Source organism: Paenibacillus wynnii, from assembly GCF_030812855.1.
Lineage (GTDB): Bacteria > Bacillota > Bacilli > Paenibacillales > Paenibacillaceae > Paenibacillus_AQ > Paenibacillus_AQ wynnii_A.
The window spans coordinates 1-49,068 of the sequence record NZ_JAUSTK010000036.1 but is presented as its reverse complement, the minus strand read 5'-3'; the positions used below and the strand labels follow the sequence as shown (position 1 = coordinate 49,068).

The window sequence follows — 49,068 nt, the reverse complement described above, 5'->3', positions numbered from 1 at the left end:
CACATCGTCATTACCACCTATTAAAGTTATTTACTAGGCAGTATCGACAACTCCTCTAGTAAACAGACATCGGGCATTCACTACAGCGAGGAAGCATAATTAAAATGTATTCAGTATTTTATACTAATCATCTTAACCGAAGGAATCAATAGAACTACCAGTGCAACGGTCTTCACATCGTGTGGGGTGAAAAAAAGATTCAGGCTTGTGGCTGCTACATAGAGTGCAATCCCACCAGAGAGTGCGGATAATATCGCGGAATAGGCTACGGGTATCAAGATTCAGGTCTATTGAATACGTGACAATGATGAAAATTCATACGAGTTTCATAAATATAGTGAAAAAATCCTGAAAACTCTGTTACTCTGATAGAGTTGAAGTTTTTACATACAGAGACGTTTAAATAGATGAAGGAGTTTAATCTAAATGAAGATCATTCGCATCATTGCTCAGGTTGGGCTTTTATATTTGTTTTACTTAGCTGGTGACTATGTGCAAAAGCTGTTCCACCTACCGGTCCCGGGTAGTATTGTTGGGCTGCTGCTGCTTTTTATTTTGCTTTTATGCAAGGTTATGCCTGTGAGTTGGATTGAAAATGGCGCTGTCTCAGTGCTGTCGTATCTTCCTTTGTTTTTTATACCTGCAACGGCTGGGATAGTAGACCACTTAGGGATTTTCAGCGGAAGAGGTTTGTTGTTAATTGCGATCCTTATCCTTAGTACAGCATTAACGATTGGAGCAGCAGCACATTCCAGTCAATGGCTGGCAGGTTGGGGTGCTAGAAGTACAAGAAGAAAAAGGGATACCGCTAATCTAAGAGGAATCAGGAATTTAAGGGAGAAGGGGGAAGAAATCTGATGATTTTGACAGCAGCGATGATTGTTATAGTTACAGTAGGCATTTATCTCTTAATGTCCTTGATCTACAGACGTGTTCGCTTACCCGTATTAATGCCGGCATTGACTGCGACGTTTACTGTGGTAGTAATTCTCTTGTATTTTCGGATTCCCTATAATACCTATATGATCGGCGGAAAATGGATCAATCAGTTACTGGGTCCTGCGGTAGTATCTTTAGCGTATCCTTTATACAGACAGCGTCATGTGCTGCGACGTAATCTTCCTGCTATTCTAGGCGGAACCCTTACTGGCTTACTTGTAGGAATGTTCAGCGGAATATTGCTGGCTGTAGTTTTGGGCTTTCCCAAATTATACATTCTATCCTTGCTGCCAAAATCTATTACCACCCCGGTAGCGATTCAAATATCGTCCAATCTGGGCGGGGAATCCTCCCTAACTTCCGTATTTGTGATGATCGCCGGGTTTACAGGAGCTATTGCCGGTCCTTATATTTTAAAGCTGTTTAGAATCAAAGATGCTGTTGGAATCGGGATCGGGCTAGGGACGGCTTCGCATGCGCTGGGTACAGCCAAAGCGCTGGAATATGGAGAAGAATCAGTCTCTATGAGTTCAGTAGCGATGACTGTCTGTGCTATAGCAGGTTCTTGTGCAGCCCCTCTGGTAGTCTGGCTGTTGTATCCTCACTAAGTATCACAACCTAAAAGGGCGTCTCTTGGCCGATTGGCTTCAGAGGCACCCTTTTTGATTAGCAATTACTCTTATTTCGCAATATTACTGGAAAAGCAATGTCTGAATAGCATGAGCTGGAATCGAATGCTCAGCCAGTTGTCCACGGCAGCGAAGAGTGAACGGCAGTTGGTTGTCCGTACGGTTCATTACAATAACTGCGATTGTACCGTCAGTATTGCGGAATGCAGTGGTTTCAAGCTTATCGGTATATTTGGAGCTGCCAATTCGCTTGGCTCCCGGACGAATGAATTTGCTGAAGTGTCCGATGTAATAGAACGAGCTTTCAAAAATAACCTCATCCTTCTGGGTATCTCCAATGATAGGAGCATCACAGTAGTTGCCCACATGGTTAGGACCACCTTGTTCGTCCAAAACAATATTCCAATCCGTCCAGCAAGACATCCAGTTATTCAGGTTGCCCATAATGTCATGGCCATAACGTTCTCCCGTATTCCAGGAGCCGAGATGAACGCCGCCTTCCTGACAACCTTCGCTGAAGAACAGTTTCTTGTCAGGGAAGCGGTCATGTACAGCAGACAGTGCTTCAAAGTGATCTCCAGAGTACCAGTGGAAACAAATGCCCCAGATATACTTGGAGGCAGCTTCGTCTTCAAAAGCAGCTTTTGCCCGGTCATATACCCGTTCCTTGTTATGATCCCAGATTAATACCTTCACATGAGACAAGTTAGCTTGCTCCAAGGCAGGCCCGAGATAGTCTCTGACAAAATCCTTCTCTTCTTCCGCTGTATACACACAGGAATCCCAAATTTGAACGGCTTTGGCTTCGTTCTGTACGCTAACTGCCCAGATATCAATACCCTCGGCAGCATAAGCCTGAATGTATTTCACGAACATGTCGGCCCAAGCTTGTCTAAATTCGGGTTTCAGCTTCCCGCCGTTATTCATTTGACCGTTTGTTTTCATCCATGATGGCGGGCTCCATGGGGACGAGAAGAGGCGGAAGTCTTCACCGCTTAACGCTGCTGCCCGTTGAATCAACGGGATGATAGCCTCATGATCTCTTGAGATATTGAAATTATGCAACTCTGCGTCTTCTTCCTCAACATAGGCATAGTTGCCTAACGAGAAATCACAGCTCTGGATGTGTGAGCGGCATAGAGTATAGCCAATTCCGTGCTCCGGGTGGAAGTATGCATCGATGATTTCTTTTTGTTTAGCTTCACTAAGCTTTGCGATGGTTACAGCTGACGCCTCGGTGAGAGCTCCGCCAAAGCCTTCGATTTCCTGATATTCCAGGTCCTCATAAATATTAATCAGTTCCATTTCCTTTTCAGCGGAATCTGGACTGAACGTTATAGACGTTTTTTCGGTTAAGCGGTCCTCCGTATCTTTTGCGGTTTGGATGACGCGAACAATGCCTTCATTCATAGCGGTTAATAACCTCCTACAATATATTTCTATTTTATTATAGAAGGAAATCGGTCTCTCTTTGAAGAAACAATATGGCTAAGAACCTCAACAATCTGGTCATTAAGGTATTAAGAAAAGAGGATCAGCAATGGAAATAAACCCTATTCATATACATCTCACCGCCTTTATGCGGCATAATCAACCGTTTCGGCATTTATTCCGGGAAGGTTTAGATACCTATATTATCCGGTTACAAGCGGAAGGAGAGTGTGAAGCACTGATAGATGGGCAGATGGTTAACGTTCAACCCGGTGACCTGTTGTTATTCCGACCCGGGGAAGTGTACGATTTAAGAATCGGTGAGAAAGTAAGTCCCTTAGGGTTAAGTGCGGACTATTATGTTATGTGCACAGGAGAATGGATGGACAGCTGGTGGAATCGGAGGGAAAGACCAAAGAAAGTAAGGATTACCGATGACGGGCGGCTTCAAAGCATATGGCAGCAGCTAATTTTGGAGAAACGAAGGCTGGACGGCGGGAATACGGATATTGTGGAGGCCTTATTTAAGGCGTTGTGCTTGCTGTTGGACCGGGCTATTGAAGAGGCTCCTTCAACTTCCTCTGCTCCCTTACTGCTGGCTTTTAAGATGAAAAGCTTTGTTGAGGAGCATGCTACGTCTGTCTTCAGGCTGGAGGATGTTGCCGGCCACGCCGGGATTAGTGTTACAAGAGCCGTACACTTATTCAAAGCCCAGTTTGGGTACTCTATTATGCAGTATGCTGGGCAGATTCGTCTCGCCTTGGCTTTGCAGCTTATGGACAAAAGCAACTATACGTTGGAACGGATTGCAGAGGAAACCGGCTTTGGAAGCTATACTTATTTCCATAGGGTATTCAGAGATCGATATGGAGTAGCACCCGGCGTATACCGTAGGAGAGGGTGATTCCCAGTTTCCATTAAAATAAAAAGGCCCGCTGCACATGAAGAATGTGTCCGCAGGCCTGAGGTCAATTTAGCGTCTGGGTAAAGTTTATCTTGTGCTGTCTAGCAGTAGATGAGGCTCACTGTTCCGGATGAAATCCATGACCTTGTCAAAAATAATACGGTGGCCCTCTTTATTGGGATGTATGCCGTCCATACAAATGAACTTCGTGAAATCCGGCTGCTGAAGAAAGGCACCTCTGACGTCTATAATCTTAGTCTTAGTGCTTTCCGCTACCTTAATGATTGTGGAGTTGTATCGTTCCTGCCACCAATAAATCTTAGTGACACTTCCCAGCCACTTCAAAATATTCACTTCCGAGACCGGATTGTTCTGGCTGACCCATTTGAAATAGCTGTCGGCGTTCAGTGGAGGGAGGCTCATAAGAATAGGCATGATCTGCTGATTTTTGAGAAAATCAATCATGTCGAGCAGCATCTTTTCAAAAGCAGGGAAGTCGGTCTTGGGGTTATGCTCAGCTTCAGGATTATCGGCAATCTCTCCCCAATGGAAATCACAATCATTCCCGCCGAACTCGATTAGAACCACATCAGGCTTTTCTTTAAGGACGTCTCTTTTTAGATTCCCTAATCCTTTCATTAGGGTGTTGCCGAATTTAGCGGTATTGCGTAGTGCTCCATTTAGCTTATTCTGCAAGAGAGAAACGTAATTCTCTTCCAAGATGACATACCTGCTTCGGTCTTCATCGTAAATTACACCTTTGGAGATCGAATCTCCGCTGACTATGTATTTGAGCTCTGTATTCACAGACACCTTGCTATCCCCATCGCCGTTCATATTCATTACCTCACCTCGGGTGCTTCTATATTCTTATAATCAGTTTAATCTATTTAGGTAAGGATTACATCTTTGGAGGGGAAATCCATGAAAAATAATGAAATACAAAAAGCTACTGAACCCAATGTGGAAAGTATTCAGTACAGCAAGGAAAATGAGGAGCTTGTAAAAAGCGGATTCTGGGCAAAAACAAAGAAATTCGCAGGAAAGGTTCCGTTTACGAGGGATGCCGTTGCCATGTATTATTGTGCGCTGGATTCAAAAACACCTTTATGGGCTAAAGGTATAGCTTTTGGTGCTTTGGCGTATTTTATAACACCCATTGATGCGATTCCCGATGCCTTCATTGCCATGGGCCTCACAGATGATGCCGCTGTAATTATGGCAGGGTTCAGAGCCATTTCAAGCCAAGTCAAGGACGAACACCTGGATAAAGCCGAGATGTTTTTTAAATAGGACGACGATAAGACCGGGGAGCCACTCCGGTTTTCTTTTTTGAAAATCGCATAAAAATGTGAAATATCCTGATAACCCACGGCTGAGGTGATATCGCTGACTTTCTTGATGGCAACTCGTCCAATGTGAACGAAGATCAAACGCAAACATCAGCGGCATGGGGCGATGCGGCTGTGATCTGTCCGTGGATTCAGTATCTCTGTTATGGAGATGACCGACTGCTGGCTGAGCAGTATGACAGTATGAAGGCATGGGTGGATTATATTAAAGGGCAGGGTGCCGAGCAGCACTTGTGGAATACAGGATTCCACTTCGGTGATTGGCTTGGGTTGGATGCCAAGGAAAACAGTTATGTCGGTGCGACTCCTTTGGACATGGTTGCTACGTCCTTTTTCGCTTGCTGCTGCAGGAAAGCTATCCCTCCTGGCTCTATTCTATTACTAAGGGAGCGACAACGATTTGGGAGTATTGGGATGGGATTAAGCCGGACGGTTCATTCTGGAGTGAGGATATGAACTCCTATAATCATTACGCCTATGGCGCAATCGGGGAATGGCTGTACCGATATGTTGCGGGTTTGGATCTGGATGATACGGAAGCTGCATATAAGCGGATTCGAATCCCAGTGAATAGCACGGCTCAAATTGTGCTTCCGGGGGTAAGGCTGACTGAGTTAGCGGAAGAAAGCGGTCCCGCAGCAACGTCTGAGGGAATTTTATCAGCAGAAGAAAGCTTGGATGGGGTTACACTAGTCGCAGGTTCAGGAAATTATTTATTTTCTATCCATACAATAGAACCTGAATAAATCAGACATCGCAATTGTCATGCCTGGAGCTGTACACCGACCTATTTTATACGTAAATACAAGTTGTAAACCTCTAGTAAATATAAAGAAAAGCCTGAAATTCTCTACTCAGAGATTCAGGCTTTTGTTCTGCAGATCACGATACATCTCGGCAAAACGTTGGTGTTTGCTAATATATATAGGACCTTTATCGAAAAAAGATGCCCTAGCAATTGTTAAGTCGTCACTTTTGCATAAATGATAAAAAACAACGCCAACCCGCCTACTATTAAATAATTGGGGACATCGAACAACAAGTTAACCGCAAACAAAACTCCAAGCAGCCCTACCAAGAACACTAAATGATAGAGCTCCAGCTGCTGCTCTTTATCTCTGAATTTATGGAAAACGAAGGTCGTAGAAAAAAAGTACAGCACTACAGACCCATACATAAACGTCAGTATAAATAGATTGTTTAGCTGCTCCAAGAATAATAATTGAATAGAAGCCGCAAGCATACTCATCGCCAGAAATATGAATAAATGACCATAGATAATGGCTTGCCCGGCTGTTTGTTTTGTCTTGTCTACCTTCTTTTCCACATTGTCAAAATACTGCCACCATATCGCTAGGATTAAAACAAAGGTTATGGCTGCAAATACAACAGAGTGCCAGGTCCAGACGCTCGACTGTAACACGGCTAGGATACTTATCACGGACTCTCCAAGAAGAATCAATGTAAACAAAGCGAAGCGTTCTAACAAATGATGGGTATTTACGGGGGTTTTCTTTAAAATCCGTCTTCCGACTATGGGCACCATGATATCGGCAATAATTCCGGCGTACAAAACGGTGTAACGAAGCCATGAATCAAAAAATAGAGAAGTGCAGGAGATGGCTATGCCCACCCAAAAATAAGTTCCCAGATAACGCGCTGTGGCTTGATTGTGGCCATGTTCTTTTTGGTGAACAGAAAGATATTGAAGAGCGGTCATGCTTCTTAGACCTGCATAACCCACAAGAAACGATATATAGTATTGATCAAATTCTACCGATAAGCTAGCCGTCATAATGAGTGCGAAAAATAATTGAAGAATTAAATAGATACGATGCTTTATGATATCCTGTCCAAAACGGTTCATAAAAAGGGTCTGGCCTGCCCAAGCCCACCAGATGGGAATGAAGATTAATACAAACTTCGCCAAGTATTCAAAAGGAATTACACCATGCTCTACATGCACGAGGACATGACTTGCTTTAGAAACAGCAGCTACAAAAAGTAAATCATAGAAAAGCTCCAACCAAGTTACTTTCTTTGGTGTCATGTAATTACCTCCCGGATCACATTTCGTAATTTTATAACATAAAGACGGCTAATATCCTTTATGTTAACCTCAAATTCTAGATTTTTGTGATTTTTTTTATATGATTTATAAGAGCGGTGTTCCCGTTCGGGAAAACTGGCTAGCCCATGTGAAGTAATATGAGGAGGAAGTTTTGTCTAAAAGATAGGATTGCTTTAAAAATAGACACATTTAATCTATTATTAATCATATGTTCAGCGAACCATCTAACTTAATCAGTGTTACGAAAGGGAGTCACAAAGCGTGGATAAATGGACAACGACTCAGAAAGATATCCTGTCTGCCATGAAATTCAGACATGCCACTAAAGAATTTGACATCAGCAAGAAAATTACAGATTCCGACTTTCAGTTTATTCTGGAAACCGGACGTCTATCTCCGAGCTCCTTTGGCTTTGAGCCGTGGAGGTTTGTTGTTGTGCAAAACCAAGAGATTCGGGAGAAGCTGCGTCCTTACGCGTCTGGAGCCCAAAAGCAGCTGGCAACAGCGAGTCACTTTGTACTTATTTTATCAAGGCTTCCAAAAGATATGGTCGCGGACTCTGATTATATCAAGAACATGATGGAAAATGTTCAGGAGCTGCCTCCGGAAGTCGTGCTGGCTAAAGGTACAACCTATGATAAGTTCTTGAGAACCGGCTTTAGATTGCAAGAGAATGAGCGGGTGATGTTTGAATGGAGCTGTCGGCAGACGTATTTGGCACTTGGGAACATGATGACAGCCGCTGCTCTAATAGGCATTGACTCCTGCCCAATGGAAGGCTTTGAGAGGGACAACATTGAAAAGGTTCTAATCGAAGAAGGAATAATGGACCCTGAGCATTTCGGAATCTCCTGCATGGTGGCCTTTGGATATCGTCAGAATGAACCCGGTAAGAAAACACGGCAATCGACGGACCAAGTTACACAGTGGGTGTGATTTTAGCGAGGGAAGTGGTGCTTTTGAAAAAGATAATTTATAGCAGTGTTGCTATTTTGTCTGTAATAGGGTTTATAATTTATGGTTTTACCAGCGCACCCAAGACCATTCATGTGGATCAACAATTTGAAGCTACTGCTTATAAACTGGAGGATACCAGCTTTTCTAAGAAAGTATCAATCTCTTTATCAGGTGTATTTGATGAGAAGTCGGAGAGCTATCTTGGAAGGATCACAGTGAACAGGCAGGAATATACAAACTGTAGTCTGGAACCTAAGTTCGCTATTATGCAATGTACAGAAGCAGAGAATGAGAGACCTCCGCGAGACCATCTGGCCATGGTGTTAGCTAACAAAGATTTCAGTGTATGGAGTCTCAAGGTGCAACAGTCGAATGATTCAGGTAAAACCGTGAGCACCTTATACAAGGCCCTAAATCAAGGTTCAACAACTATTGATGATATCATTCTTAGCTTACCGGCAACGGACAGAGACTCTTCACTGAGGGCCTTTGATGAATTAATGCAACACCATGTCGATGAATTAGAACAGAGCTTTAAATAGGATGTATCCTTGAGTCCATGTTTGTAAATCACTTCAACGGGTAACTATAACTAAGGAACAACAAAATGCAGCCCGTATGAAGGAGGATTTAACATGTCAGATCAAACTCAAAATGAAGCTGATATCCGGAACAAAGCAAATAAAGATGGAGACTCATTGGCAGAAATGAAGAAAATGAAAAACGGTGTGGACATTGAGCCGGAAGCCGATGAATGGACAGCCAAACCCGCACCTACTGCACATCCAGACCCAATTCCGAATAATAAGGATATTTAAATGAAATGGATGACTGCGGCCGCCCCTTTATTAGGCGGTCTGTTTTTTTAATTGTCACAGGTAAGCGCTTCATGTAGAGTTAAGAGAAAACGTACTTCTACATAGGAGAGTGGACCATGTCGAGCGAAAATGTGCTGCAGGAGCTTTTGAAGTTGGAAGAAGAAATCGTATTTTCCCGTTTCACCAACGAAATGGCGGTAGAGATAGGCCTCAAGCTGTACGAAACAGCCCGAGAGCTGGGCAAGGCAATAACCATTGATATCACTCGTAATGGTCAAAGATTGTTCCATCTGGCCATGGAGGGTACGGCAGCAGATAATGAACAATGGATTCGCCGAAAAAACAACGTAGTCAACCGATTCGGACACAGTTCTTATTATATTAGTAATATGCTCCAAGCAAGCAGATCAACCTTTGAACAGGTATTTGAGGTGTCGGGTGCTGATTATGCAGCACATGGCGGTGCTTTTCCGATTATTATCCGCAATGTTGGAATCGTTGGAACGGTTACCGTGTCAGGTCTTCCGCAAAAAGAAGATCACGAGCTGGCGGTACAGGTATTGAGAAGTTTTTTGTAGATACGGTATACTAAGAGAGGTACAACCTCATCACGTCTAGCTTCTCAAGATCATCGCAGATTTTTCAGTACTCAAGCAATTTGAATTGCGGGGAGGAAATGAAATGCGTAGTCGGAACGAGAACGGCCGATATCGGCAGAAACGCGGTGACTCCCTGATAGGGAACCTCGAGAAGAGGTACGGATCTGATTTTGGTGTTCGCAGTGAACTCAAGCTGGAGATGCTAAGGAAACAGAATGATGATCAACCACTGACACCGATTTTGAAAGAGCAGTCTAAACAAACCTAATGCCGGGAGATAAGTTCCGGGCACTTGCTATAAAGACATAACCCTCGGGGGTTATGTCTTTTTTTAGTACGCCCAGCATGGGCGTCATCTTTAGGGTGAAAGTCCCGAACGGGGGCTGGCGAGCGCCTACCGTTAGCCAAGGGCAAGGGTGTCCACCGTGAGGTGGAATCTGAAGGAAGCCGGAGGCAAAAGCACGGGCCAAGGTACACGAACTGGATTTGAGGCTGTGTCAGTCGGATGAGTCACCTAAACATGACGAAATCCAAAGCCGCCAAGGGCTGGCGCGGTATACTCCAGTGGTCGCGGGTGGAAAGATGGCGTTCTTATCTGGGGAGGCCTGCCAGATAAGCAAGGAAAAAAAACTTGTAACCGTAGCCGAGAGGCTGCGCTGAATTGGCAGGAGTCAGCAGAAGCCATAGTACGGAAGCTGTTGCAACAGCTTACGGAAGGGCTGAACCGAAAGGAGAGAGGAAAGCGATGCGTTCGCATGAAGAGCAACGACAGCAGAATATCTCGCAAGAGAGCTTGCGGCAAAGAGAAGCGGTGAAGCCGTCAGGGTATGCCGGAGCGCCGAGTTCTTCGTCGGCACAAGTCGTCCATTCCTCTCGCGAAGACCAGAACAACTTGCTGGAGCGAATGCTCGAAGGAGATAACCTTCGACTCGCTTACAAACGAGTGGTGCAAAACGGAGGAGCGCCCGGTGTGGACGGTGTAACGGTAGCGAATCTACAAGTTTACCTGAATACACACTGGGCATCGGTGAAAACTGAACTTCTGACGGGAACTTACAGACCTGCGCCAGTCAAACGGGTGGAAATCCCCAAACCCGGAGGCGGTGTACGGCAGCTAGGCATCCCGACCGTGATGGACCGTTTCCTCCAGCAAGCACTTCTACAAGTCATGAACCCGATCTTTGACGCGCATTTCTCCTGGTATAGCTACGGTTTTCGCCCGGGAAAGAGTGCGCATGACGCAGTCAAACAAGCCCAAAGATATATCCAAGGTGGCCTGAGATGGGTCGTGGACCTTGATCTGGAGAGATTCTTTGACCAGGTGAATCATGACATGCTGATGGCAAGAGTGGCGCGGAAAGTGGAGGACAAAAGAGTGCTGACACTGGTTCGTGCCTACCTGAACGCTGGAGTGATGGTAGATGGAAAGCTGGAGCGCAGCCGAGAAGGAACGCCGCAGGGCGGTCCACTCAGCCCGCTTTTGGCGAACATTCTACTGGATGATCTGGATAAGGAATTGACGGGACGAGGGTTGCGATTCGTACGCTATGCGGACGATTGCAACATCTTTGTGGCGAGTAAGCGTGCCGGTGAACGCGTTATGGAATCGGTAAGCAGATTTGTAGAAGGAAAGCTAAAACTGAAAGTGAATCGGGAGAAAAGCGCGGTGGCCAGACCTTGGAACCGGAAGTTCTTAGGGTTCAGTTTTCTAAGTCAGAAGCAGGCAACGATTCGCTTAGCACCGAAGACCCTCTCTGCATTTAAAGAAAGGGTTCGCGAACTGACGAATCGAACAGGGTCCATATCCATGGAGGAGAGAATTAGCCGATTAAATCGCTATCTGATGGGGTGGCTCGGGTATTTCCGTCTAGCTTCGGCCAAGACGCACTTCCAAAAGTTGGACCAGTGGATTCGGAGAAGGCTCCGAATGTGCCTATGGAAGCAATGGAAACGAGTGCGAACACGAATTCGAGAACTCCGGGCACTTGGGGTCCCAGAGTGGGCTTGTTTTGCAATGGCCAACTCGAGGCGAGGCGCATGGGAAATGTCCCGGAACACGAATAACGCCCTTCCCACTTCCTACTGGGAAGCGAAAGGGCTGAAAAGTTTACTTTCTCGTTATCTGGAACTTTGTTAACCTTTTGGAACCGCCGTATGCGGACCCGCATGTACGGTGGTGTGAGAGGACAGGGGCTCGCCGCCCCTTCCTACTCGATGCTGATTCATTAAATTTGAAGCTTGCGCATAGCTACCGGCTAACCAAGGCATAATATGTCCCGTTAGAGGCCTGATGTAAATAATGACAACTGGGGGCGGGACAAATGACTATATTGCCGATTTTTTCATTGGATGGATATACACATGTTACTGGTGCTGAGCAATATTTCTTCTATTTTATTATGTATTCTTTTCTGGGATGGGTACTGGAGGGAACCTATAATCTATATAGTAATGGGAGCTTTCGCAAGGAAGGGTTTATGAAGGGGCCTTTTAAGCCGATGTATGGATTCGCCCCCCTTTTCCTGTTGATGGCAAGAGATCTGGCACTGTCGCTCCCTGTATTTCTGCTGCTCGCGCTAATCATTCCGTCAGCTGTTGAATTTATAAGCGGATGGATGCTGAAGACATTATTCCATAAGCAATGGTGGGATTACTCCGGTCTGCGTTATCAGCTGCAGGGACATATATGTCTGCGATTTTCGCTATACTGGTGGATTTTAAGTGTAGCTTGTATTTATGGAATTCAGCCGCTAATGGAATTTTTATACCAGCGGGTTGAACTGTTATGGGAGTTGCTTTTACCGGCAGTCGCATTTTTCTTTACGGCTGATTTATTGTGGACAAGTTGGACACGGCGCCGAGGAGAGAAGAAGCTGGAGCTGGGTGAGAGTTAATAGGAGTTGGAGTATGTTTAAATAACAGGGATAGGGATGTCTTGAAGCCGAAGGGGCTTAAGGCATCTTTTTTGTATTACAATGATAAACAGACTAGCTTGTTACATGGGCGTGCTGCTCTGTTGGCAGAATAGCTGCACTCCATACAACTATTTATAACATTTAAGTCCTCTATAATCGTTTAGTTGTACCTTGTGCAGCTATTAAACGTAAATCAGGCATAAATGGTGAAATTGAGGGAATTTAGATGTATTTAATACAACTAACCAAGGAAACGGGCTTATATTCGGAGGAATAGGTGCACTCCATACAACTAAATCATATTTACTTCTTCGTAAATCGTTTGGGTTGTATTCCTCACGGAGGAAGAAGGATTCAACTGCTTCTATGTTTAATATATATGAAATATAGTAGTAACTTACATCTAGATTAAGATTCCATCGTATATCCCATCAATAGATCCGTTAAGGAGGCGACTCTATGCCAATGTCTGAATATTACCAAAGTTTAAGACTGAAGCTGGGCTCAGAGCTGTTAATGATACCCTCTGTAGCCGCTGTCATAAGAAACGATAAGGATGAAATCCTATTTATCCGCAAGCATGATGACACATTGTGGGGCCTGCCCGCAGGAGCGATAGAGCCGGGAGAGACACCTGCGAGAGCATTGCGCAGAGAGGTGTTTGAAGAGACGGGATTAATGGTTAATCCAGCAAAGATTTTAGGTGTGTTTGGCGGTGAGAAGTTTAGATACGTTTACAGTAACGGACATCAGGTGGAGTACCTGGCTATCGTATTTGAATGCACCATCGTAAAAGGTACACTTCGAAGTGTGGATGGAGAGGTGGAGGAGTTTGAATATTTTAAAATAAATGAACTGCCTGAGCTTTCAGTTCCTTATCCTAAGGAAATTTTCACACAAAATGCAAGTATGACCATCTCCATGTTTGAGTGATGAAGAATATGAAGCTGAAATTGGGATATATTGGCGTTGTTCTCCTTGTAATTGCGCTTGGTATTAGCTCGAGAGTTTTTGCGGACAAGTTACCCTTATTTATATCCAGTCATGCCGGGGATGCGCTATGGGGCAGTATGGTTTATTTAGGGTTTCGGGTGCTGCTGACTAAGCATAAGTTACTTCTCTCTTGGGGTCTTGGCTTGTACTTTAGCTATGCCATTGAATGTAGTCAGCTGTATCAAGGCGCTTGGATTAACAGTGTCCGTTCTACAGTAATGGGAGGATTGATTCTCGGAAAGGGCTTCCTATGGATTGACTTGATCAGGTATTTTGCCGGGATCGGGATTGCTTTTCGCTGGATTATTTCATCTTAAATGGTTCCAGGACAGATAAAGACAGATCCCCGCGGCAGCGAAAAAATAACTGAATTGTTTCCGAAACTAATGAGCTGCTAAATACAATGGAAGCCAATAACGAGATGGAAATGATCAGCTTAAACCACAAAGGCTCCTTAAAGAATTGAGTGTATATAAAATAGCATATATCGGAAAAAACCCGGGGAAAACATATTTTTTTGGAATATGCATGCTAAAGATGTAACTTTTGAACCAGTACTCTTGGATTAGTGCGACTATAATCTTATTGTAACAATGGAGGTATTTGGTTATGATCAAATCATAATCGGCAAAACTTTTAAAGCAGAATGGTTCTTTACTAAATAACTCCTATACATAAAGAAGGTGCTGTGTCATGAAAGTTCATGTTATGGATCTTAAACCCGGTGATCGTCTAAAAACAGATACTTTCAATAATGTGGGTCTGCATGTCCTTCCTCAGGGTACTACTATTAAAAGTGAGGAAATCGCAGTTCTTATTCGGCATAGTATTGATTACGTTGATATTGAGCATCGAAATGTGTCGGCACTACGGGAAAGCACAGCTTTCCGTCAGAGTTTGTTAAAGGGAAGCATTGATGAGGCTATCGAAACTTATGAGTCGGTCTTTCTGGAATCCTTGACAAGCGGGAAGTTTACACAGTCCATGATCGATGATTCACTGAGGCCGCTTCTAAAAAATCTGGATAATCAAGGGGATGTCGTATCCCTTCTGCTTATGCTGGAGCAGGACCATGCAAACACTTACAACCATTCTTTGCAAGTAGGTTTATTATCTTATTACTTAGCGAAATGGTTGGGTCATACCAAGTCAGAAATCTATGTAATCAGCCGGGCCGGATACCTGCACGATATCGGTAAAAGTCAGGTCCCACAGGCGATTTTGAATAAAAAGGTTCTTACAAATGCAGAGCTGGAAGAATTGAAGCGGCATACTACCTACGGTTATGAAGTTATTAGCAATTCTATGGCGGATGCGTCTGCACCTTTGGTTGCCCTTCAGCATCATGAGTTTGAAGATGGTTCAGGCTATCCAAAAGGAATTCTTCAGAGCGAAATTCATCCCTATACCCGAATCGTTGCCGTTGCTAATATCTATATCAGCATGATTACCTCCAGAAACTTTCAGTTGAAGCAAAGTCTTATTACCGTGCTTCGGAAAGTAAACGAGTTGGGGTTCGGTAAGCTCCATGCGAAAACGGTGCAGGTATTGATCTGGAATATGCTTCCTAACTTTATCGGCAAAAATGTTCGATTAAGCAATGGAGAAACAGGTACGATCATCATGAATAATCCCACGGATATCTTCAAGCCGTTAATTCGGGTGGAGGACCAATTCAGGGATTTGTCGAGGGAACGTAATCTATCCATAGACGAAGTATTTATGTAAGCCAATAGTAATAAGATAAAGATGCACCCTTAGGGTGTGTCTTTTTTTTGGTTAAGTATATTTAGTAGAACCTTAAAACCTGGTTTGAGGAGGAAGGTTTTCTTTGGACTATAGAGAATTAATGATGTGTGCAGGGCTCTCAAGTGCTTCATTTATCTTAGTTACTACAAAAGGAGAATTAGGAATGAGCGAGTGTGGAACACGCATAATAACATTGAATCAAATTGGCTATCCTGTGGATGGTCAAAAAATTGCCTTGTTTACATCTTCTGAAAGCGAATTCAAAGTCATTGAAGAAAGTTCCGGTGCTGTGGTTTTTGAAGGGCAGCTTGGAGATTTGGTAGAGGATGGAGCCAGCGGGGTTACCGTTCGCAAGGGAGACTTCTCAGCGGTGCAACAACCGGGACAATACCGTATAGAGCAGGGTGAGCATCGATCCGCCGCATTTATGATTGCAGATAGACCTTATCATGATTTACAACAAGGATTGCTGAAAGCATTTTATTATTACCGTTGCGGAGTAGAGCTTACAGAGGAGTATGCCGGACCTTGGAAACATAAGGCCTGCCATACAGCTGAGGGTATTGTGTACGGGAACCCTGAGCTTAAGCTGGATAGTTCAGGCGGATGGCATGATGCCGGCGATTACGGAAAATATAGTGGACCGGGTGCCAAGGCCGTTGCTGATCTTCTGCTTGCCTATGAAATGTATCCTTCCGCATTGCTGAGCCCTATTCCACTCCCTGAAAGTGATGGTCATACACCGGATGTTCTGTTGGAATGCAAGGTAGAACTGGATTGGCTGTTTAAGATGCAGGAAGCGGAAACCGGCGGTGTATATCATAAATTAACCACGTTGAACTTTCCGGGTCTTGATGTAATGCCGGAAGATGATACAGCAGAATTATACTTTTCCCCCGTATCGGCAGCAGCAACGGGAGATTTCGCGGGTGTGATGGCATTAGCCTCCAGAATATATAAGCCATTTAATCATTCATATGCGCAAAAGTGTCTGGATGCGGCAATAGCAGCGTGGGGATGGTTAGAGAGCCATCCTGTGGTTCCGGGGTTTAAAAATCCCGAGAAGATTACAACCGGAGAATACGGTGATGAGCAAGATTTGGATGAGCGTTTCTGGGCAGCTGCGGAAATGTTTCGGGCAACGGGAAAAGAAGAGTATCACGAGGCTTTCAAAAAACTTGCAGAAGAGTCCTTTCCCAAGTATATGTTAGGCTGGGGCGATATGGGCGGTTACGGTTCCATAGCTTACTTGTTAAATGATAAAGTCGATAAGGAGAGTACGCTCTATCTTTCGTTAAAAGAAGGGCTACTGACTGAAGCCCAGCGTTTGTCGGACCAGAGCCGTCAAGATGGTTACCTGATATCATTGAAAGAAGAGGACTATATTTGGGGGAGTAATATGCTTGTGATGAACAATGCCATGCTCCTACTCTTCGCAGAACATCTAAGCGGGGATTCCAGCTTTGCAGTCTGTGCTTTGGATCATCTGCATTATCTAATGGGCCGGAATGTGCTTGATATTAGCTACGTTACCGGATTCGGTGATAAATCAGTAATGCATCCGCATCACCGGCCATCGGTGGGGGATGACGTAGATGCTCCTGTGCCGGGGTTAGTCTCCGGTGGACCGGACCGCGGGCTGCATGATGAATATGTGGTCGAGCATTTGCAAGGGAAGCCGGCTGCCCAATGTTTTGCAGATCATGAGCTGAGTTACTCTACAAATGAAGTAACCATTTATTGGAATTCACCGGCGCTGTTCGTTGCAGCACGATTTAACCAGTAACGTCACCAAGTGAACAGAAAGAACCATAACCGTCTTTGATGCGTAAGCATGGAAGGCGGTTTTTTCAAAATATAAAGAAAGTAAAAGTATTAAGTGTACTTTTCTTTTATTTCTACGAGAAACGGGTTCCGTCCCATTAAGGACGGCATCGCCGTTTCTTCTTGTGTCCTAACGATCTTCTTTAGTTTATAATACAATTATAGTTTGACGACTTTTGTCGAAATAGAGATAAATATAGCGATTAGTTAGAGAAAGGGGGTTATGCTAATGCCTAAGCGGGGAAGCCGGGGTCAAAGAAACAAATTAAGTCTGACTACACTGCTTATTGGGTTAGTATCCCTGTCTGTCCTTCTAACCTCAACGATTCTTTTGCTTGCTTCTTATCAGTCTAAAAGGCAGTCGTTGATAGACACAACACTTCAATTAAATTATACCAATGCGAACAAAATGAGCCAAACGATAGATTCTTTATTCAGGTCCATGCGTACCAGCTTGCAATACTCAGCCAAAGCCTTATCAGGCACTAACAAGATGAGTGTTTCTGACCGAGATGAATATTTAGATTTGTTAAGGAACAGCAGCAATTACTTCAATTCGATGGCTATTATCGATGAAAAAGGCATCATCCAAAATGTATCCCCTCAGAGATTGGGTACAGCCGGTAAAGAAGTGAATACCATAGCCGGGACGGATATCAGTATTTCACAAACTCCATTTCTTTCTGAGCCGTATCGAACATCAACCACTGGGCGGCTTATTGTAATTATGACTCAGCCCTATTTTGATGAAAAAGGTCACTATCGAGGAGTCATAGCAGGTACCCTATATCTTCAGGATCATAACGTGTTGACTATGATTTTCGGGAGTAATAACGTTGATAATGAAGGGTCCTATTATTACATTGTCGGGTCAGACGGTAAGGTGCTGTTCCATCCTGATAGAAGTCGCATTGGGCAAGATGCTACGGCAACTAAGATTGTAGAGAAACTCCTTGAGGGTAATAGCGGGCAAGAACGAGTTATCAACATGAATGGAGAAGAAATGCTAACGGGCTATTCTTACGTTCCGGCCAATGGGTGGGGAGTGGTAGTGGTATCCTCAAATACTATGCTGCATGAACAAGTGAGCGGCCATATTAAAAATATTCTTTGGTACATTTTAATGCCGTTTGTATTATTGTTGATCGCCGTTATTGTAATCGCACACGAACTGGCAAGACCTTTCGTATTTCTAGCTAATTTAGTTAACAAAATAGGGAAAGAAAAAGTAGAACTACCTGAGAGGAAGCCACATTGGAACCGGGAAGCGGATTTGTTAACGAAAACAGTTCTCCTTGCATTGGCAGATTTTCAAAAACAAACGGATCAACTGACCCAGGAAGCACTGACGGATTCCTTAACCGGTCTAACGAATCGCAGAAATTTTGAGAATACAATGGATCAATGGATTAGAGAAGATAAGTCTTTCTCATTGATCGTAATGGATGTAGATAAATTCAAATTTGTGAATGATACATATGGTCATCAAGCGGGAGACGATGTACTTAGACAGGTTGCCCAAGTGATCACTGCTTCCGTTAGACCGGAGGATATATGCTGTAGATATGGAGGCGAGGAATTCGTTATTCTGTTAGCTAATACTACTATAAAGGATGCTTACATTGTAGCTGAAAGAGTACGAAAAGCAGTAGCCATTGGAGAGGTTAACCACGGACACCCCATTACCGTATCGCAAGGCATCGCCCATTTCCCGTCTCAGGCCAGGTCTTCAGATCACTTATTCCATTTGGCAGATCAAGCTCTCTACGAGGCGAAGGAATCAGGCAGGAACAGAACCGTTATAGCAGAACTGCGCTAGAATTCTGGTACAGCAATTGATGGATATATACAAGCGATCCTTCTTATCGGGTCGCTTTTTTTTGCGATTTCTATCAAAAGATCCGCACCTGGGCTTAGGCAAACACATATCTTATCCTCAGGAAGGGTTGAAAATTGGGTACCAACAGAAGGGTAGGGATAGATAGTGAGCTCTTATATGGAGAATTCATCACCCGAATTACAGTTTACTTATGATTTAAGTCAGAACACGGTTTTTAAAAAAGATGCTATCAACTTTATCAATGAACTGTCCATTAATCAATTGAATTCACTTGAAAATTTATCTATCCTGGATATTTATCTCAGTAAAGCTAACGTGATTGAACCTCATTATCATCAAAATGCTGCAGAACTCATCTATTGTATCTGTGGCGCCATGGTTGTCTCTATTATTAATCCTTTTACCAAGGAGCTTCTGAATTTCCCGATATGCCCGGGTCAAGTAGTGAACGTGCCGCAGGGCTGGTGGCATTATGAAGTGGCTACTATAGATAACACTCATCTTCTGGCAATTTTTGATGCTCCCGTTCCAGATACGATCTATGGATCAGATCTTTTGCGGCTAACACCTCCCAATGTGCTTGCCTACACCTACTGCCTCGATGAGGCGAAAGTTAAGGATACCTTATCTCCAATAAAACAGACTACTGTTCTTGGTCCTCCACCGGGATGCTGTGAACAAGGATCTCTTCAGGGTAAGACACCCAATACCTACCCATACACCCAACCATCTCAGCAGGGTTACGGAACTCAGTCCTACGTTCCTCAGCAGTACACTTCTCAAGGCTATCAGAATCAGGGATACACTCAACAATATATGCAACAGCCTTATGTGCAGCAGACCCTTTATTCTCAGTACCCGGGTACTAGGGAGTGAAAAAAACCTCTCAGGATCTGAAGATCCCGAGAGGTTTCATTATTTTAGGATAAACGGACAAGCACTCTGCCGCGGATGTTCCCTTTTAATATATCTTCCAGTGCCAATGGCAATTCATCCAGAGTGACTTCCCGATAGACGAGAGTATCAAGCTGTGCAGGCTTCAGGTCAGTTGCCATCCGCTGCCATACCTTGAGCCGTTTCTTTGCACTGCAGGCTACGGAGTCAATACCAAGTAAGTTAACCCCGCGAAGGATAAATGGCAATACGGTTGTCGGGACGGCGGTTCCACCAGTTAGACCGCTGGCGGCAACAGAGCCGTTATAGGAGATTTTGCTTAATATTGCTGCAAGTGAGTTTCCCCCAACTGAATCTACAGCTGCCTGCCATAATTGTTTATCAAGTGGTTTTACGGAGGTGCCAATAACTTCTTCGCGGGAGATGACTTCCTCGGCACCAAGAGTTATCAAATATTCTTTTTCGTCAATCTTGCCTGTGCTTGCAACTACGTGATAACCCTTTTTGGCAAGCATAGCAACCGCAGCGCCACCGACACCGCCCGTAGCCCCTGTCACCAATATTTTACCTTTATCAGGCTCTATGCCGTGCTCTTCCAAGGCCTGAATTGACAATGCGGCGGTGAAGCCGGCTGTTCCATAAATCATAGCTTCCCTCAATGTTATTCCCTCCGGCAAAGGCATCACCCAATCCGCAGGAATCCGTGCATATTCACTATAACCACCATAGTGGGAAACACCGATACCGTAACCGCTGGCAAACACAGGCTGTCCTTCCTGGAACCTGTCATCTGTAGAAGAGACAACATATCCGGACAAATCAATTCCCGGGATGAATGGATAGGATCTTAAAATATTGCCATTGGGAATGCTGGCCAATCCATCTTTATAGTTCACACTGGAATAGGAAACTTTGATGACAACCTCTCCAGCGGGCAATTCTTCCAAGGTAACCGGCTTTACTGTGACCGAAAATGAGGTTTCGGATTTCTCTATAACTAATGCTTGAAATGATTCGGACATAAGCGTTAAGTCTCCTTTTGTGTGTGAGTAATAATATTAAGTCGTCTATATATTTATTCTGACTCGTTAACTTTTTGATGTCTATGATATAATGTCCATTATTTCCTATATCCTGCTTATCGGCGGCGTGGGCGATGCCATCATTAGAGGAAACTGAATATCCCCACGGTTTTGACAAAGCAGCGTTTATATTGTTTTGGGTAAAATATACAATTAATTGTAAAAAAGCGTGATATAATACACAGGATGGAGTGAGGCAGCAATTGAAACAATCGGACCTGGGAACAATTTGATCTTCGGGTTCATAAGTAGAGGCCGATTTGAGAACTCTTTAAATAGAGGACAGGACATATCATTCAAAATGAAAGCAGGATGAAGTTATGGTAACTATAAGAGAAATTGAGTCAGAGTCACTTCCAGCATTGAGCGAATTATATTCCGAGCTGATTAACAAATCTACTGATTTTAACAAGCTTGAGGCTGTGTATAAGGTTATCAATGAGGACAGCCGCTACATATTATTAGGCGCGTTTATCAATGGCGAGCTTATGGGTTCCGTTATGGGTATTATTTGCCAGGATCTTGTTGGTGAGTGTAAACCTTTTATGGTCATTGAAAATGTGGTGGTTTCCTCCCGCGCCCGCCGTCAGGGAGTGGGTCAAAAGCTGATGGCCGCCTTAGAAGTAATCGCACGGGAAAAAGATTGCTGGTACATCATCCTAGTCTCCGGTGAGCAAAGGAAGGAAGCGCATATTTTTTATGAAGCGTTAGGCTATAGAGAAGAGAAAGTCGAAGGGTACCGGAAACATTTGATTTCACATTAATTTTTTAGAGTAAAGGGTCGGGTCCATACTTCACCGCGTTTTTGCCAAACAGCTTAAGAATTTGTAGTGCGGTGAAGTATGCTTATATCCTAGAATCGTTGATTGTATTCAATGCCCGTAATCTCTAACTGAAACCAGTTGAAATCTCCGCTTTTCTCTTTCCAAATAACCTCAGACTTTGAAGGGATTCGTATTCCGTTAAACTCTTTAAATTCTGTATTAATGCCTCCCCAATCGCTTAACACATATTTCCCGTTTATTTCTTTGTATCTTTTGGTGAAAAAGCTAATTAGATCGCTCTTTTCATTAAAAGAGAAAACGCCTGATGCGCTTACTCCTTGATAGCTCATTGTTGCTCGTGAAGAGTGTTCATCAATCGCTTCCCATTGGATATATGGATGTAAGGCGGCAGTCGGAAACCATGGCATCTCGGCCAAATATCGAACCATTGTGCTAAAGTCCATTTCAGGCCCCTTCGCTTTGACCACTGAGAATAAAGAAAGAAGCATAATGTTCATTATACCTTTACCTTTATGATAATTATCCACACCGCTCATATGGAGTAAAGGAGCTATTTTAACATGGGCCTTCCATACGAACCCCGGTTCATCCACTCTAAAATACTGCACCGCCTGAACTGGCATCCATGGTCCGCCTTGTTTTGTACGCATTTGCCCTTTTTGTTCAAGACGAACATTTATGATCTTTTCTTTTCCGATAATATGGGTGCCTATGAGCCATTTCTGAACGGGAATCGGTAGGCCTGCCAAATCTTCTTTGCGAATGATTTCAGTTTTTAAGTTGGAGATATTATGAAACATGTGATTTACTTGCTTCCTAACACTGTTGTTGAACATCAGTTTTGCAATCGCTACAACCCCTGCAATTACGGCAACAAGAATTACGAGAACGGTTAACGTATACAATAAGAACATAATCAATGATGATCATCCTTTCTTGGATACTTACGGGATTAGTTTCTTTGGGAATCTGTAGACGATGATGGTAAATTATACGGGATATTTTGTGAGATTATATTAAAGTTCAAGGCTATAAGGTTACAGTTCTCTTGGAAAGTGGATGCCGCCTCGAAATTATGGACGGGTTGCTTTCAACATAAGCGGCAGGATTGCGAAACCACCAAGGTGGAACCCTACTCGATGGCCTGTTATATACCTAGATGAGTTGTACGTGAAACTCAAGTGCAGCACGGTCAGTGGGTAAAGTTGTTTATTTCGCCACGGGTATCGACGAAGACGGGCACCGGTAAATGAAATGTAAAAGTACAATTGGATCAGGCCCAGAGGCTGAAAAGGACGAAATGAGATGTAAAAGTACAATTGGATCAGGCCCGGAGGCTGAAAAGGACGAAATGAGATGTAAAAGTACAATTGGATCAGGCCCGGAGGCTGAAAAGGACGAAATGAGATGTAAAAGTACCATTGAATCCGCCCTCGAGGCCGGAAATGACGAAATGAAATGTAAAAGTGCAATTGAATCCGCCCCCGAGGCCGGAAATGACGAAATGAAATGTAAAAGTGCAATTGAATCGACCCTCGTGGCCGGAAATGGCGAAATGAAATGTAAAAATACAATTGAATCCGCCCCCGAGGCCGGAAATGACGATATGAAATGTAAAAGTAAAGGGGTGACCAGAAACTACATTTGACCTTCTTGGCAATAGCCATCTATAATCACCAACATGGGTTGTTAGGTATTAGGATAACAAATGAAGGCGGGGATTTACTGTGAACCAGCTATGTAAGGTGCTCATTGTGGATGATGAAATATTGGTTCGACAGGGTATTAAATATGTGTTGGACTGGGAACGGGAAGGGTTTCAACTGGTTGGAGAAGCGTCCAACGGGCAGGAAGCACTGGAGTTGGTCCAATCGCTTAAACCCCATATTGTGATTACAGATATTGTGATGCCCGTTATGGATGGTCAGGAGCTAACTCGTATTGTGAAACGGGATTATCCGGAGATTGAGGTTATTGTATTAAGCAGCTTCAGTGAATTCCATTATGTACGTTCCACTTTCCAAAGTGGTGTAGCTGATTATATTTTGAAGCCAAAACTGGAGGCAGAGGGATTGCTCCAAGTGTTAAATAAAACGAAGGACAAGATTCCTGGCTTAGTTTCTCCAGACTCCACGGATAAGGAAGCTCTTTCTGTAGATGCTCTTCTTAGCAGGATTATTTCCGGTTACGAGGTAGAACCTGATTCCGATATATTGTCCCATAAATTTCCTCATGAGCTGTTCTTCTATCTGGGCTGTGATCTAGGACTCACTACAATTTCTGATAGACAAACACTAGACAAGCTTAAGGGAATGATAATAGCCAGATTAGAGAAACAAGTTCCAAATATTATCCATTATCCTGTTCCAGGGGAGCAGAACACGATCTTATTTCTGTTTAATCTGAAAGAGAATCAATGGAGTCAAACTGTCCAGGCTGTGAGGCTCATGTCAGAAGGGTTAGCTGAGTCGGAGCCTGAGCGCCGATGGGTACTTAGTGATGGGTTTCACGAGTGGAGTAAAGCCTCAGATGTATATAACAATAGTTATTTGAAGCTGCTCCAATATCGCTTCTTTCTTCCGGATAAGGTACTTCTAATCCATGAGGAGCTGCCTACATCTAAGACTGAGCCTGACAAGTTTAATTTGTCCCATTTTACAGAGCAAATTAAAAGGCTTCAACTGGAAGAGGCTTTTACAGATTTAAGACAGCACGTAACCTCATTGTCCATGCACTATGAAAGCGATGTCTTTGAATTCAAATCGTTTTTAGGAAATATCATTTTTAATGTCACTAACCAATTAACACATATCAAAACGCTGGAGGAAGCTAAATACGCAATGTTTCGTGCTATTGATGAAGCACCGGATGTGGACGAGACCATCTTTGTGTTGGAATCTTTTCTGAGTAAAGTTCTCCAGTACACAACTAATTCCGGTGGCCCGCAGGCCAGTAATGCGAACATGAATCGGCTGCTTGAGTATATCGAAGATCATTATGCTGAACCTTTGAGTCTGACTGAACTGTCTAAGCATTTTCATTTCAACCCGTCCTATTTATCGAGTCTATTTACCTCACATAACAAAGAAGGTTTTAAGGAGCATTTGAATAAAGTTAGAACGGATAAAGCGGCAGAGCTGCTTCGGGGGGACGGTGCCCCCATTTCGGAAATCAGCAGTATGGTCGGGTACGGGGATCATAGCTATTTCTGCAAAGTGTTTAAAAAATATACGGGATTATCGCCTAGTCACTACAGAAGGCAATATTACAGTCAGGAGTAGGATGGTTATGAGGGCTATTATGGAAAGGTTCAAATTCTACAGTCTCTTTATCAAAATATTCATTGTCATGGTGGTCAGCATTATTGCTGTAGCCATCTCTGCATCGTGGACGACCGTCCGCATGTCGGAGAAATTGTTCATGGAGACCTTCAGTATTACGAATTCCAAAGTGATTAATCAAATCAAAGCGAATTTTGAATCTTTTCACTATTCAATCGTAACAGCTACTAATAATACGCAGCTAAGCGGTACCATCAAGAGCTTTTTAACGGAGGAGGACTCCGATTCTACCAGGGTATTTAGAAGCTTTTACAACATGACCACCCAGATGAAAAGGATTCAATCTAATGTTGATGCTTATCAGGTTGGGATTAAGATTATGGGTCAGAACGGCCGCAGCTATTCTACCAATACGAATAATTTGCTTATGACCGATGAAGAACTGAGAAATCATAAGATAACTATAAATACGATGGCCGATCCCAAAAGACTGATGTATCAGTTCTACCAGGAAAAGAGTACACCTACATCGTCTCAAGAGGCAGTGATCGTCGCCAGTAAATCGCTAATGGAACGAACCACAGGTGATACTTATGGATCCCTGTATTTTACGATTCATGAAAAGGCTTTTCAATCCTTTTACTCAAGTATGGTCAGCGGCGGAAATGATGTTGCGATACTGAATAAGGATGGTTTAATTGTTTCAAGCAACCAAAGTGAACTTTTGGGGCAAAAAGCGGATGATTTATTGCAAGATGCAAAGGATATTCAAGAAAAGGGACTGGATTATAAAAACGTAACTTTCCGGGACAAGGATGTTATTGTTTTAGCGGATTATCTATCCTCATACGATTTCTATATTGTGAATTTGATCGATAAGAAGACGGCTTTGGGACAAATGGTGGATACCAAAATGGTGGCGTTGATCTGCTCAGCCATTGTTATCGTTGCCCTGATTGTTGTTTTTTTGATTTCTAGAAAGCTTACCCGTTCCTTAACCTTGCTAACCCGGCAAATGTCCAAAATTACAGAACGTAATTTCCATAATTACATCACGGTAACAGGCAGCTTCGAATTTCAGGAGCTTGGACATGCCTATAACTATATGCTGGATGAATTAAATGACTATGTGGAAAGGCTAGTACAGACACAGAAGGAACAGCGCAACGCCGAGCTGGCCGCTCTTCAACAGCAGATTAACCCTCATTTTTTGTATAACACACTCTCCTCTGTGAAATTTCTAGTGCAGCAGGGCAGTAAGGAGAAGGCCGTCCATACGATTCATGCCTTGATCTCTTTACTACAGAATGCTCTTAGTAATGTCAGTGAAACGATTACGGTAACGCAAGAACTGGAAAATTTGAAATCCTATGTCTTTATCAACCATGTTCGTTATGGGGAGCGGATAAGAGTTAACTTTTTTATCGCACCTGACACTATAGATTATCATGTACCGAAGCTAATTATTCAGCCTTTTATCGAGAATGCCTTTTTTCATGGCTTTAATAAGAAAAGCGAGGGATATATTCATGTGCTCATCTCTCAGGAGTCTGGTTCTCTCTTGTGTGAGGTTGTCGATAATGGGGATGGGATGGAAAGCGGGGGGGCAGAATTGTCTCTTTCTAACGAGAGCAAGCGCCAGTTGTTTACGGGAATTGGTATCAAAAATGTTCATGACCGGATTATTTTGTTATATGGCGATGAGTATGGAGTTACGATTATCAGCAAAGTAAATGAAGGAACAACGATCAAAATTCGCCTGCCGCTAATAAACACATAAAAATAATGCTAATTTCAAAAGAAAGAACAAATGAGGCGTGGATAGCGCTTTCAATAAGGCGAAATAATGACAAATCATCATAAAGTAATTTCTAACGATCCATTTAGCCGCGATGATAAGATAAGTATGTAATCAGGAAGCGCTTACAGCGAAGTGCTAAAGAAAGAAACATACAAAAAGGGGATGAAGACTTTGAAGAAAAGCTTTGCGTTACTGTTAATTTGTATGATGATACTCACAGCCTGCGGATCCAATTCGGGCTCGAAGAACACAGCAGATACAGGAAACACAGGTTCGAAAAGCAATGAGGCCAAAGAAATTACAATTTGGGCCTGGGACCCAGCCTTTAATATTGCCGCATTAGAAGAAGCTAAAAAGACTTACGCCGCTATTAATCCTGATGTGAAAGTTAACATTATCGAGTATGCCCAAAGTGATATTATCCAAAAGCTAAACACTGGACTTAACTCCGGTACAACGAAAGGCTTGCCGAACATTGTCCTGATCGAGGATTATCGTGCACAAGGTTTTCTTCAATCCTACAAGGATTCGTTCACTGATCTGAGTAACTCCATTAAAGGCACTGACTTTGCAGATTACAAGAGTGGACCAACCAGTCTAGATGGCAAACAATATGGTATTCCATTTGACTCTGGTGTAACCGGGTTATATGTGAGAACAGACTATTTGGAGCAAGCTGGCTACAAACTTTCTGATTTGCAGAATATTGATTGGAAGCAATACATTGAAATTGGTAAAAAAGTAAAAGAAAAAACAGGTAAAGCGCTAATCACTTTGGATCCAAATGACCTTGGTATTATCCGCATGATGATTCAATCCGCAGGTTCTTGGTATTTAACAGAGGATGGCAAAACACCTAATCTCGCTAACAATGAAGCGTTGAAACAAGCTTTTGAAGTCTACAAAGAGCTGATGGATTCCAATGTGGCTAATGTTCATGCCGACTGGAGCCAGTTCGTAGCCGCACTGAACAATGGGGATGTTGCATCGGTTCCTACCGGCAACTGGATTACTGCTTCCATTAAGGCTGAGGCAACTCAATCCGGTAAATGGGGAATCGCACCGCTTCCTACACTTCCAGGCAATGATAAATCCGTACATGCTTCCAACCTCGGGGGTAGCTCATGGTACGTAATGAACGTAGATGGCGCAGATACGGCAGCAGACTTTATGGCTAAAACTTTTGGTTCTGATGTAGAACTGTACCAAAAGCTGCTTACAGATATCGGAGTTATCGGAACATTCAAAGCAGCGGCAAGCGGCGAAGCTTACAGCCAAGCCAATGATTTCTTCGGAGGCCAAAAAGTAGTTACTGATTTCGCAGCTTGGACGGAGCAAATTCCTAGTGTAAACTACGGTATCCATACCTATGCGATTGAAGATATTCTGATCGTTGAAATGCAAAACTTTCTGAACGGCAAAGAGATCGACAAGGTATTAAGTGATGCACAGGCTCAGGCAGAATCACAGATTAAATAAGTAAGAGTCCTCACCAGGTAACCTTGGTCGTAATCTGCTACTCCAGCAGTCAGGAGTGTGAGAGAGCGTCCAAGGTTGTTGTTTTTATAAGATCTAAATTCGAAGGGGTTGGGCCGTTGTGAAAAATACGAACTCAAATATGAGCATCCGTCGTAGGAGTGTACTAACCGGATGGTCCTTCGTCCTGTTATCAGTAGTCCTAATATTCATTTTTTATTTCTATCCGATGATACAGGCGTTAATCATGTCCTTTCAGACCGGGACAGGAAGCAATCTTGAATTCACTGGTTTGGATAATTACAAGCGGTTATTCTCAGATGCAATGTTTTTCACAGCAGTAAAGAACACCTTTATTTATTTGTTGGTGCAAGTGCCTATCATGATCGTACTAGCGCTGTTTATATCTGTGCTGCTGAATGATAAGAAGCTGAAATTCAAAGGCTTTTTCCGGACAGCCATTTTTCTACCTTGTGTAACCTCATTGGTTGCCTATGCTATCGTTTTCAAATATTTGTTCGCAGGCAATGGCCTGGTGAATACGTTCTTATTGAATCTGCATTTGATTGATACGCCAATCGGATGGATTACTGATCCTTTCTGGGCAAAAATTACGATTGTAATCGCCATAACCTGGCGTTGGACCGGATATAACATGATTTTTTATCTGTCTGCTCTGCAAAATATCGACAATTCCATTTATGAGGCAGCCAAAATTGATGGGGCTTCCGCAGCACGACAGTTTTTTGGAATCACGATTCCTCTGTTGAAGCCGATCATCTTGTTTACCTCTATTACCTCGACGATTGGTACCCTGCAATTGTTCGATGAGGTTATGAATATTACTAAAGGCGGACCCGGAAATTCAACGCTCACCATCTCTCAATATATTTATAATTTGTCCTTTAAGTATTCCGCAGACTTCGGATATGCGGCTACAGTATCCTATTCCATCGTAATTATGATCATATTGCTTTCGTTCCTCCAGTTCAAAGTGGCAGGTGATAAAAATGCTTAAGAGCAAACGATTTTTCACATACCTCTTCCTGAGTATTATATCTTTCGTATCCATCTTCCCGTTTCTGTGGATGGTCATAAGCTCAACGAATAAGTCGGTCGATGTAACAGGGGGTAGATTGCTGCCGGGAACTCATATGATGGAGAATTTCCGTAAGCTATTAGAGACGACAGATCTTCAATTATCACTTGTTAACTCGGCTAAAATCTCTATTACAACTACCGTATTGGCTTTACTTATCGCTTCTCTGGCCGGATACGGTTTCGAGGTATTCAGAAGCCGTTCCAAGGATATTGTCTTCAACATTTTATTGTTATCCATGATGATTCCTTTTGCAGCTATGATGGTGCCGCTATACCGGATGTTTGCCAATGTTTCCGATACCCTTCCCTGGATGGGAGTAGACACAATGACTTCAGTCATTCTTCCCACGGTGACAACGGCGTTCCTTATTTTCTTCTTCCGCCAGAGTACGAAGATGTTTCCTAAGGAACTGCTTGAGGCTGGGCGTATAGATGGATTAAGTGAACTGAGTATCTTTTTACGGATCTTTATCCCTACTATGAAAACAACCTATGCAGCTGCGGCAATTATTACGTTCATGTCGAGCTGGAATAACTATCTCTGGCCATTGATTGTTCTGCAATCTCCTGAAACCAAAACCATGCCGTTGCTTATCTCTATCCTTGGTTCAGGTTATGCGCCGGATTATGGCATGATCTTAATCGCCATTGTTATCGGAACGCTTCCAACCGCTATTGTGTTCTTCTTGATGCAGAAGCAGTTTGTGGCTGGGATGACGGGATCAGTGAAATAATGAACGTTGTTAGAGTTTGAATTTAACTTAGTGTAAAACAAAAGATACATCTAAAGCATAGGTCAACAACCGTCACTACGGGAAACTTTGGACTTACGATCGCTGTTATCTTCGGATTTCTTGATTAAACCGCTCAGCGGTTGAAATCCGAAGATAAAGGCGAACGCTACGCTTCTCCAGTTCCAAATTTCCACTTCGTTCCTTAATTGACTCGAAATGATTTTACTAAAAGTACAATATTTATCTCCTAGTTTCGCTGCGTTAAGAGCCGCACTCTAAAGACGTTACTTGATTTCACAAATATTTAGGCAGGGGGAGTGAAGGAAGTGAATGAAGTGAAAGAGATTGCACCCAGCATAGACTGGCTGGAGGATGTAAGTATATTTGCAGTAAACAGGATGAAAGCGCATTCGGATCATAAATATTACGAGAGTATGAAAGAGGCAGAGAAGGGTGAGGCTATGGCCTTGCGCCATAGCCTGAACGGAAGCTGGAAGTTCAGCTATGCTGTGAATCCGTCCAGCAGGGTTGTGGATTTTTATAAAGAACAATTCTCAACTGAGGGATGGGCGGATATTGCGGTTCCGGGACATATTCAGCTGCAGGGGTTTGGAAATCCTCAGTATGTGAATACCATGTATCCGTGGGATGGTCATGAATATCTCCGACCGCCGCAAGTATCCAAAACCCACAATCCGGTGGGAAGTTATGTAAAGACATTTACAATACCCGAGCAAATGAAGGACAAGCCGGTGTTTGTATCTTTTCAAGGGGTAGAATCGGCTTTCTATGTGTGGCTTAACGGTGAGTTTGTTGGCTATAGTGAGGACAGCTTTACTCCATCGGAATTTGATTTGTCTCCCTATGTACGACTGGATGGTGACAATAAACTCGCTGTAGAAGTATATCAACGGAGTACGGGCGGCTGGCTGGAAGATCAGGATTTTTGGCGTTTCTCTGGTATTTTTAGAGAGGTGTATTTGTATACCGTACCGCAGATTCATGTGAGAGATTTATTCGTGCGCACGGATCTGGGTGCGGCTTATCAGGATGGGGTTCTATCTGTAAGTCTGGATTTTGTGGGGAAACTTTCCGGTAGTGTGAAGCTCAGCTTGCTGGACCCATCGGACCAACCGGCAGGTTCAGTTGATGCGTCAATAACAGGCGAGCAGCTTGCCGTTAGTATTCAAGTGCAGAAGGCTGAGTTATGGAGCGCGGAAGTTCCTAACTTGTATAGTCTATATATAAGTGTGTATGACGATCAGGGGACATTACTTGAAGTGATTCCGCAAAAGGTAGGCTTCCGTAAGTTTGAAATGCTGAACAAGGTTATGAGTATTAACGGCAAGCGGATTCTTTTCAAAGGCGTCAACCGTCATGAGTTCAATTGTAGAAGAGGCCGTGCGGTTACGATGGAAGATATGCTGTGGGATATTAAAACCTTGAAGCAGAACAACATAAATGCGGTTCGCACATCACACTATCCAAATCAGAGTGAATGGTACGCTTTGTGCGATGAATACGGGATCTATGTTATCGATGAAATGAATCTAGAAACCCACGGATCTTGGCAAAAGCTAGGCGCTGTTGAGCCTTCATGGGTGATTCCAGGCGACCGCCCGGAATGGCTCGATATTGTCATGGATAGAGCGGTGTCCATGGTCGAGCGGGACAAGAATCATCCGTCCATACTGATCTGGTCTTGCGGCAATGAATCATTTGGTGGTGAAGTAATCTATAAGGTATCGCAATATTTCAAGCAAGTTGACCCGGGCCGATTGGTTCATTACGAGGGAGTCTTCCATGACCGCCGGTTTGATGCTACCAGTGATATGGAAAGCCGGATGTACGCGAAGGTGGACAGTATTGAGGAATATCTGCTTGACGATCCGCAGAAGCCTTTTATCAGCTGCGAATATATGCATGCCATGGGGAATTCATTGGGTGGAATGAGCAAATACAGTGAACTGGAGCAGAAATATCCGTTGTATCAAGGCGGCTTTATCTGGGATTATATCGACCAGGCTATGATGAAAAAAGACCGCTACGGCAAGGAGTTTTTAGCTTTCGGCGGTGATTACGGTGACCGGGCTACGGACTACAATTTCTGTACGGATGGAATCGTCTATGCGGATCGGAAGCTGTCTCCAAAGATGCAGGAGGTTAAGTTCCTCTATCAGGATATTAAGCTGGTTCCCACTTCAGCGGGAGTAACCATTCGGAACGAAGGCTTGTTCCAAGGGACCGACCATTGCGAACTGCACTATAGTATCCATAATGAGAACGGGGAAGTAGCTAACGGGAAGCTCGGGGTACAGGTTGAGCCGCAGAGTGAAGCTTTTGTATCGTTTGATTGGGATGAGAGTTCAGTTCCAGACGGTGGTGAGTACTGGATTAATACATCGCTGAAGCTGAAGGAAGCTAAGCTATGGGGAGATGCGGGGTTTGAAATTGCTTTTGGCCAGACCGTGTTCACTGATGAAGTTACAAGTAATGTTGAAGCCGTTCAGCATAAAGGTCTGATCGAGAATCAAAATGATATTAAAGTGGTCCATGGTGATGTGAATATTGGAGTAAAAGGTAAAAACTTCAGTATTATGTTCTCAAGAGGGATCGGCAGTTTGACATCGGTGAACTACTCCGGCAAAGAGCTTATTGCGTATCCTCCGACTCCGTTATTTTGGCGGGCTGCTACGGACAACGATAAAGGAACAGCTATTGGATTCCATGCCGGGGCCTGGTATGCAGCGAGCTTGATGCCAAGATGTACCGATGTTGCTCTGGTCGAGGGTGATGGCGAAGTGACGGTAACGTTCAGCTATCGTTTGAATATCAGCGTGGATGTAAAAGTTACCGTTGCCTATACCGTGCGTTCGGACGGAAGCATTATTGTAAAATCCCGTTATGAAGGAACCGCGGGTCTTCCAGATCTTCCGATTTATGCAATCAGTTTCAAAATCCCTATGGAATACAGCCATCTGGATTGGCTGGCACTGGGTCCGGATGAGAATTATAGCGACCGTAATCAGGGGGCAAGACTTGGCCGTTTTCGTAACGAGTCCGCAGATAGTCTTTCCGGTTATGTTGTGCCACAGGAATCAGGAAATCGTACGGGGGTCCGCAGCGTATCCGTTACGAATGATGAAGGTACCGGAATTAAGATTTCGGCTCCTGCAGCTAACCCTGTAGAGTGTCGGATTTCGCCTTATACAGCATTTGAGCTGGAAAATGCTTATCATCAATATGAGCTGCCTCCAGTACATTACACGGTAGTTACCGTTGCTGGGAAGCAAATGGGTGTCGGCGGTGATGATAGCTGGGGTGCTCCTGTCCTTGATGAATATCGTATCCCGTCTGACGGAGTTATCGAATATGAATTTGTGATTTCGAGAGTGTAGGACAGACCCTCTATATTCTCAGAACTTTAAAATTTCAACAAAGCAGCGATTCTCCCGTTATTGGAGTATCGCTGCTTTGTGTTTTTGGCCCACTGCGTGTAGGTGTAGAGGATGACTTTGGTGAGCCTTTAAGGTTGAAATCTGTCGCGGCCACTGGCGGGGCCAGGGTAAGCGGCGTTAAGAATGACTTCGTCTAGCCGATTAACAGCGGCATTGACCCACACGAACGAGTTGATTTTTGAGTATTGTTTTCCGCTGAAAACAGCGGAGAGGACGGAACGATTGTGGAAAAGCGGCAGCGGTCGCCTGAAAGTTTTCCAAAGGAAAACTAGCCTCGAAAGCATAAGCTGTATCCGGATTTTCACCGCTAAGGGGAATAAAAAAAATCTGGAGACCACAGCGATTGTAACAACGGTCCGTTCGCGGAGCGTCCTCACAAGTGACCACGGTGATCCTACTCAAAAAGCAAGGAATGTACCAAGTATGGGACACCCCTTTTTAGATCTATTTCGAATCAAAGGTAAAAGTGCTCTTGATTCGCCCAACGTGACCGCAACCGTCCAAATGATGGTAAACTATTTGAAAGCTCTACCAATCCAATAATCAGGAGGAATTACATGCAGACATTGTTTCGGTACAACTGGAAGGTACGAGAAGAATGGTATCAATGGTGTGAGGATGTCTCCGTTGAAGAACTCCTCAAGCCTCGAACTGGAGGTGTGGGAAGCATTTTGAAGACGCTTTTCCATATTGCCGATGTAGAGTGGAGCTGGATTAGAACTATCCAAGGCAAACCGGATTTTCAAGAAAATTTCGAGGAATACAACACTCTGCAAAAGGTGCGTGAGTTGGATGCCGCATTCCGCCCGGAAGTGGAACAGTTTGTATTAGATTGGAATGTAGATTTGGAGCGGCGGATTTTTGAGGATACACTCGCGGACGGAAGCACAGTTACAGATGCATGGGGAGAAGTAATGCGCCATGTCATCGCGCATGAAATTCATCATGTTGGGCAGCTCTCGGTGTGGGCTCGTGAGGTTGGCAAGCCGCCCATCTCCGCCAATGTCATTGGCAAAGGGTTGATGAATACATTACCGGGCGGCGGCCTATAACAGTGGCGGAAACCACACATGCCGCAGATCTACCCAACCCTGACTGTTGAAGGTCACTCCGCGAACAGAAGGCAGGTAGGCGGTTTCCATAGGTTTTTCATGCAATATATGCAGGTGATTCTGTCCAATCAACAAGTCTTCAATGCGTTGAAAAGATTGTGCTCTCACCACAGAGTTCGATTCTAGGGCAATGGTGTTCAGCCATCCTTCAACATCTGCTCTTATATGCTGTTCAATATGCTGTGATAAAGTACGGTATAAGTCGAATAGCCGGAGCTGCTCGTCCTGATCCCGGAATAAGGAGAACACGATCAGATCGGATTCCATACGAATGGGACCCTTGAAATCTTCGGGAGAAGAGGTTACAACCTTGCAGGGATAACCGTGTCCAGCCAATCTGGCGGCAATAGATTCGGCATCTCCCTGATATTGAGAGATCGTTGCGATTTGCAGGGGGATAGATGGTATAGATACCAGATGCTTATCAACAGGTAATATTACGTCCTTTTTAAGGCAAGATATAAGGTTAGCACGAATGACGGGGTCGCTTAGCGGCCCTTTTTTTTGCGTATTACAAGTGACGAATTTACGGATATAAGACTCCGAATGGATACGGCTCCAAGTGCCTTCGCCCTCAAGAGCGGGATTCTGGATGACGTGAAAAGGAGAACCGGACTCGGATAGGGCTGCTTCAACTCTCCAAGGAATATTCAGGATTTCCACTCGATCCAAGTGCGCTCTTCCACGGAAGTAATAGGGAAATACCTCCAAGATACATAGATTATCATTCATTTCACTGACTTTAAAAGGTCCTGTTCCAACGGGTTTCCTGCCAAAGCCGCTCTCTCCCCACTGCACCAGCTCATGCGGGACAATGGCTGCACGGCTTGTACAAAGAAAGGGAAGAAACAGCTCATTGGGTCTTTTTAACCGGATTCTTACGGTGGATGGATTCACAGCTGTTACTTCTTGAATTTCTTTGAAGATACTGTTGTAAAGAGTTCGTTGCGGACTTTGAATGAGCCTCTGAAAGGAATATACAACGTCTTTGGAACTGAGAACCTTCCCGTGGTGAAAAGGGACTTCTTTTCGCAGGAAAAATGTCCACAACGTCCGGCTTTCATCGGTCTCCCAGGCATGAGCGAGGTTCGGAACAATCTCATCCCGGTTACTCCCCCGTCTAACGAGGCCATCGAACACATGGCTGGAAATAAAGGATTCGGCAAGCAAATTCATATAGAGAGGATCAAAGGTATGCAGTTGCTGGGTAATAGGCAATCTTAGCGTATCAATTTGTCGGTTATGGTTCATCTCAGCATGATGCCCAAAATATTCAAGCAGCCAGCCTTGCAGCGTATCCTGCAGCGTGGAAGATTTAGCATGTGTTTTAATCCCGGCGATAGCACTTCCTATATCTTTTCGACTAATGGCCTGCATCATGGATTGTACGGCTATATCTTCTGGGGGAATTAGAAACTTCAGCAAAGAACGGCGTCCGCGCCCACGACTTGGTGTCCAGGATATCCATTCCTGAGATACCATTTTATTCACAACATGAAGGGCATTTCGGTGGGTGCAGCCTAAGGTTAGCGCCAGCTCGTCCAATGTAACTTCGATTTTGTTAGTGCTTCCATGTTGGGAATGCAGCTTCAAATATTGGTCATGCAGCTTCATAGCACAGGCATCCCTTCAAAATAGGAAATAAATAAAATTTTCTTTCTCTTTATCTTCTTATTTTATCATCTAAAATAAAGGTCAGAAAGTAAATAAATGGGGGTATCTAACATGTTAAATGAAATTACGCCGAAAAAAGAGCCTGCTTTTACAGCATTGATGGTTGGGTTCCTGTTGGCAGTCGTACATCAGTATCTCTTTTATGGAAATGCTATCGGGGTTTCTTATCCCATATTTATTGTCTTTTACTATATGTATATGCTTTATTACAGTAAAGATAGGGTTCGGAAGTTAACCTGGTTCAGTTATGCATGGCTGGGTTCTATTCTATTGCTCTCACTAACTTATGTGCTGTTCCATAACCCGTTCTTCTTCGGTCTTAATCTGCTAGCCATTCCGGCGATTATTATTCTACATATGACTTTCATGCTGCATCCGGGCCAATTATCCTGGGCCTCTGCTTCTCTGATCAAGAAGGCTCTGAAGCATCTTTTTCCACAAACCTTTAGGCAATGGGCCAACCTAGTAGGGATTATGAAAAAAACAGCAGGAATCAAAGTAAAGGAAGGTCAAACGGATGTGTACCGTAAAGTTCTCATTGGATTATTGATTTCCTGTCCACTGCTGTTGGTAGTTGTATCGTTACTTTCCTCGGCAGACGGGGTTTTTAATCAAGTGCTTTCAGAAATATCTCAAGGGTGGAACCATATTTCTTTCGGTGAAGGATTTATCCGTACGTTTTGGGTAGTTGCCCTCGGCCTGGGTTTTTTCGGATATTTGTGGGGGTTTGTGAAGCCTCATGTACCCGAAGAAAAGCCGACTAAGAATGGCAGGGACTACCTAGAACTCTTCCCTTCCATTAAGCTTGATCCAATTATCGCAACAACTGTTTTGTTTGCCGTGAATACCGTATATGTACTGTTTGTTGTGGTGCAATTCTCGTATTTATTCGGGGCTTGGGAAGGGATTCTGCCGGAGGGGAGTTCTTACGCAGATTATGCACGGAACGGATTTTTTGAACTGATTATGGTGACATCCATTAACTTTATGATCTTAATGAGTACACTGCTGCTGGGCGAAAAAGGTACGGAATTGCAGAACAAAATCATCAATGTTCTTCTGTATGTGTTGGTTGCTTGCTCCACGGTGATGTTGTACTCCGCTTATACTCGCTTGGATCTTTATGAGGAAGCTTACGGATATACTTATATTCGATTTCTAGTGCATGCTTTTATGCTGTTTCTGGGTGTACTGATGATTATTGCAGGTCTGCGTATTCATTATAAGCGGCTTCCGTTGGTAAAATGTTATATTCTGCTCGGTGTGTTGTCCTATGTTCTGATGAACTATATAGGAATGGATGTTATCATTGCGAACAATAATATGGAGCGGTATGAAATCAGCGGCAAACTGGATACGGAATACTTGTTCACTCTAGCTCCTGAAGCGATACCTACTCTGATTGAATTCAGCCGTGAAGAAGATGGAATGCTGGATACTTATTTAAAGGAGGAATGGAAGAGCACTGCTGCATCCAACCAGAAATGGCAGTCCTTCAATTTGTCGCAGTACCGGTCACAACGTGAGTTGGATAAATATTTTGATAAGTAATTATTTATTGAGAACATCCTCGTATTCAGGGTGGAGTTCAAATCTTCCTTTAGCAAAAGGGCATAAAGGCACAATCTTAATACTGTTCTCCCGAGCATAACTAACGATTGCATTCAAAAGGTTGTCACCAAGCCCTTGTCCCCGGTAAGCTTTGTCGACTAATGTGTGATCGATGATATAAAGTTTTGGGGTTGAGGTTACATAAGTCATTTCGGCAGCAATTGAGCCTTGATCTCGAATAAGAAATCTTTTATTGGCTGGTTCATGATTCACAATATGCATCTTTACGCCTCTTTCTGTGTGGGATTATTGTCATCGTCTAAAAGTTGATATTTCAGAGCTCCGCTTGGACATTTGTCAATATGCCGGGCAATTTCCTCCGCAGTGGCGGCATCAGGATCCACCCAAGGGCGATTGTTTAAATTAAAAACGGCAGGAAAGCCTTTAACGCAAATTCCGGAATGAATACATTTATCGGAATTAAACATTACATGGATACTTTTCCCATAATACACTTTCTGTTCAATGGTCATTCTTTCACACCTTTCACTGGAGTGGGGGACAAGATTAAAAAACATGTTTTATATGAATATACCCTTAGTGATATGAAGTGAAGCATGTGTATCTGGAGTGAGATTATCATGATCGTTAGGAGGTGTTCAATTGCTGGAGCAAGTACTACTAGTATCTTTGTTCACTTTTATTATTCACCTGTCCGAGACCCTTACTTATTCTCTTCGTCTAGCAGGTGTGCGTTTAGGAAAATTGGCAGTGGCCTTGTCCTTGTCTGGAATTATATTGCTCATATCGAGAACAGCTAATATGCTACAGGGCCCACTTACCGGCAATATTTTAGATTTCGCAAAACATAATGCAGGTTATAATATAATGGATTCGTTTCAGATGATTATCGGTGCAGCAACATTAGGGACGTTTACAGCGCTATTACTTTTTCCATCCGCTGTCTTGCTGTCCTCTAGGATAATATCCCATTTAGAAGTTGCAGGGTCCATCCCTCAAATGATTCTTTCTTCCGTTTCTCTACAAAAGATAAAACATGCACGAGTTCATTTACGCTTCCCTAAATTGTCGATGTTGTCTCGGTTGAGAATTGGAGGCATCCCCAAAAGGCTCGTGGTCCTAAATGTTGTAGTTACCGCAATGGCTACAATTTTACTTACCCTACTCATTGATCCGCAAATAGGTCTAATTACTGATAAAGTACTAAGAGGAGAAAAAGAGGTCGCTGCTCTAAGTAAGGTTTTTGGATTATTAATGCTGTCGCGATTATTGGGAACTATCCTTGCACAAGTATTACTTTTACCAGCTGCTTATTGGATTCATTGGATGGTATCAGTTTTATAGCCATTTAATCGAATCGAAGAGGAGGGGCATACCTTCAGCTTTCAAGCCCCCGAGTTCTATCTTAAGAACGGATATATACAGTCAAGAAATCTATAGCTTAACAAGCGGGAGAAGGTGCAGTATATGCAGACCATATATGATCTAGAAGCTGTCCGTGGATTAACAGAGAAGAACGGACTGGATCAAATTTTTAGTGCAGAGGTTATTCAGGAAATGGAGCTACGACGATATGGGGATGGAGAGGCAATATGCTCTGTGGGTGATGTCCTGGAAGGGCTGTTCATACTAGTCCAAGGAAAGCTGAAAATCCATACGCTGCTTCCAAATGGCAAGTCCATGCTGGTTAGATTCGCGAAGCCAACCTCGATTATTGGGGATGTCGAGCTGCTTCGGCAGTATCCGGTTAAAAATCAGGTCGAATCTGTGGGTGACAGCCTGCTGTTTGTTGCCGGTAAAAAACTGATGTTCAAAGAGCTTGAGAATAATACTACACTGCTGCGATTTCTCGTAGGTGAGCTAAGCCATAAGCTGTATACACTGGGTCAGACTTCCGCCTTAAATCTTCTATATCCTGTAGAAAATCGATTTGCCAGCTATCTACTCTCTCTATTCTCAGATCAAGGGACAGTGAAATATGTAGAGGAAATTCGTACTTCAACCTTAATGGAGACCGCGGAATTGCTGGGTACAAGCTACCGTCATCTCAACCGAATTGTGAAGCGGTTTATAGAAGAAGGCATTATCGAAAGAAAACGCGGTCGTTTGATCGTGCTCCATGAGGGCAAGCTGGCCGAACTTGCGAGTGGGAATTTATATGAGTGATTTTTTAAGACCGCTTACTATGGAGCAGCAGCTCGAGTAAAGCGGTTTTTTTGTGTTCAAAAATATACTTTAAACTAACATTCAGTTGAGTTTCAGATTCATTTAAGCTTTCGCCTTTAGTATAAAAAAATACATAGAGTTGCATAACGATACGGAGGAATGGATCATGTTGAAAAGAAAAAGTATACGGTTCAAAATATTACTGGGCTTCACTGCTGTAATTGTATTGTTTCTTGTGGCTATTGTAGGCAATACGTTTTTTCAGGTGAAGGCTTCTATGCTGACAGATAAGGTTAACCACAATTGGAATAAGCTATCTATGGTTCAGGATCTGACGGATAAAATTCGGACAGCTGACGAACTGGGCTCACGTTATATTATGAGCAATACGGATGAGAACAGAAACACATATAAGTCTAAGTATGACGCACTTCTTCCTACGATAACAGCGGCGATCACAGAATTGAAGAATAATGGACTGAGTGAAGGTGAAGGGATAGGAATAACAGACTTGGAAGACAGGTGGAATAAATATTTAAATGTACTGAAGGAATCCTTCGCGCTGGCAAAAGAGGGCAACTTCCCCAGTGCGCATAACAAATTCACCGGTTTATCCTTGGATTCCATGATTGAATCTCAGGTGGTCTTTCAGGAGATGCTTACAAAGGAAATAGAAACCGATCAAAGTCTAGCGGATTCCCAACGTCAACTCGCTATGATCATCAGTCTTAGTGTGACGGGTTTATCGGTTGTTTTGGCAGCGATCCTTGCCTTGTTAATCTCTGGACGTATTGTAAAACCGCTGCATGATGTGAACAAACAGCTAAGTGAGATTGCCTCCGGGGACGCGGATCTAACGCGCAAGCTGAATGTTCGTACGAAGGACGAGATCGGTGAACTGGCTAACAACTTTAATAAAATGACAGAAAATCTTGGGGCCATGATTGGACAGGTTACCCAATCGGCGGCTGGTCTGGCAATATCCTCTGCCAAGCTAACTTCAGATAGCGGTCAAACCGCACGAGCTACTGAAAGAATCGCTGACATTATGGGGGAAGTAGCATCAGGAGCAGGCCAGCAGATGAGTGATTTGCAGACGAATATGACAACACTCTCTGAGATTTCAATGGGTATTGGGCAAATTGCTGCAAGCGTTCAGGATATTTCCGAAGCTTCACTGCGTTCTTCTGAATTCGCGGTTACGGGGGATAGATCCATACAAGCCGCCATTAATCAGATGGGATCGATCAATTTGTCCATTAAGACCCTCTCCGAACAGGTGAATGGATTCGTGAGGCACTCCCAGGAGATTGGAACCATTGTGGATAGTATAAAAGGAATTGCCTCAGAGACTAATATGCTGGCGCTGAATGCGACAATAGAGGCCGCCCGCGCAGGGGAGCAGGGCAGAGGTTTTGCTGTGGTTGCGGATCAGGTGCGGAAATTGGCTGAGCAATCGGCAGAATCCGCTAACCGCATCGCGGACATGGCTCAGGCTATACAATCGGATGCTGATCTTGCTATGGCCAAAATGAAGGGCAGTATGGTTGAGGTTCAGGAAGGAACAGGAATTATGGCTGCTGCCGGACGCTCCTTCGGTGAGATTCGCTTGTCCATAGATGGATTGACAGGACAGGTTCAGGAAGTGTCGGGTGCGGTAGAGGAAATTTCTGCAGCTACAGAAGACATTGTTGAATCCATTCGTTCGGTTACACAAATCTCAGAAACTACCGCTGGAAATACCCAAAATATCTCGGCAGCTTCACAAGAGCAAATGGCCTCTGTGGAACAAATTGCTTCTTCCGCGAGCGCATTAAGTACAATGGCTAAGGGGCTTCAAGGGTTGGTAGCCAGATTTAATGTGTAGATAGTGGAGTAGAGTGCACTAATTAATGGAAAATAAGGATAAGAACGTAATATAACACACACAAATCATAGAATTTGCCATCGCCTTAAAGAATGCTATCTCTTATATTATTACCAATAAGAGTTAGGGCATTAATTAGGGTACAAGCATCCTCCGAGGTTCGGTCACTCCTTTTGCGAAATTGCAGCTATGCAGATGAAGCAAAGGAAGACCGTTCTTTTTTTATGTGAGTCTAGGGAGTCATTCGGAGGTTTTGATAAAACAGGCTGTCAGTTAGATACTAGGACTCCGTAGGGTGCTTGAATATTGATAATTAGGAGGCGGTTCTTTATAAGGGGATCATTTTTGAAAGCGTATACAATAATGGATTGACAAAAGTGATTCTGGCTGTGACGCAGCTCCACAAAATTTTGGAGGAGGTTGTTAAAGTGATAAAACGCAAATCTTCTGCAAGGAAATCAGTCCTAATGTATCTATTAACTATTGCATTAATCGCAGGGCAATTGGCGCTTTTTCCGTCAGTTAGTTCAGCTGCCGGGAATTTGGCTCAAGGCAAAAGTATCACTTCAAGCTCGGTAGGTGATGTGTATGTAGCGTCGAACGCGAACGATTCTAATCAGGGAACCTACTGGGAGAGTGCCAGTAATGCTTTTCCGCAATGGATCAGAGTAGATTTGGGTGGGACCAGTTCCGTAAACCAGGTTGTACTCAAGCTTCCGCCGACATGGGAGACAAGAATGCAAACCCTGTCTGTACAAGGAAGTAGTAATGACTCCACTTATACTAATCTAGTGTCTTCTGCAAACTATACGTTTAGTCCAGCAAGTTCATCGAATACGGTTACCATTAACTTTTCAGCAGCAAGCGTGAGATATGTCAAAGTAAATTTCACAGCGAATACAGCTTGGCCGGCAGCACAGTTATCTGAACTGGAAGTGTATGGAACGACTTCTATACCGTCAGGAGCTTATGAAGCGGAAGCGGCAGCATTATCCGGCGGTGCCAATATAAATACGGACCATACCGGGTATACGGGAACGGGTTTTGTAGACGGGTATTTGGCATCAGGTGCCACTACAACATTCACCGTCAATGCTGCTTCCGTAGGGAATTATGATGCAACGTTGAGATACGCTAATGCATCCGGCAGTACAAAGACGGTTAGCCTTTATGTGAATGGTGCTAAAATCAAACAAACTTCTCTTGTGAATTTAGCGAACTGGGATACTTGGTCAACCAAGACCGAGACATTAGCTTTAACGGCAGGTGTGAATACGATTGCTTATAAATACGACTCTACGGACACCGGTAATGTTAACTTGGACAACTTGAATGTCAGTCCGTCTACAACGCCGACAGCAACTCCAACGCCGACTGTCACTCCAACAGCAACACCGACAGCAACACCAACGCCTACACCAACAGTCACACCTACAGCAACCGTGACACCTACAGCAACACCGACAACGGGTCCAGGAACCAATCTGTCTCTGAATAAAACGGTTAGCGCCTCGTCATCAGTGTTTACTTTTGTACCCGGCAACGCCAATGATGGGGATGTTAACACGTATTGGGAAGGTGCAGGGGGAAGCTATCCGAATACACTTAGTATAAATCTGGGTAGCAATGCCAACATCTCCTCTGTGGTCCTGAAGCTGAATCCAGCTTCTGCTTGGGCTACTCGTACCCAAACGATTCAATTACTAGGACACGACCAGACTACATCGGCCTTTTCCAGTCTTGTACCTGCAACGGTCTATACTTTCAATCCTTCAAGTGGCAACTCCGTAACCATTCCGGTCACTGCTACTGCCAGTGAAGTTCAATTGAAAATCACAACAAATTCTGGCTCTAGTGCGGGTCAGGTTGCCGAATTTCAAATTATAGGGACACCGGCTGCCAATCCGGATTTGACGGTAACAGCGATGTCATGGACTCCGTTTGCCCCGGTAGAGACAGATGCTATTACATTAACGTCAACTGTCAAAAATATCGGTACAGCTGCCTCTGGAGCAACAAATGTCAGTTTCTATTTAGGGACTACACTTGTGGGTTCGGCTCCTGTCGGTTCCCTAGCAGCAGGTGCTTCTAGCAATGTAACTCTTAGCATTGGTGCAAAAGACGCGGCGACCTACGCTTTAAGCGCAAAGGTCGATGAAAGTAATACCGTCATTGAAATAAATGAAGCTAACAACAGTTTTACTAACCCAACATCACTTATTGTTACACCAGTTTCAAGTTCCGATCTGGTCGCCTCCTCTGTAAGCTGGACGCCAGGTAATCCTGCGGGAGGAAATGCGGTAAGCTTCTCGGTAGCAATCAAGAACCAAGGTACTGCCGCTTCTGCAACGGGTGCTCATGCCATCACGCTCACCATTACTGACGCTACGACTAATGCAGTGGTTAAGACCTTAACTGGTTCTTATAACGGTGTTATTGCTGCCGGTGCAACAACTGCCCCTGTCAGTATGGGAAGCTGGACTGCCGGGAACGGCAAATATAACGTAAAAAGTGAAATTGCTGTGGATACAAATGAACTTCCTGTAAAGCGGGCCAATAACATCGCGACACAATCTCTCTTTATAGGCCGCGGGGCTAATATGCCTTACGATATGTATGAAGCAGAGGATGGTATTGTCGGCGGCGGAGCGGTTAAGCTTATTGCCAATCGTAATATCGGCGATCTCGCCGGAGAGGCATCCGGTAGAAGAGCGGTAACACTGAATACTACAGGAAGTTATGTAGAATTCACGACTAAAGCCAGCAGCAACACCCTTGTAACTCGCTTCTCCATTCCCGATGGAGCCAGCGGGGATGGAACCAATGCTACGCTCAACATTTATGTGAACGGAGTCTTCAGTAAGGCGATTAGCCTTACCTCCAAATATGCGTGGTTATACGGATCGGAGACAAGCCCTGGCAATTCGCCAAGCTCCGGTGCTCCGCGCCATATCTATGATGAAGCGAATATCATGTTCGATTCTACAATCCCAGCCGGAAGTACAATTAAATTACAAAAAGATTCCGCGAACACTTCACAATATGCGATAGACTTCATCAGTTTGGAACAGGTATCACCGATTGCCAATCCTGATCCGGCGAAATATACAGTACCTGCCGGTTTCACACATCAGGATGTGCAAAATGCACTGGATAAAGTTCGTATGGACACAACCGGTAATCTCGTAGGTGTATACTTGCCAACTGGAACGTACGAGACTTCAAGCAAATTCCAAGTCTATGGCAAAGCGGTAAAAGTCATTGGCGCCGGACCTTGGTACACTCGGTTTGTAGCTCCGACTAGTCAGGCCAACACCGATATCGGATTCAGAGCAAGCGATACGGCAAACGGATCAACCTTTGCGAATTTTGCTTACTTCGGCAATTACACCTCACGTATAGACGGTCCCGGAAAAGTATTCGACTTCTCGAATGTGGCTAACATTACCATAGACAACATCTGGACAGAGCATCAGGTATGTATGTACTGGGGAGCTAACACAGACAACATGAAAATTACAAACTCGCGTATTCGCAACACCTTTGCCGATGGTATTAATATGACTAACGGCAGTACAAACAATTTGGTATCTAATGTGGAAGCTCGAGCTACCGGTGATGACAGCTTTGCATTATTCTCTGCGATTGATTCCGGTGGAGCAGATATGAAGGATAATGTGTATGAGAATCTGACTTCAATCCTAACTTGGCGCGCGGCGGGTGTAGCCGTTTATGGCGGTTATGCTAATACTTTCCGCAACATTTACATTGCAGATACGCTTTGCTACTCGGGTATTACGATCAGTTCACTGGACTTTGGTTATCCGATGAATGGATTTGGGGCTTCTCCAACTACGAACTTTCAGAACATTACGATTGTTCGTGCAGGCGGACATTTCTGGGGCCAGCAGACGTTCCCGGCTATCTGGGTATTCTCGGCCTCCAAGGTATTCCAAGGTATTCGGGTCAGTGATGTGGATATCATCGATCCAACCTATCACGGGATCATGTTCCAAACCAATTACTCCGGCTCTACTCCGCAGAATCCGGTAACAGATACGATCTTTACGAACATCACGATTTCCGGTGCACAGAAGAGCGGGGATGCTTTTGACGCTAAATCAGGTGTCGGTATCTGGGCGAATGAGGCTGCTGAAGCCGGTCAAGGCCCGGCAGTCGGTTCAGTAACCTTTAATAATTTGAAGATTACAAACACGGTCACGGCTATTAAGAACACCACTTCGACCTTTACAATTAACGTTAATCCTTAAACTTCAAAGCTTCAAAGAACTAGGAAGCCGTGTCCCGCTGTTATGGGGGAGACGGCTTCTTCTACTGTCCATGGCCGAATCGACAGGAGTCTTACGCCAAGGTACAATGATTCTGAAGTGAACTGGAATGAAGGAGGCTCATCATAGTGCATAAAGTAGTCAATGATATTACGGAGCTGATTGGGGATACACCTGTCGTACGCTTGAACCGTTTAACAGGACCCGGTGATGCCGAACTATATGTTAAGCTGGAGTATTTCAATCCCAGTGGCAGTGTTAAGGATCGTGCTGCTTACAATCTGATTCATAGGGCTGAAATGGAGGGTCAATTGAAGCCGGGCGGTACTATTATTGAACCGACAAGTGGAAATACCGGAATAGGGCTGGCTATGAATGCGGCGGCTAAGGGGTACCGGGCCATTCTAGTGATGCCTGACAACATGACAAAGGAACGGATTAATATTCTAAAAGCATACGGTGCTGAAGTCGTGCTCACTCCTGCAGCAGAACGTATGCCCGGGGCAATTGCCAAGGCGCTTGAGCTTGGACAGGAGGTCGAGAACAGCTTTATTCCACAGCAGTTCGAGAATAAAGCCAACCCTGATATTCACCGGACAACAACTGCTGTCGAGATATTAGAGCAGATGGCGGGGAAGCTGGATGTATTCGTTGCTACTTCAGGAACGGGTGGCACCATTACCGGTACAGGTGAAGTCCTTCGGCAGAATTTGCCGCAGATCCGTATTCTAGTTGTGGAGCCGCAGGGATCACCGGTACTATCAGGTGGAGAGCCTGGGCCGCATAAGCTTGTGGGAACGAGTCCGGGATTTGTTCCAGCGATTCTGAATACCAGCGTATATGACGAAATTATCCAAGTATCTGACCAAGATGCACTGGATACGGTTCGAGCAATGGCTGCACATGAAGGAATCCTGATAGGTCCATCGGGTGGTGCCGCTGTATGGACTGCTCTGCAGGAGGCACGGCGTATAGGGCCCGGTAAAAAGATACTTTGCATCGCTCCTGATACAGGGGAACGTTATCTCAGCATGGATATATTTTAAATACACGGGGAGGTATGAGAATGTATAAATTCACCGGCTTCGCGTTGTTTCTGCTGCTGTTGCTCGGCTGTTCTGATTCCAGCAAAAATTCAAATACCAATGAGCAAAGTCCATCACCCTCCCCCAACGCAGGGATTGCGTCTGCTTCTCCAGTACTATCTGCATCTCCTGAACCAACTGCATCGGAGCAACCAGATGTTTATCTGGATAAAGGAAAGTTAAAAGCGGTATTTGGATTTACTGACGGGGAAAGCAAGCAGTTATTGGTTACGGGGCAGAATGAGGGTGAGGAGAAACTCATGGCTCAGCTTAACAGTGCTATAGGGGAGAATGGCAACGTCCTTTCTGTAAAGTTTGTGGAATGGCAGACTGGAAATGAGCTGAACAACGGTAGGGATACTGCTCAGAATTTCGAAAATCTTGCCGGATATCTGTTCACCATTGTAGAAGGAAAGGCCGCCCCGGATCAGACCTATTATCTGGCGGATCAAGCAGATTTTAATACAAAATCACTTCAGACCATCCATTCTATGAAGGCGGATGAAGGTTCAACAGAAGTAGAAGCAAGTGTTAAGAAGGAAATATCCGCTGCTCAACAACGGGATATTGAGCAGATCTGGAAGTTTGCTGATATACCTGATAAAGGTCAGTTATTTCTTGTTCAATTTGTTAAGCAGGGTAAGAATATGCTATTCAGTTTCGTGCTGAAAGAGGATGATAAGCTTACCTTCATGAATTATCCGGCCATCGCTGAGGATGAGTATTCGGTATGGCGTGTAGATGACGGCGGTAAAATAAGCCCCGACATGTTCTCGATCCTCTTCGCTGCCGAGGCTTCAGAGGGTATGGTGCTTGGACTCCACTGGTGGGGGGCGGAGGGTGTGAATTCATTTTTATTGGAGCAGATGGGAGATAGCTTTGAGGAAATGGGAATTGAATACAGTAGGTACACATCCCCACTTTAGACTAAGATAATTAAAAAGGTTGTCAAGGCTGCTCACCATGGAAGATATTTCCTTTTGGTGAGCAGCCTTTTTTGTACACCTTATGTACGCCGAATGTCTTACACACCTGCAACTCTCTAATGAGAATTCGTAACTACTCGTCCCCTCTCGAACTGTACATAAATAGATAATGGTCTACAAGACATAAGTCCATGCCGCCCGTAGGTAAATGGAGTAGTATACAAAAGGTCTATAGGAGGTGTCAAATATGGGACTTACTGAGTGTAAGAAGAGTATTAAAAAATGCGATTTGCCGTTGAAGAAAAGAAAGCCATCCAAGAAAAAATGCTCCGCACGAGATAAAGGTTGTTGTAATGAGATTATCGTCAAAAGGCAAATCGTACGTGTTAATATCTCTCCAGAAGCTATAGCAGCAGGTGCAGTAGGAGCCATAGGTGCGGCGGGAGCATTAGGTGCCACCGGAGCTCTGGGAGCAGCCGGAGTCATAGGAGCGGCGGGAGCATTAGGTGCCACCGGACCCGCTGGATTAGCGGGATTAGCCGGACTTAACGGACCTGCTGGCGCCATAGGACCCGCAAGTCCTGCAGGTCCCGCGGGAGTTGTCGGACCCGGTGGGATCGCAGGCCCTCCAGGTCCTGTAGGTCCGGCGGGACTTAACGGACCTGCTGGCGCCATAGGACCCGCAAGTCCTGCAGGTCCCGCGGGAGTTGTCGGACCCGGTGGGATCGCAGGCCCTCCAGGTCC

Annotated in this window: 41 protein-coding genes and 3 pseudogenes; 36 read left to right on the top strand and 8 right to left on the bottom strand. The window is 44.2% G+C overall.

Annotated elements, in window-relative coordinates:
- Positions 1-426: 426 nt before the first annotated feature.
- Positions 427-858, top strand: a complete 432-nt coding sequence (locus J2T20_RS23145; RefSeq protein ID WP_307591973.1) for a CidA/LrgA family protein — start codon at positions 427-429, stop codon at positions 856-858.
- Entirely contained in the window at positions 858-1,547 is a 690-nt protein-coding gene (locus tag J2T20_RS23140; protein WP_307591972.1) for an LrgB family protein, read from the top strand. The genes J2T20_RS23145 and J2T20_RS23140 overlap by 1 nt, the downstream gene beginning before the upstream one ends.
- A gap of 84 nt (positions 1,548-1,631) precedes the next feature.
- On the opposite strand, the gene J2T20_RS23135 is transcribed toward J2T20_RS23140, so the two are convergent.
- Positions 1,632-2,978: a glycoside hydrolase family 30 protein gene (locus J2T20_RS23135; protein WP_307591970.1), complete on the bottom strand. Its 1,347-nt coding sequence runs from the start codon at positions 2,976-2,978 to the stop codon at positions 1,632-1,634.
- Positions 2,979-3,108: 130 nt separating this feature from the next.
- Here J2T20_RS23135 and J2T20_RS23130 point away from each other — a divergent pair, with 130 nt between their 5' ends.
- Positions 3,109-3,903, top strand: a complete 795-nt coding sequence (locus tag J2T20_RS23130) for a helix-turn-helix domain-containing protein (protein ID WP_307591968.1) — start codon at positions 3,109-3,111, stop codon at positions 3,901-3,903.
- Positions 3,904-3,990: 87 nt separating this feature from the next.
- Here J2T20_RS23130 and J2T20_RS23125 read toward each other — a convergent pair whose 3' ends face one another.
- On the bottom strand, positions 3,991-4,746 hold the full coding sequence (locus J2T20_RS23125) for an SGNH/GDSL hydrolase family protein (protein WP_307591966.1): 756 nt from the start codon (positions 4,744-4,746) through the stop codon (positions 3,991-3,993).
- Positions 4,747-4,827: 81 nt separating this feature from the next.
- Between J2T20_RS23125 and J2T20_RS23120 the strand changes: the two genes are divergently transcribed.
- Positions 4,828-5,196 carry a YkvA family protein gene (locus J2T20_RS23120; RefSeq protein ID WP_307591964.1) on the top strand — a complete coding sequence of 123 codons (369 nt, stop codon included), beginning with the start codon at positions 4,828-4,830 and terminating at the stop codon, positions 5,194-5,196.
- 146 nt (positions 5,197-5,342) lie between these two features.
- Positions 5,343-6,001: pseudogene (locus J2T20_RS23115) on the top strand (alpha-L-rhamnosidase-related protein); the annotation flags it as partial.
- 215 nt (positions 6,002-6,216) lie between these two features.
- On the opposite strand, the gene J2T20_RS23110 reads toward J2T20_RS23115, so the two are convergent.
- Positions 6,217-7,305, bottom strand: a complete 1,089-nt coding sequence (locus tag J2T20_RS23110; RefSeq protein WP_307591962.1) for a low temperature requirement protein A — start codon at positions 7,303-7,305, stop codon at positions 6,217-6,219.
- A gap of 282 nt (positions 7,306-7,587) precedes the next feature.
- On the opposite strand from J2T20_RS23110, the gene J2T20_RS23105 reads away from it, so the two are divergent.
- The 13 genes from J2T20_RS23105 to J2T20_RS23045 all read left to right on the top strand — a co-directional run bounded on the left by J2T20_RS23105 (position 7,588) and on the right by J2T20_RS23045 (position 19,897).
- Positions 7,588-8,262, top strand: coding sequence for an NAD(P)H-dependent oxidoreductase (locus J2T20_RS23105; protein WP_307591961.1), 675 nt, complete (start codon positions 7,588-7,590; stop codon positions 8,260-8,262).
- Between the two features lie 23 nt (positions 8,263-8,285).
- On the top strand, positions 8,286-8,825 hold the full coding sequence (locus tag J2T20_RS23100) for a hypothetical protein (RefSeq protein WP_307591959.1): 540 nt from the start codon (positions 8,286-8,288) through the stop codon (positions 8,823-8,825).
- Between the two features lie 93 nt (positions 8,826-8,918).
- Positions 8,919-9,101 carry a hypothetical protein gene (locus J2T20_RS23095; RefSeq protein WP_036654523.1) on the top strand — a complete coding sequence of 61 codons (183 nt, stop codon included), beginning with the start codon at positions 8,919-8,921 and terminating at the stop codon, positions 9,099-9,101.
- A gap of 116 nt (positions 9,102-9,217) precedes the next feature.
- The gene (locus J2T20_RS23090; protein WP_307591958.1) at positions 9,218-9,679 is read left to right on the top strand and encodes a heme-degrading domain-containing protein; all 462 of its coding nucleotides are present in this window, start codon (positions 9,218-9,220) and stop codon (positions 9,677-9,679) included.
- A 103-nt stretch (positions 9,680-9,782) separates the two neighbouring features.
- On the top strand, positions 9,783-9,968 hold the full coding sequence (locus tag J2T20_RS23085; protein ID WP_307591956.1) for a hypothetical protein: 186 nt from the start codon (positions 9,783-9,785) through the stop codon (positions 9,966-9,968).
- Positions 9,969-10,445: 477 nt separating this feature from the next.
- A complete protein-coding gene (gene ltrA / locus J2T20_RS23080) occupies positions 10,446-11,837 on the top strand; it encodes a group II intron reverse transcriptase/maturase (protein WP_307591985.1) in 1,392 nt (463 codons plus the stop codon).
- A gap of 184 nt (positions 11,838-12,021) precedes the next feature.
- Entirely contained in the window at positions 12,022-12,594 is a 573-nt protein-coding gene (locus tag J2T20_RS23075; protein WP_307591954.1) for a putative ABC transporter permease, read from the top strand.
- A 480-nt stretch (positions 12,595-13,074) separates the two neighbouring features.
- A complete protein-coding gene (locus tag J2T20_RS23070; protein ID WP_307591952.1) occupies positions 13,075-13,548 on the top strand; it encodes an NUDIX domain-containing protein in 474 nt (157 codons plus the stop codon).
- Positions 13,549-13,556: 8 nt separating this feature from the next.
- Positions 13,557-13,925 carry a ribosomal maturation YjgA family protein gene (locus tag J2T20_RS23065; protein ID WP_307591950.1) on the top strand — a complete coding sequence of 123 codons (369 nt, stop codon included), beginning with the start codon at positions 13,557-13,559 and terminating at the stop codon, positions 13,923-13,925.
- Between the two features lie 376 nt (positions 13,926-14,301).
- Positions 14,302-15,336, top strand: coding sequence for an HD-GYP domain-containing protein (locus J2T20_RS23060; RefSeq protein WP_307591949.1), 1,035 nt, complete (start codon positions 14,302-14,304; stop codon positions 15,334-15,336).
- Positions 15,337-15,520: 184 nt separating this feature from the next.
- Positions 15,521-17,143: a glycoside hydrolase family 9 protein gene (locus tag J2T20_RS23055; RefSeq protein WP_307591948.1), complete on the top strand. Its 1,623-nt coding sequence runs from the start codon at positions 15,521-15,523 to the stop codon at positions 17,141-17,143.
- A 267-nt stretch (positions 17,144-17,410) separates the two neighbouring features.
- Positions 17,411-19,000 carry a sensor domain-containing diguanylate cyclase gene (locus J2T20_RS23050; RefSeq protein ID WP_307591944.1) on the top strand — a complete coding sequence of 530 codons (1,590 nt, stop codon included), beginning with the start codon at positions 17,411-17,413 and terminating at the stop codon, positions 18,998-19,000.
- A gap of 162 nt (positions 19,001-19,162) precedes the next feature.
- A complete protein-coding gene (locus J2T20_RS23045; protein WP_307591982.1) occupies positions 19,163-19,897 on the top strand; it encodes a cupin domain-containing protein in 735 nt (244 codons plus the stop codon).
- Positions 19,898-19,941: 44 nt separating this feature from the next.
- On the opposite strand, the gene J2T20_RS23040 is transcribed toward J2T20_RS23045, so the two are convergent.
- Positions 19,942-20,937, bottom strand: coding sequence for an acrylyl-CoA reductase family protein (locus J2T20_RS23040; RefSeq protein WP_307591943.1), 996 nt, complete (start codon positions 20,935-20,937; stop codon positions 19,942-19,944).
- 380 nt (positions 20,938-21,317) lie between these two features.
- Between J2T20_RS23040 and J2T20_RS23035 the strand changes: the two genes are divergently transcribed.
- Positions 21,318-21,761 (top strand): GNAT family N-acetyltransferase, encoded by a 444-nt coding sequence (locus J2T20_RS23035; RefSeq protein ID WP_307591941.1) that lies wholly within the window; start codon positions 21,318-21,320, stop codon positions 21,759-21,761.
- A gap of 89 nt (positions 21,762-21,850) precedes the next feature.
- Here J2T20_RS23035 and J2T20_RS23030 read toward each other — a convergent pair whose 3' ends face one another.
- Complete coding sequence (locus J2T20_RS23030) at positions 21,851-22,696, bottom strand: DUF6544 family protein (RefSeq protein WP_307591981.1); 846 nt, start codon at positions 22,694-22,696, stop codon at positions 21,851-21,853.
- Between the two features lie 223 nt (positions 22,697-22,919).
- Between J2T20_RS23030 and J2T20_RS25935 the strand changes: the two are divergent.
- The 9 genes and pseudogenes from J2T20_RS25935 to J2T20_RS22990 form a co-directional block, all read left to right on the top strand.
- Positions 22,920-23,028: pseudogene (locus tag J2T20_RS25935) on the top strand (transposase); the annotation flags it as partial.
- A gap of 3 nt (positions 23,029-23,031) precedes the next feature.
- Positions 23,032-23,430, top strand: a complete 399-nt coding sequence (locus J2T20_RS23025) for a hypothetical protein (protein WP_307591938.1) — start codon at positions 23,032-23,034, stop codon at positions 23,428-23,430.
- A gap of 79 nt (positions 23,431-23,509) precedes the next feature.
- Positions 23,510-25,063, top strand: coding sequence for a response regulator transcription factor (locus J2T20_RS23020; protein ID WP_307591936.1), 1,554 nt, complete (start codon positions 23,510-23,512; stop codon positions 25,061-25,063).
- Between the two features lie 7 nt (positions 25,064-25,070).
- Positions 25,071-26,843 carry a sensor histidine kinase gene (locus J2T20_RS23015; protein WP_307591934.1) on the top strand — a complete coding sequence of 591 codons (1,773 nt, stop codon included), beginning with the start codon at positions 25,071-25,073 and terminating at the stop codon, positions 26,841-26,843.
- Positions 26,844-27,035: 192 nt separating this feature from the next.
- Complete coding sequence (locus J2T20_RS23010; protein WP_307591932.1) at positions 27,036-28,343, top strand: ABC transporter substrate-binding protein; 1,308 nt, start codon at positions 27,036-27,038, stop codon at positions 28,341-28,343.
- A 139-nt stretch (positions 28,344-28,482) separates the two neighbouring features.
- Positions 28,483-29,358 carry a carbohydrate ABC transporter permease gene (locus J2T20_RS23005; protein ID WP_307591979.1) on the top strand — a complete coding sequence of 292 codons (876 nt, stop codon included), beginning with the start codon at positions 28,483-28,485 and terminating at the stop codon, positions 29,356-29,358.
- Positions 29,351-30,175 (top strand): carbohydrate ABC transporter permease, encoded by an 825-nt coding sequence (locus J2T20_RS23000; protein WP_307591931.1) that lies wholly within the window; start codon positions 29,351-29,353, stop codon positions 30,173-30,175. Before J2T20_RS23005 ends, J2T20_RS23000 begins: the two co-directional genes overlap by 8 nt.
- A 398-nt stretch (positions 30,176-30,573) precedes the next feature.
- Positions 30,574-33,573 carry a glycoside hydrolase family 2 TIM barrel-domain containing protein gene (locus J2T20_RS22995; RefSeq protein WP_373457848.1) on the top strand — a complete coding sequence of 1,000 codons (3,000 nt, stop codon included), beginning with the start codon at positions 30,574-30,576 and terminating at the stop codon, positions 33,571-33,573.
- Positions 33,574-34,190: 617 nt separating this feature from the next.
- Complete coding sequence (locus J2T20_RS22990; RefSeq protein WP_307591929.1) at positions 34,191-34,685, top strand: DinB family protein; 495 nt, start codon at positions 34,191-34,193, stop codon at positions 34,683-34,685.
- Here J2T20_RS22990 and J2T20_RS22985 read toward each other — a convergent pair.
- Entirely contained in the window at positions 34,680-36,359 is a 1,680-nt protein-coding gene (locus J2T20_RS22985; RefSeq protein WP_307591927.1) for an ABC transporter substrate-binding protein, read from the bottom strand. The genes J2T20_RS22990 and J2T20_RS22985 overlap by 6 nt on opposite strands.
- Before the next feature lie 111 nt (positions 36,360-36,470).
- Here J2T20_RS22985 and J2T20_RS22980 point away from each other — a divergent pair, with 111 nt between their 5' ends.
- Complete coding sequence (locus J2T20_RS22980; protein ID WP_307591926.1) at positions 36,471-37,970, top strand: DUF4153 domain-containing protein; 1,500 nt, start codon at positions 36,471-36,473, stop codon at positions 37,968-37,970.
- On the opposite strand, the gene J2T20_RS22975 is transcribed toward J2T20_RS22980, so the two are convergent.
- Complete coding sequence (locus tag J2T20_RS22975; protein WP_307591924.1) at positions 37,971-38,252, bottom strand: GNAT family N-acetyltransferase; 282 nt, start codon at positions 38,250-38,252, stop codon at positions 37,971-37,973.
- A gap of 2 nt (positions 38,253-38,254) precedes the next feature.
- Complete coding sequence (locus J2T20_RS22970) at positions 38,255-38,503, bottom strand: (4Fe-4S)-binding protein (RefSeq protein WP_307591922.1); 249 nt, start codon at positions 38,501-38,503, stop codon at positions 38,255-38,257.
- Between the two features lie 130 nt (positions 38,504-38,633).
- On the opposite strand from J2T20_RS22970, the gene J2T20_RS22965 reads away from it, so the two are divergent.
- The 7 genes and pseudogenes from J2T20_RS22965 to J2T20_RS22935 form a co-directional block, all read left to right on the top strand.
- Entirely contained in the window at positions 38,634-39,335 is a 702-nt protein-coding gene (locus J2T20_RS22965; protein ID WP_307591920.1) for a lipid II flippase family protein, read from the top strand.
- A 123-nt stretch (positions 39,336-39,458) separates the two neighbouring features.
- Positions 39,459-40,157: a Crp/Fnr family transcriptional regulator gene (locus tag J2T20_RS22960; protein WP_307591918.1), complete on the top strand. Its 699-nt coding sequence runs from the start codon at positions 39,459-39,461 to the stop codon at positions 40,155-40,157.
- Positions 40,158-40,323: 166 nt separating this feature from the next.
- Positions 40,324-42,024: a methyl-accepting chemotaxis protein gene (locus tag J2T20_RS22955; protein ID WP_307591917.1), complete on the top strand. Its 1,701-nt coding sequence runs from the start codon at positions 40,324-40,326 to the stop codon at positions 42,022-42,024.
- Positions 42,025-42,491: 467 nt separating this feature from the next.
- Positions 42,492-46,295, top strand: coding sequence for a galactose-binding domain-containing protein (locus J2T20_RS22950; protein WP_373457847.1), 3,804 nt, complete (start codon positions 42,492-42,494; stop codon positions 46,293-46,295).
- Positions 46,296-46,438: 143 nt separating this feature from the next.
- Positions 46,439-47,359, top strand: coding sequence for a cysteine synthase A (gene cysK, locus J2T20_RS22945; protein WP_307591975.1), 921 nt, complete (start codon positions 46,439-46,441; stop codon positions 47,357-47,359).
- A gap of 20 nt (positions 47,360-47,379) precedes the next feature.
- Positions 47,380-48,324 carry a hypothetical protein gene (locus J2T20_RS22940; protein WP_307591914.1) on the top strand — a complete coding sequence of 315 codons (945 nt, stop codon included), beginning with the start codon at positions 47,380-47,382 and terminating at the stop codon, positions 48,322-48,324.
- A 247-nt stretch (positions 48,325-48,571) separates the two neighbouring features.
- Positions 48,572-49,068 (top strand): annotated as a pseudogene (locus J2T20_RS22935) (collagen-like protein); the annotation flags it as partial.

Bases quoted from the DNA above. Each gene is read 5' to 3' on its own strand.
- J2T20_RS22980 (WP_307591926.1), top strand. From the start codon at position 36,471: ATGTTAAATGAAATTACGCCGAAAAAAGAGCCTGCTTTTACAGCATTG.
- J2T20_RS23090 (WP_307591958.1), top strand. From the start codon at position 9,218: ATGTCGAGCGAAAATGTGCTGCAGGAGCTTTTGAAGTTGGAAGAAGAA.
- J2T20_RS22995 (WP_373457848.1), top strand. From the start codon at position 30,574: ATGAAAGCGCATTCGGATCATAAATATTACGAGAGTATGAAAGAGGCA.
- J2T20_RS23070 (WP_307591952.1), top strand. From the start codon at position 13,075: ATGCCAATGTCTGAATATTACCAAAGTTTAAGACTGAAGCTGGGCTCA.
- J2T20_RS22970 (WP_307591922.1), bottom strand. From the start codon at position 38,503: ATGACCATTGAACAGAAAGTGTATTATGGGAAAAGTATCCATGTAATG.
- J2T20_RS23005 (WP_307591979.1), top strand. From the start codon at position 28,483: ATGAGCATCCGTCGTAGGAGTGTACTAACCGGATGGTCCTTCGTCCTG.
- J2T20_RS23000 (WP_307591931.1), top strand. From the start codon at position 29,351: ATGCTTAAGAGCAAACGATTTTTCACATACCTCTTCCTGAGTATTATA.
- J2T20_RS23130 (WP_307591968.1), top strand. From the start codon at position 3,109: ATGGAAATAAACCCTATTCATATACATCTCACCGCCTTTATGCGGCAT.
- J2T20_RS23095 (WP_036654523.1), top strand. From the start codon at position 8,919: ATGTCAGATCAAACTCAAAATGAAGCTGATATCCGGAACAAAGCAAAT.
- J2T20_RS23120 (WP_307591964.1), top strand. From the start codon at position 4,828: ATGAAAAATAATGAAATACAAAAAGCTACTGAACCCAATGTGGAAAGT.
- J2T20_RS22940 (WP_307591914.1), top strand. From the start codon at position 47,380: ATGTATAAATTCACCGGCTTCGCGTTGTTTCTGCTGCTGTTGCTCGGC.
- J2T20_RS22960 (WP_307591918.1), top strand. From the start codon at position 39,459: ATGCAGACCATATATGATCTAGAAGCTGTCCGTGGATTAACAGAGAAG.
- J2T20_RS22985 (WP_307591927.1), bottom strand. From the start codon at position 36,359: ATGAAGCTGCATGACCAATATTTGAAGCTGCATTCCCAACATGGAAGC.
- J2T20_RS22990 (WP_307591929.1), top strand. From the start codon at position 34,191: ATGCAGACATTGTTTCGGTACAACTGGAAGGTACGAGAAGAATGGTAT.
- J2T20_RS23110 (WP_307591962.1), bottom strand. From the start codon at position 7,305: ATGACACCAAAGAAAGTAACTTGGTTGGAGCTTTTCTATGATTTACTT.
- ltrA (WP_307591985.1), top strand. From the start codon at position 10,446: ATGCGTTCGCATGAAGAGCAACGACAGCAGAATATCTCGCAAGAGAGC.
- J2T20_RS23125 (WP_307591966.1), bottom strand. From the start codon at position 4,746: ATGAATATGAACGGCGATGGGGATAGCAAGGTGTCTGTGAATACAGAG.
- J2T20_RS23025 (WP_307591938.1), top strand. From the start codon at position 23,032: ATGAAATGTAAAAGTACAATTGGATCAGGCCCAGAGGCTGAAAAGGAC.
- J2T20_RS23040 (WP_307591943.1), bottom strand. From the start codon at position 20,937: ATGTCCGAATCATTTCAAGCATTAGTTATAGAGAAATCCGAAACCTCA.
- J2T20_RS23050 (WP_307591944.1), top strand. From the start codon at position 17,411: ATGCCTAAGCGGGGAAGCCGGGGTCAAAGAAACAAATTAAGTCTGACT.
- J2T20_RS23135 (WP_307591970.1), bottom strand. From the start codon at position 2,978: ATGAATGAAGGCATTGTTCGCGTCATCCAAACCGCAAAAGATACGGAG.
- J2T20_RS23085 (WP_307591956.1), top strand. From the start codon at position 9,783: ATGCGTAGTCGGAACGAGAACGGCCGATATCGGCAGAAACGCGGTGAC.
- J2T20_RS23055 (WP_307591948.1), top strand. From the start codon at position 15,521: ATGAGCGAGTGTGGAACACGCATAATAACATTGAATCAAATTGGCTAT.
- J2T20_RS23145 (WP_307591973.1), top strand. From the start codon at position 427: ATGAAGATCATTCGCATCATTGCTCAGGTTGGGCTTTTATATTTGTTT.
- J2T20_RS23060 (WP_307591949.1), top strand. From the start codon at position 14,302: ATGAAAGTTCATGTTATGGATCTTAAACCCGGTGATCGTCTAAAAACA.
- J2T20_RS22955 (WP_307591917.1), top strand. From the start codon at position 40,324: ATGTTGAAAAGAAAAAGTATACGGTTCAAAATATTACTGGGCTTCACT.
- J2T20_RS22950 (WP_373457847.1), top strand. From the start codon at position 42,492: ATGTATCTATTAACTATTGCATTAATCGCAGGGCAATTGGCGCTTTTT.
- J2T20_RS22975 (WP_307591924.1), bottom strand. From the start codon at position 38,252: ATGCATATTGTGAATCATGAACCAGCCAATAAAAGATTTCTTATTCGA.
- J2T20_RS23015 (WP_307591934.1), top strand. From the start codon at position 25,071: ATGAGGGCTATTATGGAAAGGTTCAAATTCTACAGTCTCTTTATCAAA.
- J2T20_RS23065 (WP_307591950.1), top strand. From the start codon at position 13,557: ATGAAGCTGAAATTGGGATATATTGGCGTTGTTCTCCTTGTAATTGCG.
- J2T20_RS23035 (WP_307591941.1), top strand. From the start codon at position 21,318: ATGGTAACTATAAGAGAAATTGAGTCAGAGTCACTTCCAGCATTGAGC.
- J2T20_RS23075 (WP_307591954.1), top strand. From the start codon at position 12,022: ATGACTATATTGCCGATTTTTTCATTGGATGGATATACACATGTTACT.
- J2T20_RS23030 (WP_307591981.1), bottom strand. From the start codon at position 22,696: ATGTTCTTATTGTATACGTTAACCGTTCTCGTAATTCTTGTTGCCGTA.
- J2T20_RS23140 (WP_307591972.1), top strand. From the start codon at position 858: ATGATTTTGACAGCAGCGATGATTGTTATAGTTACAGTAGGCATTTAT.